General features: G+C 70.2%; 47 protein-coding genes and 1 pseudogene (1 of these 48 only partly in view). 15 read left to right on the forward strand and 33 right to left on the reverse strand.

Annotated elements, in window-relative coordinates:
• The 6 genes from ACIRRY_RS44860 to ACIRRY_RS44885 all read right to left on the reverse strand — a co-directional run.
• Positions 1-1,220, reverse strand: the 5' portion of a protein-coding gene (locus tag ACIRRY_RS44860) for an acyl-CoA dehydrogenase family protein (protein ID WP_403984937.1). It extends 415 nt beyond the left edge of the window; 1,220 of the gene's 1,635 nt are visible here — the first part of the coding sequence; the start codon lies at positions 1,218-1,220; its stop codon lies off the left edge, out of view.
• Positions 1,221-1,334: 114 nt separating this feature from the next.
• Positions 1,335-2,309 (reverse strand): 2,3-diaminopropionate biosynthesis protein SbnA, encoded by a 975-nt coding sequence (gene sbnA / locus ACIRRY_RS44865; RefSeq protein WP_403984939.1) that lies wholly within the window; start codon positions 2,307-2,309, stop codon positions 1,335-1,337.
• 32 nt (positions 2,310-2,341) lie between these two features.
• A complete protein-coding gene (gene sbnB, locus ACIRRY_RS44870; protein ID WP_403984941.1) occupies positions 2,342-3,370 on the reverse strand; it encodes a 2,3-diaminopropionate biosynthesis protein SbnB in 1,029 nt (342 codons plus the stop codon).
• Complete coding sequence (locus ACIRRY_RS44875; RefSeq protein ID WP_403984943.1) at positions 3,367-4,371, reverse strand: TauD/TfdA family dioxygenase; 1,005 nt, start codon at positions 4,369-4,371, stop codon at positions 3,367-3,369. The genes sbnB and ACIRRY_RS44875 overlap by 4 nt, the downstream gene beginning before the upstream one ends.
• 55 nt (positions 4,372-4,426) lie before the next feature.
• The gene (locus ACIRRY_RS44880) at positions 4,427-6,514 is read right to left on the reverse strand and encodes an amino acid adenylation domain-containing protein (RefSeq protein ID WP_403984945.1); all 2,088 of its coding nucleotides are present in this window, start codon (positions 6,512-6,514) and stop codon (positions 4,427-4,429) included.
• Positions 6,515-6,557: 43 nt separating this feature from the next.
• Entirely contained in the window at positions 6,558-9,008 is a 2,451-nt protein-coding gene (locus ACIRRY_RS44885) for a Pls/PosA family non-ribosomal peptide synthetase (protein WP_403985073.1), read from the reverse strand.
• A 463-nt stretch (positions 9,009-9,471) separates the two neighbouring features.
• Here ACIRRY_RS44885 and ACIRRY_RS44890 point away from each other — a divergent pair, with 463 nt between their 5' ends.
• Entirely contained in the window at positions 9,472-10,635 is a 1,164-nt protein-coding gene (locus tag ACIRRY_RS44890) for a YihY/virulence factor BrkB family protein (RefSeq protein ID WP_403984947.1), read from the forward strand.
• A gap of 123 nt (positions 10,636-10,758) precedes the next feature.
• Here ACIRRY_RS44890 and ACIRRY_RS44895 read toward each other — a convergent pair.
• Positions 10,759-11,633 (reverse strand): annotated as a pseudogene (locus tag ACIRRY_RS44895) (NmrA family transcriptional regulator).
• Positions 11,634-11,714: 81 nt separating this feature from the next.
• Between ACIRRY_RS44895 and ACIRRY_RS44900 the strand changes: the two are divergent.
• Both ACIRRY_RS44900 and ACIRRY_RS44905 read left to right on the forward strand, forming a co-directional pair.
• Complete coding sequence (locus ACIRRY_RS44900) at positions 11,715-12,650, forward strand: AraC family transcriptional regulator (protein ID WP_403984949.1); 936 nt, start codon at positions 11,715-11,717, stop codon at positions 12,648-12,650.
• Between the two features lie 10 nt (positions 12,651-12,660).
• Complete coding sequence (locus tag ACIRRY_RS44905) at positions 12,661-13,371, forward strand: helix-turn-helix domain-containing protein (protein WP_403984951.1); 711 nt, start codon at positions 12,661-12,663, stop codon at positions 13,369-13,371.
• Here the strand turns inward: ACIRRY_RS44905 and ACIRRY_RS44910 are convergent.
• Positions 13,368-13,769 carry a VOC family protein gene (locus ACIRRY_RS44910; protein ID WP_403984953.1) on the reverse strand — a complete coding sequence of 134 codons (402 nt, stop codon included), beginning with the start codon at positions 13,767-13,769 and terminating at the stop codon, positions 13,368-13,370. The two genes, ACIRRY_RS44905 and ACIRRY_RS44910, sit on opposite strands and share 4 nt — an antisense overlap.
• Before the next feature lie 131 nt (positions 13,770-13,900).
• Positions 13,901-14,533 carry a VOC family protein gene (locus ACIRRY_RS44915; RefSeq protein WP_403984955.1) on the reverse strand — a complete coding sequence of 211 codons (633 nt, stop codon included), beginning with the start codon at positions 14,531-14,533 and terminating at the stop codon, positions 13,901-13,903.
• Positions 14,534-14,617: 84 nt separating this feature from the next.
• Here ACIRRY_RS44915 and ACIRRY_RS44920 point away from each other — a divergent pair, with 84 nt between their 5' ends.
• Entirely contained in the window at positions 14,618-15,289 is a 672-nt protein-coding gene (locus ACIRRY_RS44920) for a hypothetical protein (protein ID WP_403984957.1), read from the forward strand.
• Between the two features lie 75 nt (positions 15,290-15,364).
• A complete protein-coding gene (locus ACIRRY_RS44925; RefSeq protein ID WP_403984959.1) occupies positions 15,365-16,018 on the forward strand; it encodes a ThuA domain-containing protein in 654 nt (217 codons plus the stop codon).
• Here ACIRRY_RS44925 and ACIRRY_RS44930 read toward each other — a convergent pair.
• The 8 genes from ACIRRY_RS44930 to ACIRRY_RS44965 form a co-directional block, all read right to left on the reverse strand.
• Complete coding sequence (locus ACIRRY_RS44930) at positions 15,993-16,460, reverse strand: hypothetical protein (protein WP_403984961.1); 468 nt, start codon at positions 16,458-16,460, stop codon at positions 15,993-15,995. The two genes, ACIRRY_RS44925 and ACIRRY_RS44930, sit on opposite strands and share 26 nt — an antisense overlap.
• A 9-nt stretch (positions 16,461-16,469) precedes the next feature.
• Complete coding sequence (locus tag ACIRRY_RS44935; RefSeq protein ID WP_403984963.1) at positions 16,470-17,516, reverse strand: LacI family DNA-binding transcriptional regulator; 1,047 nt, start codon at positions 17,514-17,516, stop codon at positions 16,470-16,472.
• A gap of 179 nt (positions 17,517-17,695) precedes the next feature.
• Positions 17,696-19,294: a family 43 glycosylhydrolase gene (locus ACIRRY_RS44940; protein ID WP_403984965.1), complete on the reverse strand. Its 1,599-nt coding sequence runs from the start codon at positions 19,292-19,294 to the stop codon at positions 17,696-17,698.
• Complete coding sequence (locus ACIRRY_RS44945; protein ID WP_403984967.1) at positions 19,291-20,196, reverse strand: carbohydrate ABC transporter permease; 906 nt, start codon at positions 20,194-20,196, stop codon at positions 19,291-19,293. Before ACIRRY_RS44945 ends, ACIRRY_RS44940 begins: the two co-directional genes overlap by 4 nt.
• Positions 20,193-21,080: a carbohydrate ABC transporter permease gene (locus ACIRRY_RS44950; protein WP_403984969.1), complete on the reverse strand. Its 888-nt coding sequence runs from the start codon at positions 21,078-21,080 to the stop codon at positions 20,193-20,195. Before ACIRRY_RS44950 ends, ACIRRY_RS44945 begins: the two co-directional genes overlap by 4 nt.
• A 10-nt stretch (positions 21,081-21,090) precedes the next feature.
• Positions 21,091-22,422 carry an ABC transporter substrate-binding protein gene (locus ACIRRY_RS44955; protein WP_403984971.1) on the reverse strand — a complete coding sequence of 444 codons (1,332 nt, stop codon included), beginning with the start codon at positions 22,420-22,422 and terminating at the stop codon, positions 21,091-21,093.
• 178 nt (positions 22,423-22,600) lie between these two features.
• The gene (locus ACIRRY_RS44960; protein WP_403984973.1) at positions 22,601-23,692 is read right to left on the reverse strand and encodes a LacI family DNA-binding transcriptional regulator; all 1,092 of its coding nucleotides are present in this window, start codon (positions 23,690-23,692) and stop codon (positions 22,601-22,603) included.
• Positions 23,693-23,812: 120 nt separating this feature from the next.
• Entirely contained in the window at positions 23,813-24,826 is a 1,014-nt protein-coding gene (locus ACIRRY_RS44965; RefSeq protein WP_403984975.1) for a hydroxyacid dehydrogenase, read from the reverse strand.
• Positions 24,827-25,034: 208 nt separating this feature from the next.
• Here ACIRRY_RS44965 and ACIRRY_RS44970 point away from each other — a divergent pair, with 208 nt between their 5' ends.
• On the forward strand, positions 25,035-26,612 hold the full coding sequence (locus ACIRRY_RS44970) for a carboxylesterase/lipase family protein (RefSeq protein ID WP_403984977.1): 1,578 nt from the start codon (positions 25,035-25,037) through the stop codon (positions 26,610-26,612).
• A 179-nt stretch (positions 26,613-26,791) separates the two neighbouring features.
• The gene (locus ACIRRY_RS44975; protein WP_403984979.1) at positions 26,792-27,847 is read left to right on the forward strand and encodes a LacI family DNA-binding transcriptional regulator; all 1,056 of its coding nucleotides are present in this window, start codon (positions 26,792-26,794) and stop codon (positions 27,845-27,847) included.
• Here ACIRRY_RS44975 and mmuM read toward each other — a convergent pair.
• Positions 27,837-28,760: a homocysteine S-methyltransferase gene (mmuM, locus tag ACIRRY_RS44980; protein WP_403984981.1), complete on the reverse strand. Its 924-nt coding sequence runs from the start codon at positions 28,758-28,760 to the stop codon at positions 27,837-27,839. The genes ACIRRY_RS44975 and mmuM overlap by 11 nt on opposite strands.
• A gap of 357 nt (positions 28,761-29,117) precedes the next feature.
• Between mmuM and ACIRRY_RS44985 the strand changes: the two genes are divergently transcribed.
• Positions 29,118-29,252: a hypothetical protein gene (locus ACIRRY_RS44985; RefSeq protein ID WP_403984983.1), complete on the forward strand. Its 135-nt coding sequence runs from the start codon at positions 29,118-29,120 to the stop codon at positions 29,250-29,252.
• 200 nt (positions 29,253-29,452) lie between these two features.
• Here ACIRRY_RS44985 and ACIRRY_RS44990 read toward each other — a convergent pair whose 3' ends face one another.
• Entirely contained in the window at positions 29,453-31,558 is a 2,106-nt protein-coding gene (locus ACIRRY_RS44990) for an autotransporter (RefSeq protein ID WP_403984985.1), read from the reverse strand.
• Positions 31,559-31,768: 210 nt separating this feature from the next.
• Here ACIRRY_RS44990 and ACIRRY_RS44995 point away from each other — a divergent pair, with 210 nt between their 5' ends.
• Entirely contained in the window at positions 31,769-33,181 is a 1,413-nt protein-coding gene (locus tag ACIRRY_RS44995) for an RICIN domain-containing protein (protein WP_403984987.1), read from the forward strand.
• Positions 33,182-33,189: 8 nt separating this feature from the next.
• On the opposite strand, the gene ACIRRY_RS45000 is transcribed toward ACIRRY_RS44995, so the two are convergent.
• A complete protein-coding gene (locus ACIRRY_RS45000) occupies positions 33,190-34,263 on the reverse strand; it encodes a pectinesterase family protein (protein WP_403984989.1) in 1,074 nt (357 codons plus the stop codon).
• A 39-nt stretch (positions 34,264-34,302) separates the two neighbouring features.
• Positions 34,303-35,970 carry a rhamnogalacturonan lyase B N-terminal domain-containing protein gene (locus tag ACIRRY_RS45005; protein WP_403984991.1) on the reverse strand — a complete coding sequence of 556 codons (1,668 nt, stop codon included), beginning with the start codon at positions 35,968-35,970 and terminating at the stop codon, positions 34,303-34,305.
• A 187-nt stretch (positions 35,971-36,157) separates the two neighbouring features.
• Between ACIRRY_RS45005 and ACIRRY_RS45010 the strand changes: the two genes are divergently transcribed.
• Complete coding sequence (locus tag ACIRRY_RS45010; RefSeq protein WP_403984993.1) at positions 36,158-37,201, forward strand: rhamnogalacturonan acetylesterase; 1,044 nt, start codon at positions 36,158-36,160, stop codon at positions 37,199-37,201.
• 78 nt (positions 37,202-37,279) lie between these two features.
• Positions 37,280-38,986: a DUF2264 domain-containing protein gene (locus ACIRRY_RS45015; RefSeq protein WP_403984995.1), complete on the forward strand. Its 1,707-nt coding sequence runs from the start codon at positions 37,280-37,282 to the stop codon at positions 38,984-38,986.
• Here ACIRRY_RS45015 and ACIRRY_RS45020 read toward each other — a convergent pair.
• Positions 38,931-40,490 carry a hypothetical protein gene (locus ACIRRY_RS45020; protein ID WP_403984997.1) on the reverse strand — a complete coding sequence of 520 codons (1,560 nt, stop codon included), beginning with the start codon at positions 40,488-40,490 and terminating at the stop codon, positions 38,931-38,933. The genes ACIRRY_RS45015 and ACIRRY_RS45020 overlap by 56 nt on opposite strands.
• Before the next feature lie 180 nt (positions 40,491-40,670).
• On the opposite strand from ACIRRY_RS45020, the gene ACIRRY_RS45025 reads away from it, so the two are divergent.
• Complete coding sequence (locus tag ACIRRY_RS45025) at positions 40,671-41,093, forward strand: NUDIX hydrolase (RefSeq protein WP_403985075.1); 423 nt, start codon at positions 40,671-40,673, stop codon at positions 41,091-41,093.
• Here the strand turns inward: ACIRRY_RS45025 and ACIRRY_RS45030 are convergent.
• The 3 genes from ACIRRY_RS45030 to ACIRRY_RS45040 form a co-directional block, all read right to left on the reverse strand.
• A complete protein-coding gene (locus ACIRRY_RS45030; protein WP_403984999.1) occupies positions 41,080-41,805 on the reverse strand; it encodes a hypothetical protein in 726 nt (241 codons plus the stop codon). The two genes, ACIRRY_RS45025 and ACIRRY_RS45030, sit on opposite strands and share 14 nt — an antisense overlap.
• Positions 41,806-41,827: 22 nt before the next feature.
• Positions 41,828-43,207 (reverse strand): hypothetical protein, encoded by a 1,380-nt coding sequence (locus ACIRRY_RS45035; protein ID WP_403985001.1) that lies wholly within the window; start codon positions 43,205-43,207, stop codon positions 41,828-41,830.
• Between the two features lie 130 nt (positions 43,208-43,337).
• Positions 43,338-43,925, reverse strand: coding sequence for a TetR-like C-terminal domain-containing protein (locus ACIRRY_RS45040; protein ID WP_403985003.1), 588 nt, complete (start codon positions 43,923-43,925; stop codon positions 43,338-43,340).
• Between the two features lie 123 nt (positions 43,926-44,048).
• Between ACIRRY_RS45040 and ACIRRY_RS45045 the strand changes: the two genes are divergently transcribed.
• The 3 genes from ACIRRY_RS45045 to ACIRRY_RS45055 all read left to right on the forward strand — a co-directional run bounded on the left by ACIRRY_RS45045 (position 44,049) and on the right by ACIRRY_RS45055 (position 47,301).
• Entirely contained in the window at positions 44,049-45,338 is a 1,290-nt protein-coding gene (locus ACIRRY_RS45045; protein ID WP_403985005.1) for a YhgE/Pip domain-containing protein, read from the forward strand.
• A 65-nt stretch (positions 45,339-45,403) separates the two neighbouring features.
• Complete coding sequence (locus ACIRRY_RS45050) at positions 45,404-45,997, forward strand: ArsR/SmtB family transcription factor (protein ID WP_403985007.1); 594 nt, start codon at positions 45,404-45,406, stop codon at positions 45,995-45,997.
• Entirely contained in the window at positions 45,994-47,301 is a 1,308-nt protein-coding gene (locus tag ACIRRY_RS45055) for an MFS transporter (RefSeq protein WP_403985009.1), read from the forward strand. Before ACIRRY_RS45050 ends, ACIRRY_RS45055 begins: the two co-directional genes overlap by 4 nt.
• Before the next feature lie 47 nt (positions 47,302-47,348).
• On the opposite strand, the gene ACIRRY_RS45060 is transcribed toward ACIRRY_RS45055, so the two are convergent.
• From ACIRRY_RS45060 to ACIRRY_RS45095, 8 genes are read right to left on the reverse strand one after another with little or no spacing between them, the layout of a single operon-like run.
• On the reverse strand, positions 47,349-48,149 hold the full coding sequence (locus tag ACIRRY_RS45060; protein ID WP_403985077.1) for an ABC transporter permease: 801 nt from the start codon (positions 48,147-48,149) through the stop codon (positions 47,349-47,351).
• 5 nt (positions 48,150-48,154) lie between these two features.
• Positions 48,155-48,958, reverse strand: a complete 804-nt coding sequence (locus ACIRRY_RS45065; protein WP_403985011.1) for an ABC transporter permease — start codon at positions 48,956-48,958, stop codon at positions 48,155-48,157.
• 1 nt (position 48,959) lies between these two features.
• Entirely contained in the window at positions 48,960-49,970 is a 1,011-nt protein-coding gene (locus tag ACIRRY_RS45070) for an ATP-binding cassette domain-containing protein (protein WP_403985013.1), read from the reverse strand.
• 34 nt (positions 49,971-50,004) lie between these two features.
• Positions 50,005-51,177, reverse strand: coding sequence for an MFS transporter (locus ACIRRY_RS45075; RefSeq protein WP_403985015.1), 1,173 nt, complete (start codon positions 51,175-51,177; stop codon positions 50,005-50,007).
• The gene (locus ACIRRY_RS45080) at positions 51,174-54,044 is read right to left on the reverse strand and encodes a glycoside hydrolase family 2 TIM barrel-domain containing protein (RefSeq protein WP_403985017.1); all 2,871 of its coding nucleotides are present in this window, start codon (positions 54,042-54,044) and stop codon (positions 51,174-51,176) included. Before ACIRRY_RS45080 ends, ACIRRY_RS45075 begins: the two co-directional genes overlap by 4 nt.
• Positions 54,045-54,071: 27 nt before the next feature.
• Positions 54,072-54,938: a carbohydrate ABC transporter permease gene (locus ACIRRY_RS45085; protein ID WP_403985019.1), complete on the reverse strand. Its 867-nt coding sequence runs from the start codon at positions 54,936-54,938 to the stop codon at positions 54,072-54,074.
• Entirely contained in the window at positions 54,935-55,903 is a 969-nt protein-coding gene (locus ACIRRY_RS45090) for a carbohydrate ABC transporter permease (RefSeq protein ID WP_403985021.1), read from the reverse strand. Before ACIRRY_RS45090 ends, ACIRRY_RS45085 begins: the two co-directional genes overlap by 4 nt.
• 20 nt (positions 55,904-55,923) lie before the next feature.
• Entirely contained in the window at positions 55,924-57,189 is a 1,266-nt protein-coding gene (locus ACIRRY_RS45095; protein WP_403985023.1) for an ABC transporter substrate-binding protein, read from the reverse strand.
• Positions 57,190-57,326 lie beyond the last annotated feature (137 nt).

Consider the following 57,326-nt stretch of genomic DNA (forward strand, 5'->3'; position numbering starts at 1 on the left):
TCCTCGACATAGCCGTTGCCGCCAAGACACTCCGCCGCCTCGACCGTGACCGGCGTACAGCGCTTGGTCACCCAGTACTTGGCGGCCGGCACCGCCAACCGCAGGAACGCCAGCTCCTGTTCGCCACCGTCGTCGTAGGCCGCCGCGAGTCTGAGCCCGAGCGTGGTGGCCGCCTCCGACTCCAGGGCGAGATCCGCCAGTACGTTGCGCATCAGCGGCTTGTCGAGGAGTTTCCCGCCGAACGCCTCGCGGTGGGCGGTGTGATGGACGGCCTGCGCTACGGCCTGCCGCATCAGACCGGCCGAGCCGAGCACACAGTCGAGCCGGGTCGCCGCGACCATCCCGATGATGGTCCGCACCCCGTCGCCCTCGTCCCCGACCCGGCGCGCCCAGGTCCCGTCGAACTCGACCTCGGCGGAGGCGTTCGACCGGTTGCCCAGCTTGTCCTTGAGCCGCTGGAGGAGGAACACGTTGCGCGTGCCGTCCGCCAGCACCCGGGGCACCAGGAAGCAGGTCAGCCCGCCGGGTGCCTGCGCCAGCACGAGGAAGCCGTCGGACATGGGCGCCGAGCAGAACCACTTGTGGCCGGTCAGCTCGTACGTCCCCTCCTCGGCGAGCGGGTGCGCCGCCGTCGTGTTCGCGCGGACGTCGCTGCCGCCCTGCTTCTCCGTCATGCCCATCCCGAAGAGGACCCCGGCCTTGAGGTGGGCGGGCCGCAGCCCACGGTCGTAGACCATGGACGTCAGCCGGGGCTCCCACTCGGCGGCCAGCGCGGGATCGGCGCGCAGCGCGGGCACCGCCGCGTGGGTCATCGACAGCGGGCAGGTGTTGCCCGCCTCGACCTGGGTCCAGACCAGCAGCCCGGCCGCCCGGCGGACATGTCCGGCCGGGCGGTTCCAGGCGGCGGTCAGCCCGGCCGCGACGCCCTTGCCGAGCAACCGGTGCCAGGCCGGATGGAACTCGACCTCGTCGATCCGGTGGCCGTGACGGTCGTGGGTGCGCAGGCCCGGGGGGTTGTCGTTGGCCTGCGCACCCCACTCCTGGACCTGGGCCGAACCGGCGGCCCGGCCCAGGGCGGAGAGCTCGTCCCGGACCTCGTCCAGCGGTCCGGGAGCGGTGTGGCGCTCGACCGCGGCCGTCAGGACGCGGTCGGTGGTGAAGACGTCGTGGCCGACCAGTGGGGGAGTCTGGTTGGTCACGGTGTGGGTGGTGCGTGCCATGGCTGGAACCTGCCCGGGGGACGGCGGTGGTCGGGATCCCCACCCTGCGGCGGTGCGGATCTCCACTCTGCGGTGGTCTTGATCCCTACCCTGACACAGCCGCCGTCATGGACGTCACGCCGAGCGGGACATGGCCGCGAGCATCGCGGTTTCGGGCATCTCCTCCTCCAGCCAGCCGGTGCGGTACACCGTGTCCAGATAGCGTTCGCCCAGGTCAGGGGCGATCGCCACCGCCGTCGTGCCGTGCCGTCCATGGCGCGCGAGCCACTGTTCGGCCCCGCTGACGACCGTGCCGGTGGACCCGCCGAACAGGAAACCCCGCGCGGCCAGCCGCCGGCAGGTCTGCACGGTGTCCGCCTCCTCAACATGGATCACGTCGTCGATGTACGACGTGTCGAGGAAGGGCGAGCCCACGCTGGTGCCGAGCCCCGGGATCATCCGGGGCCTGGCCTCCCCGCCGAAGGTGACCGAGCCGACGGCGTCCACCGCCACGATCCGCACCCGGCGCCGCCCCTGCCAGAACCAGCGCGCGCAGCCCATCAGCGTGCCGGTGGTGCCGGCGCCGACGAACAGCACGTCCAGTTGCGGGAACCGGCGCGCGATCGCGGGTGCCGTGGTGCGGTAGTGCGCCCGCCAATTCCCTTGGTTGGTGTACTGGTTGAGCCACACGTACCGCTCGTCCGAGGCGCACAGCGCCCGCACGTACGCGATCCGGGCGCCCAGGAAACCGCCGTGCGGGTCCGGCTGGTCGATGACGTGGACCCGGCTGCCGAGCGCCTCCATCAGCCGTACCGTCGGCACATTGCAGCGTCTGTCGGTGATGCAGAGAAACCCGTAGCCGCGGCTCGCCGCGAGCACGCTCAGCGCCACCCCCAGGTTGCCCGACGACGACTCGACCAGCACCGAACCGGGCCGCAGGATGCCGGCCCGCTCGGCGGCGTCCACCATCTCGGTCGCGGCCTTCAGCTTGACCGAGCCGGCGAAGTTGAACCCCTCGCACTTCAGATAGAGCGGAAGCTCCAGCGCTGCCCGCAGGTCGACGTAGAGGTCGTCCTCGTTGAACTCCGCGGGATCGGAAATAACAGCCATGTTCTCCCCCTAGTGGTGCGCCACGATCGCCGTCAGCCGTACCGGCGCAGCTCGTGGAAGAAGCCGTCGACGACGTGGAGTTCGCCCCGCCGGACCACTTCGTCATGGACGAACCTGCCGACCGCGAGGTCGAGCACCCCCAGACCGAAGGGCGAGAACACCACGGTCCGGTCGGCCGGTACGGTCACCCGCCCGGTCAGTACGTCGTCCAGCGTGCCGTCGATGAACTCCCGGCCCCCCGTTGCCTGTTCGGTCAGATGCGGCGAGGTGTCGGCCTTCAGACAGTGCTCGACGTCGTCCACGAAGTTGGCGGACGCGAGCAGGATCGCCGGGTCGAGATCCCGCAACGACACGTGCAGGACCAGCGGATGGTGGTCGAACCAGGACGGATCGTGCACATGGGGCGAGCCGGCGATCGTCGCGAAGACCACCAGGTCACTGGCGCGGACCAGCCCTTCGAGCTTGTCGTGCACGGTGATCCGCCCCGGCGTGCCCGACCGCTCCAGGTATCCCCGGAACCCCTCCGCGCTGTCCGCGGCCAGGTCGTACACGCCCGTCTCCTCGAACTCCCAGCCGGTGCCGCGGAGATGGGTGTGGATGTAGCGGGCGATCAGACCCGTCCCGACGAACCCGACCCGCAACGGCCGGGCCCGGCCCTCGCTGAGCTTCTCGGCCGCGAGCGCCGCCGAACTCGCCGTACGGGTCGCGCTGATCACCGAACTCTCCAGGCAGGCGTACGGATAGCCGGTGTCCGGGTCGTTCAGGATCAGCACCGCCGAGGCCCTGGGGAGCCCCGATCCGGTGTTCCCCGGGAAACTGGAGATCCACTTCAGACCGTCCACCCGCGACGGCCCGCCCAGCGAGGCCGGCAGCGCGATGATCCGGGACGACGGACGGTCCGGGAAGCGCAGGAAGTACGACGGCGGGTTCACCGACTCGCCCGCGCCGTGCAGCCGGTAGGTGGCCTCCACGAGGTCGGCGATCTCCGACTCCCGCCCGGCCAGGGCCTGTTGGACCTGTTCGCCGCTGACGACCGCGAACGACGGTGTCTCTGTGCTCATGCCGCCCTCCCCCCGGCCGACGGGGCGAGGTCCGCCGGCCGCACCGGATCGCCGAGCCCGGCGAGCACCTCGCGCGGCCCCTCGAACGGCTCCCGGCCGTGCGCGGTACGGATGTTGTCCACCAACAGCAGATCCCCCGAGCGCCACGGCTCGCGTTTGGCGTGCGTGTCGTAGGCCTCGTTGATGGCCGCCACGATGTCCGCGCCGACCGGATCGCCGTTGCCGAAGCGGGTGTTGAAGGGCAGCGCGTCCGCGCCGTAGACGTCGATCAGGTACTCGCGCACTTCGGGCTCCATCGTCCACTCGTTCAGGAACGCGATCTGGTTGAACCAGCAGCGGCGGCCGGTGACCGGGTGCCGGAGCACGGCGGCGCGGCGCTGGCGGGTGTGCAGCGAACCGTCGTGCTGCCAGGCGAACTCGATGCCCTGGGCCCGGCAGTAGCGCTCCACGGTGGCCCGGTCGTCGGTGCCGAAGGCCTCGGCGACCGACGCCCCGATCTCCTCGTGGTAGGTCCGGGTCAGCAGCCAGCCCTCCCGTTCGAACCGGTCCACCAGCGTCGTGGGCAGTGACCCGAGGACGGCCTCGGCGTCGGCGACCGGGGTCGCGCCGCCCTGCGTCGGCGCCTCCAGACAGGCGAAGAGCAGCAGACCGGGGAACTCCAGGGCGTAGCTCAACTCGTGGTGCTGGCACATCGGTTGGTCGGTCGGCCACTTCGTGGCGGAGTACACGCCCTCCGCGTAGGTACGGCGGGGCGCGAACGGCTCCCGGTCGGCCATCAGGGAGTCGGTGAGCCGCCGGAAGACGGTCTCGGCGCCGGCCGGGTCGGCGAGGCCGAGTCCGCGGACCAGGACGCAGCCGTGCTCGGCGACGACGGCTCGCAGCGCCGCGCGGTGCCCGGCGGCCCAGCCGACCGGGTCCGCGCCGACATCGGCGTGCAGGAGGGGTGGGCTGTCCGGGCTCAGGGCCACGGAGTTGAGCAGCGTCGCGGAAGAGAGCGACATCTCGGTGTTCCTTTCGGTGGTGCTGTTGTGCGTTCGACCGGGGGTGCGGCCGGCCTCAGGAGGAGATCGGCGGGTCCAGCAGTCCGGCCAGGTCCGCGAGGACCGGGTGACGGGTGACGTCCTTGAGGCTGATCGCCCGGTCGAGGGCGACCGCCAGCTTCACCGCGGCCAGCGAGGTGCCGCCGCGGTCGAAGAAGTGGTCCTGGCGGCCGATCCGGTCGGCCGGGATGCCCAGCACCACGGCCCAGGCCGCCGCCAGCCGGCGCTCGGCCGGGGTGTCCGGCCCGTCGCCGACCGCGTCCAGGTCACCGGCGAGCGCGGTGAGCGTCCGGCGGTCGGTCTTGCCGTTGGCGGTCAGCGGCAGCGACGCCCGCCAGTGCACGACCGACGGCACCATGTACGCGGGCAGCGACTCGGCGAGCCGCTCACGCACGGCCGCGGCCGCCACCGGCCGGTCACCCGTGCAGAACGCCACCAGTTGCGTCCCGCGCACGACGACCACCGCGCCGTCCCGCACCCCGTCCACCCGCAGCAGCGCGTTCTCGATCTCGCCGATCTCGATACGGAAGCCGCGGATCTTCACCTGGCTGTCCCGGCGCCCCAGGAACTCCAGCTTGCCGTCGGGCCGCCAGCGCCCGTGGTCGCCGCTGCGGTACAGCCGCTCGCCGGGCCGGTACGGGTCCTCGGTGAAGGCCGCCCGGGTCCGCTCGGGATCGTTGACGTACCCCCGGCCCACGCACACACCGGAGAACACGATCTCGCCGGGCGCCCCCAGCGGCACGGGCACCAGATCCTCGTCGACGACGTACACCCGCACATTGGAGACGGGCCGGCCGAGCGGGACCCGGGCCCCGTCCGGAGCCCGGTCCATGACCTCGTGGTTGGTGTCGTCCGAAGTCTCCGTCAGGCCATAGGCGTTGACGAGCCGCACCCCGGGCCGAGCGGTGAACCAGCGCTCCACGAGCTCCTTCTTCACGGCCTCCCCGGTCACCGACACACAGCGCAGATCGGGTAGTTCGCGCGGCTGCCGCTCCAACTCGGCAAGGACGGCCTCCAGATACGACGGCACCACCTGGAGCACGTTCACGTGCCCCGCCTCGACCGTGTCGACGAACCGCGTCACGTCCAGGATCACGTCCTGCTCCACCAGCAGCGTCCGCCCGCCCACGAGCGGCGCGCAGACCAACTGCCACAGGGAGATGTCGAAGCACTGCGGCGCGGTCTGCGCGACCACCTGCCCGGCGCCGATCCCCAGGTCGTCGAGCTTGGCGAACACATGGTTGAGGAACCCCGCGTGCTCGCACATCGCGCCCTTGGGCTCACCCGTGGAGCCGGACGTGAAGTAGATGTAGGCGAGTTGACCGGGCTGGACGGCGATCCCGAGATCGCCGTCCGAGTGCCCCTCGGCGTACGCCTCGTCGACGTAGAGCGTGCTCTCGGCCGAGTGGTCCAGCGCGCCGTCGCTGCCGCGCTCGGTCAGCACCAGTGCGCACCCGGCGCGCTCCAGCACCCGCGCGACCCGGTCGGCCGGGAAGTGCGGCTCGACGGGCAGATACACCCCGCCCGCCTTGAGCACGGCGAGGACGGCGGCCATCCAGTCCAGATTCCGCTCCAGCACCACGGCGACGACACCCTCGCGGGTCAGCCCGCGCGAGAGCAGCGCCCGACTCAGCTGGTTCGCCCGGGAGTTGAGCTCCCGGTAGGTCCACTGCCGCTCGCCCTGGACGGCGGCGACCGCGTCCGGGCACACCGCCACCATGTCCTCGAACAGCTCGTGCACCCGCCGGTCCGGCAGTTCGCGCCGCGGGCCCGCCAACTCGTCGAGCTGGAAGCGGAGTTCGGCGTCCGACAGCAGGACCGGCCGGTCCGGCTCGGTCAGCGCGGTCAGGTGGTAGCCCGCGATCCGGGCGGCGGCCTCGGCGTCGAGGACCTCGGTGCTGTAGCGCAGCCGCAGCGTGCGGCCGGTGACACTCACCCGCAACGCCGGGTCCTGTTCGGCGGGTTCGCCGGACAGCGCGCCGAGGACCTTGGCGTGAGCGGCTTTCAGTGCGACGGGCTCGATCAACGGCCCGTCGGGCAGGGACACCTCGTACTCCGCCACACCGGGCACCGGAGTGAGCGTCCACCGCGGAATGATCTCCATCGTTCTCTTCCCCCTGTTTCCTGTCCCCCCACGGCGCGAGCCGTCAGGGAGCCATGTGCTGTCCGGCGCGCCGTGGCGCCACCGCCGGATTCCCGCCCCATCGCGACCGCGCCGGCATCTCCTCGCCCTTCATCAGGAAGGAGTCGGCGGCGAGTTCGGCCCCGTCGCCCATCGACACGCCGTAGTGCACGAGCGCACCCACCCCGAGGGTGCAGCCGGCGCCGATGGTGATCTGTTCGGACTTGAAGGTGCCGTCCTCCTGCGAGTGGGACTGCACCTTGGTGTGCGCCGCCAGCGTGCAGTCGTCGCCGATCGCGGTCAGCGTGCGCTCGGTGATGTAGGCGCCGTCGTCGAAGACGCGGCGTCCGATCCGCACGCCCAGCAGCCGCCAGATCAGGTTCTTGAACGGCGTCCCGTTGAACACCTGCATATAGGTGTCCGGCACCTTCCACAGCCGCTCGTGCCACCAGAAGTACGGGTCGTAGATCGAGCACAACTTGGGCTCCAGCGGCCGGAACCGCCCGATCAGGCGCTCCACCAGCACGTAGTACCCGGCGGTGAAACCGAGCCCGAGCATCAGGGACGCGCCGATCAGCAGCCCCCCGCCGACGCCCTCGCCCCCGTACAGGTCGATGGCCGCGAAGCCGAGGACGGTGAGCACGAACCAGTGCAGCCAGCGCACGAACAGGAACAGGCCCATCGAGCGCAGGTTGTAGCGGTTCTTCGCGCCCAGCCGGCGCCGCAGCTCGTCGCCCTCGCGCAGATGGTCGAAGCGGCTGTCGCGTTCCACCGAGCGCGGGATCTCGAAGCACGGTGAGCCCAACAGGCCCACGCCCTCCCGGAGTTCGCCGTCGATCGGGACCATCACCTTGGTGGCGAGCAGACAGTTGTCGCCGGTGCGGCCGCCCGAGGGGTAGGCGATGTTGTTGCCGAGGAAGTTGCGCGGTCCGATCGTGGTGCGCGACAACCGGAACGAGGTACTGGAGAAGTCCGCGTTGACGATCGACAGCCCGTCCGCGATCATCGTGCCGGTTCCCACGGTGGCCAGATACGGCGTCTCGTGCTGCACCTCGGCACCGAAGTTGGAGCCGGTCTGCTCCACCACACCGAGGTCGTAGCCGATCGCCCGCAGATATCCGGTGATGTACGAGCTGTCCCCGAACAGCCACTTGAAGAACTTGATGTTGGTCGTCCGCGCCACCGCGCGCTGCACCGAGTAGTGGAAGCCGTACAGCGGATACACCCGGTCGGGGCGCAGCAGCGGCCGGAGCAGCCGGGGCAGCAGCGACACCGCGGCGAAGCCGAGCACGACGAACCCGGTGAACGCCACGAGCGACAGGCCCAGCGCCTCGCCGTAGAACCGGGCCGAGTTGAGGTCCGTGGTGTTCGGGTCGAGCAGGTGGTCGAGGGCCGGGATCACGGTCAGCGCCAAGTAGGTGCCGCCGAGCGCGAGCGGGACGTAGACCAGCACCATCTGCAACAGGGCGACCAGGCCGTAGCCGAAGCGGCGCGGCGCCGAGCAGTCCGCGGGCGGGATCCGGACGTAGTCGACGTCCGTGGGCTGGGCCGGTGAGCCGTGCGCGCGCCCGCCCGCCGGGACGTGGGCGCCGTCGTACAGGGCGGAGGAATGGCCGAGTTGGGCCCCGTCGCCCATGACCGTGCCGATGTCGAGGACGGTCTTCTCGCCGACGTAGACCTCGCTGCCGAGGGTGACGCGGCCGGTGCGGATACGGCCGGCCCGCGCCTGGTAGCAGAGGAAGAAGCTGTCCTTGCGGATGACCGTTCCGGCACCGATGGTCAGCAGGTCGGTGCAGACCGGCACGGAGTGGGACAGGATCGTGACGCCCTTGCCGATGCGGGCGCCGAGGGCGCGCAGGTAGAGGACGTAGAGCGGGTTGCCGGCGAACAGGATCATCGGGTTGGCGTGCAGGAGCGCCTTGACCGTCCAGAACCGGACGTAGGCGAGGCCCCAGACCGGGAACTCGGTCTCCTTCCAGCGGCCCACGAGAACCCACTTGGCCACCACCGGCACCGTGCACACGCCGATGAACACGGCGCCGCCGAATATCGCGGAGCGCAGATATACCTGGACGACTCCGTTACCGGAGGAAACCCATTCGTAGCCGCGTCCGGTGACCATCCCGGCGAGCGCGCAATACAGCGCGAAAACGAGAAACTGAAGCGCCCCGCAGAGCAGATAACGCGCCGTGCTCCCGGCCGGCGTCTCGGCCGCCTCGACCGGCACCACGGGCTCGGGTGTGTCGGCGAGCGCCGCCGCCAGACTGCGGATCGTCGGATATCCGTAGACGTCCCGCATCGACACCGACGGCAGATCCTCGCGTTTTCTGACCCGGGCGCAGAAGTGTGCCATGACCAGCGAGTTGGCCCCAAGATCGTCGAAGAAGTGACTGTCGAGGGGTATGTCTTCCTTGCATACGACACCGGCCAGGACCTCCGCGAGGACGGTCTCGGTGACGGTGCCGGGTTTTCCCACCACGTGGCTCCTTGGTGCTGATCATTGTCTTTGAATTGCCAAAATCGCCAAAGACGAATACGGCACACGCGAAACGGGTGGGGTAAAAGTGAGTTTCTGGGACGGGGTCCCGGTCATGGACCCAATGTGATTCCCCCGAGTCGTGTGCGCTGACGTCGTCCCAACGTGCGCAACGAATGCAGTCCGGATTATTTCTGGACATTCTGGAACGGGTCAAGGCTGTTTCGGTCAATGGCGCTTTTTCGTCTTCGCGCAGTGCGGAACGGGTCAATCAGGATTGACGGCCGAAGCCCTCACCGGGACACTCCCGTAAACAACCCTTAAAATATCGAAAGCCATTTCGAATTCCCGGCCGAAAAGTTTCGGCCAGCGCGAGCATGACACCACTGCCCTGCGGGCGCCCGGTCCCGGCCGGTGACCCCGGGGGGCGAGTGCATCCCGGCGCGCCGGATACCTTTAGGGCGTGCAGTCAGCGAGTGAATCCCCCGAGCGGCCGGCCGGCCGGTTCCACCGGGCGCGTGCCCTCTACCGGAACGTCTCCAAGCGCAGGACCGCCTGGCTGCTGGTCAAGGACACCGTCAACTCCTGCATGGAGTACCGCATCCTGGGCCTCGCGGCCGAGGCCGCGTTCTTCACGCTGCTCTCCGTGCCGCCGCTCCTGCTGAGCCTCATCGGCCTGCTCGGCTACGTCGACAGCTGGACCGGCGCCGACAGCATCGCCGGCCTGGAGAACAACATCCTGGAGGCGTCCCGCACCGTCCTGTCCGACAAGGGCGTGCACGAGATCGCCCAGCCGATCCTGCACGACGTCATGAAGGGCGGCCGGCCCGACGTCATCTCCATCGGCTTCCTGTTCGCCCTGTGGTCGGGCTCCCGCGCGGTCAACGTCTTCATCGACACGATCACCGTCATGTACGGCCTCGACGGCGTACGCGGCCTCGTCAAGACCCGGATCGTGTCCTTCGCCCTGTTCGTCGCGGCCCTGCTGATCGGCTCGGTCGCGCTGCCCCTGATGGTCGCCGGGCCGGACGCCGTGGTGAAGGTGGTGCCGTGGTCGGAGACGGTCGTACAGGTCCTGTACTGGCCGGTTGTCATCGTCCTGTCCGTCGTCTTCCTCACGACGCTGTACCACGTGTCCGTCCCCGTCCGCTCCCCGTGGATCGAGGACGTGCCCGGCGCGCTGGTCGCCCTCGCCATGTGGGTGCTCGGCAGCTACCTGCTGCGCATCTACCTCACCAGCACGGTCGAGGGCCCCACCATCTACGGCTCCCTCGCCGCGCCCGTCGCCGTCCTGCTGTGGATCGGCGTGTCCGCGTTCGCCGTGCTCGTCGGCGCCGCCGTCAACGCGGCCATCGACCGCGTCTGGCCGGCCGCCGCGACCGCCGCCGCCCGCGCCGCCAACGAGCGCCGGCAGGAGGTCCAGGTCGCCGAGTACGTCGCCAGGATGGCCGCGGTCCGCTCCCGGGACGGCGAGGACGACGACGACCCCGACGACTCCTACATGCCCTCCGAGTTCCCGGAACGCTGGTCCCGCTTCCTCCCTCCGGAGGACGTCACATCGAGGCTCCGCACGCACGCGAAGAGCACCCACAAGGGACCCGGGAACTCTCAGTCACCGGAGAAGTGAAGCCCCCCTGAAAGGGGCGCGGGGAACTGCGCGACCAGCCACAACGGACCCGCGGGCTACACACGGACCTTCCAGCGGGGCAGCCACGACGAACCCGCGGCCAACGAACCGGCCCGCAGAGCTCTACGCACCGCCCTTCCAAACCCCCGCCCCCGCAGCCTCCCGCGCAAACTCCCCGAAGTCGCGAGGCTCACGGCCCAGCACATCCTGCACCCCCTCGGAGAGATACGCGTTGCGCCCGTCGAGCAACGACTCGAACAACTCCACCAGGAACTCCACCTCCTCCGCCGGCACCCCGAACCCCGCGAGAACCTCCCCGTACTGACGCGCCGACACCGCCCGGTACGTCAGCTCACGCCCCGTCACCGCCGCGATCTCCGCGACCGCCTCCCCGAACGTCAGCAACCGAGGCCCGGACACCGTGATCGCCTGCCCCACATACCGGTCCCCACCCGTCAGCGCCGCCACGACGACATCCGCGATGTCCCGCACATCCACTGGGGGCACCTCCCATGCCCTTAAGGCTATGGGGGAGGTTCCCGCACCGAACCCCCGGGGAACACCAGTTCCCCACTCTCCCGCAGCCCCTCCACCAGCGGCCCCTCGCTGAAGTTCTGCGCGAACCACGCCGCCCGTACGATCGTCCAGTCCGCCCCCGACCCCCGCAGCGCCTCCTCCGTGGGCCGCGCCCGCTCCTCACCCCGCGACGACAGCAGCACCAGCCGTCGCACACCGAGCCCGACCGCCTCCTGTGCCAGCAGCCCCACCGCGCGGCCCGCGTCCGGCGCCCCGACGTCCGAGGGGTACACGAGATACGCCGCGTCGGCGCTCCGCAACGTGTCCGCCCACGTCGACCGGTCCGCCCAGTCGAAGCCCCGCGCCCGCGAGGCCTCCCGTACGGCCAGCCCCGCGGCGCGCGCCGACTCCGCCACCCGGCGCCCGGTACGACCCGAAGCGCCCGTCACCACAACCGTCATGTTCCGCGCATTCTGTGTCATGCCGTCCAGTCAACCGCCGTCCGCGAGCACGGACCATCGCTGAACGGCTCATTCCCATAAGCCCGCGTCTACGCTGGCCGCATGGACGCCCTTGCAGGCCTTCTCGAGGGTCCACGCGCGCGTGGCGCCTTCATGATCCGCGCGTGCTTCGACCCGCCCTGGGCGGTACGCGTCGAGGACCGCGCCCCGCTGACGGTCATGCTCATGGTCCGCGGCGACGCCCTGATCACCCCGGAGACGGGGGAGCCCGTACGGCTGCGGGCGGGCGACCTCGCCATAGCGCGCGGCCCGGACCCGTACACCTGCGGCGACGCCCCGGACACCACCCCACAGGCCGTGATCCTGCCCGGCGGCGAGTGCCACTACCCCGACGGCACCCCCCTCAAGGGCTCCATGGACCTCGGCGTCCGCACCTGGGGCGACCGCCTCGACGGCGCCACGGTCATGCTCATCGGCACCTACCTCATGCGCGGCGAGATCAACGGCCGCCTCCTGGACGCCCTCCCACCGCTGCTCTCCCTCCCCTCCGAGGTCTGGGAGTGCCCGCTCACCCCGCTCCTCATGGAGGAGATCGTCCGCGACGAACCCGCCCAGGAGGTCGTCCTGGACCGCCTCCTGGACCTCCTGGTCATCGCCGCGCTCAGGGCCTGGTTCTCCCGCCCTGAGGCGGCGGCCCCGGCCTGGTACCGCGCCCTGGCGGACCCGGTGGTCGGCAGGGTCCTGCGCCTCCTCCAGGACGACCCCGCCCACCCCTGGACGGTCGCCTCCCTCGCCGCCAAGGCGGGCGTCTCCCGCGCCGCCCTGGCCCGCCGCTTCACCGACCTGGTGGGCGAACCCCCGATGTCGTACCTCACGGCCTGGCGCCTCGCCCTCACCGCGGACCGCCTCCGCGACTCCGAGGACACCATCGGCGCGATCGCCAGACAGGTCGGCTACGGCAGCGCGTTCGCCCTGTCCAGCGCCTTCAAGCGGGTCTACGGCGTGAGCCCGCAGGAGCACCGGACGCGGTCGGCGTAGCCTTTCGCCTGTGTACGTGGAGCGGGCGTCCCGGCTGCCGGGCGCGGTCGTGTGGAGCCGGACCATCGAGGACCCGATCACCGCCCGGGTCCACCCCGTCCTGCCCGACGGCTGCATGGACCTCTTGTGGAACGAGGGCCGGCTGTTGGTCGCGGGCCCCGACACCCGCGCGTACGTCCCCGGGAGCGAACCCGCGCACTGGGCCGGCATCCGCTTCGCCCCCGGCACCGCGCCCACCTACCTGGGCGTCCCCGCCCACGAACTCCGCGACCGCCGGGTCGACCTCACCGACCTCTGGCCCGCCGCGACGGTACGACGCCTGCGCTCCCGCGTCGACACGGCCCCCGACCCGGTGACCGCACTGGAGGAACTGGCCCTGCGCCGAGCCGCCGAGACACCCGCGCCCGATCCTTTGCTACGACACCTCGTGGCGGCCCTCGACACCGGCCGCCCCGTCGCCGCCACCGCCGACGAACTCGGCCTCGGCGCCCGCCAGTTGCACCGGCGCTCGCTCACTGCGTTCGGCTACGGCCCCAAGACCCTCGCCCGGGTGCTGCGCCTCCAGCGGGCCCTCGCGCTGGCCCGCGCCGGAGTCCCGTTCGCGCAGACGGCGGCCCGGTCCGGATATGCGGACCAGGCCCATCTCGCCCGGGACGTCAAGGAGTTGACGGGGATGCCACTGGGGGAGCTGCTCGCCCGTGCCGACCAGGACCTGCCCTAGGCAGTGCCCAGCGGGGCGAAGAGGTCCACACCGTTGCCGTCGGGATCGTGCACGACGGCGTACCGCTGCCCCCAGAAGGCGTCCCACGGCTTGAGCTCCCCGTGGTGCCCGGCACCGGTCAACTCCTCGTACACCCGGTCGACTTCGGCGGGATCGTCACAGAGCAGTGCGAGCGCGGCCCGACCGCTGCCTCCGGTGGGCGCCTGCCAACTCGCGTGGAATGAACGGACAGTGTCCTCCGTGTCCAACAACAGCCGCAGGCCGCCCGGCAGTTGGGCCTCGGCGTGCGGCTGGCTCTCGGCCCCCTCGGGAAACCCGAACCCGAGCCGGCGGTAGAAGGCGACAGAGGCGGCCATGTCGGAGACGACCAGGCCGATAGCGTCGAATCGTGGAGTCATGGGGCCACGGTAGGCGGGGACCGGGCGGTGGGTCTTGAAGGAATCGGACACCGCGGTCGTGTCGGAGTGGCTGGTCAGTCGAGGTCGTGTCGAAACGGCCGCTCGGCCGACGTCGTGTCGCGGCGGGCCTCTCAGCCGAAGGTCACCGCTCCCCGTGGCGTGTTCACCGTGAAGGACAGACCCACCGGGCCCTCGGCCAGCGCCAGTTCCGCCCCCACCGCGGACAGCAGTGGGCGGATCTCGTCCGGCACCGGAGCCGTCGCGGTCAGCTCCAGCAGGGGTGCGACGGGCAGGCCCGAGGTGGTCGGGTGGGGTGAGGAGCTCCAGTCGATGAGGAACGGCACCAGGCCGGAGGGATGCGCCGTGGCCCCGTCGGTGAGCCGCCACTCCAGCAGCGTGCCGTCGGGCCGGCGGCGGCTCATCGCCCGCACGGGACCGGGGTCGTACCCCCGCGCACGCGCCGCCGCGACCGCCGCGTCCAGGTCGGGCGGGGAGATTGCCCAGGTCACCGTCCGGGCGGTGGCCAGTCCCTCGATGCCGAAGGGGCGGGGACCCGACGGCGCGGGCTGCTCCGGGTCCGGACCGATGATCTCCAGGTAACGCGAACCGCCCAGAGAGACAAGGTAGTTGCGGGTACCGAGCCCGACATGGGCACCGCCCGCGACCGGCGCGATACCGGTGCGCTCGGTGAAGTCGGCGACCGTCGCCGCCAGTTCGGGCGTCGCGAGGACGAGATGGTCGAGGCGTACGGGAATGGCATTCATCCCCACCTAGGCTACGCGGTGGGGCCGCACCACAGGAGGGAAAAGTCCCTCAACTGTGGAACAGCTGTACGGCAGGATGGGCGCATGATCCGTACCGCGCGCGTCCTGCCGCTGTTGCTGCTGCCCCTGCTGCTCGCCGGCTGCGGTACGGAGAAGGCGGGCGTCGACACCGAGAGGGCGGGCGCCGGCACCGAGCAGGCGGGCGCAGGCACCGCGGACCCGAAGGCCTCCGCATCCCCCGCCGATCCGGCCGAACTCGCCTCCCGCGCCAAGGCGTTGGGCCTCGATCCCGACCTGGTCCACGTCATCGACCCGCCCGGATTCACTCTCGCCCAGCAGTCGGTCGGCGCGTCGGACGTCGGTCTCTCCATCGCCTACACGTCGCTGAAGAGCGGTGCCGTGATCAACCTGCGCGTGGAGCCGGGCACGATGACCGACGCGAACTGCGCGACCCAGGCGGCCTTCACCGAGCACATGACCTGCGTACGCGACGGGACCGCCTGGTACCGCACCGGCGGAGGACAGATCGAGTACGTACTGGCGGAGAAGGGCCACCTCGTGCACGTCGGCGCCGAACAGGGCAAGGTGAGCCGCGCACTTCTGCACAAGGCCGTCCGATCGGTCCGCCGCCCGTACGAGAGCGAACTCGCCGTCGTCCTCCCGCCCGCCCGCGCGGTCACCTCACCCGTGGAACGCGGCGACCTGCCGACGAACGGGGACGGTGCACCCGACAACAGCGTGGGGAAGGGCGGTTGAGCGCACGGCGTGCAGCAGGCGTCGCCGTGCGGATACGTGATCGAACCCACGCGGACGCCAACTAGGCTTCTCCGTATGGCCGCCGCACCCCGCCTCCTCGTCTTCACCCGCACCACCGCCTACCGCCACGACTCCATCCCGGCCGCGGTGACCGCCGTACGCACCCTCGGCCCCTTCGCGGTGGACGCCACCGAGGACCCGGCAGCCTTCGAACGCGCCCTGGACGACTACGCGGCCGTCGTCTTCCTCTCCACCAGCGGCGAGGTCCTGACCCCGACGGGCCGTCAACTCCTCGCCGCCTACGTCGAGTCGGGCGGCGGCTTCGTCGGCATCCACGCCGCGGCCTGCACCGAGTACGACTGGCCGTACTACGGCGACCTCCTCGGAGCCCGCTTCGACCGGCACCCCGCCTACCAGCCCGGCCGCGCGGTCATCGAGGACCGCGCGCACCCGTCCACCCAACACCTGCCAGCCGTATGGCAGTTCACGGACGAGTGGTACGACTTCCGCACCAGCCCGCGGAGTTCGACACACGTCCTCGTCTCGGCCGACGAATCCTCCTACGCGGGCGGCCGGATGGGCGACGACCACCCCCTGGCGTGGTGCCATGGGAAGGGCGAGGGGCGGGTCTTCTACACGGCCCTGGGCCACGCCTCGGAGGCGTACGAGGACCCGGGCTTCCGCGCCCACCTGCTCGGCGGCATCAACTGGGCGGCGGGGCTGAGCTAGTGGCCGCCGGGCGCCACCGGAACCAGTGGTCGACCCCGTCGAGCCGGTAGCGGTCGTCCCCGTCGTCGAACCGCATCTCGCCCATGAGCCGTCGAGCACGCTCCGGAGCCTGACGGTGCGGTGCGAGGAGCAGTTCCAGTTCGTCGTAGCGGGCGTCGATCCCTCCATTGCCGGGATGCTCGTCGCCCCGGGCATCGGAGACCTGGTACCTGACGAAGATCGCCCACTGCTCGCGCTCCATCGCCACCGCCGCCTCGCTCGCGGGCCACACGGCGTACTCGTAGGCCTCGTCCCGGGCGTCGTACTCCCAGCCCTCGTAGTAGTGCGGGACGCCATGGACGAGCGATAGTCCCTTTCGCGGCCCGTCGTACCACTCCAAGTCCACATACGTGGGCTCGAAGCCGTCCGCGATCAACTGCTGCTTCTCCCACGACATGGCCATATCGGCAGGCTACCGGCCGCCCGGCGCACCCGTGCTGGCCCGCTCCACCAACCGCGTCGACAACTCCGTCCGCGTCCCCTCCGGACGGTCACCCGCCATCAGCCGCAGCAGCAGCCGAAGCGCCGTGGCCGCCATCTCCGACAGTGGCTGCCGGATCGTGGTCAGCGCCGGAGTCACCCAGCGGGACTCGGGAAGGTCGTCGAAGCCGACCACACTCATGTCGCCCGGGATGCTCAACTCCCGTTCCGCCAGCGCCTCGTAGACACCGAGCGCCATCCGGTCGGAGCAGACGAAGACCGCCGTCGGCGGTGCGGGCAGATCGAGGAGTTCGCGCATCCGGGTGCGGGCCATGGCCTGGTCGAAACCGCCGTGGCGGATGTACTCGGGGCGCACGCGCACCCCGGCGGAGGCGAGCGCGGAGCGGTAGCCGGCGACCCGCGCGCTGCTGCACATCTTGTGCCGGTGTTCGGCGATCACGGCGATGCGTTCGTGGCCCAGGGACAGCAGATGTTCGGTCGCGGTCACCCCGCCCTGCCAGTTGGCCGCGCCGACCGACACCACGCCCGGCGGCGGTTCGTGCACGGGGTCGATCATCACGAACGGGATGCGGTGCTGGTCGAGCCAGGAGTACTGGGACGGCGTCAACTCGGCCAGATTGAACAGGACTCCGGACGATCCGCGACCAACGAGCTTGTCCAGCCAGCCCCGTTCGGGCCGGTCGGCCCGCGTCCGGGTCAGCCCCGCCGAGACCACCACCTCGAGCCCGGCCTCGTACGCCGCCTCCTCCACGCCGTGCAGCACCGCCCCCGACCAGGAACTCTCCAACGAGTGCACCACCAGGTCGACAAGGCCCGGCGTCTTGTTCGCGTCGAACCTGGGCCTGCGCACATACCCGAGCCGCTCCAGCGCCTCCGTCACCCGCCGCCGGGTCTCCGGCGCCACGTCCTCCCGGCCGTTGACCACCTTGGACGCCGTCGGCACGGACACCCCCGCCTCCCGTGCCACGACCGCCAGCGTCGGCCCCGCCGTGACGCTCGCGCTCCCCGTACGGACCATCGGGTACCGCCTCTCCAGCCCGCCCGAGGGCCAACGAAAGTTTCGACCAGCGCTGCCTCCCCGGCCCGGCCGGCAGCCGTCCAGAAAGCGCTTCCTACGATAGGTGCGCGTCAACACGGCGGGAAGACCAGGGAATTCACCTGATGGCACCGACCCGTGCTCTCGAAACCCCGAACAGGTCAGCCGGGCACGCAGTCGAGGCGAAAGCGGGTGAAGTCGGCGGTGAACGCGCCGTCGACCAGATCCCAGGCATGGATCCCCGCCATCGCACCGGTGAATCGCAGCCGCGACCCGTAGTCGTCGGACAACCGACTGAAGTCCAGCACCGGCCCGACCCGTGTCCGCACCCCCTCCCGCAGACACCAGAACCGGGCGTCCGCCCCCTCGACCGTCACCCCCAACGTCACCGGGGCGCCGAACTCCACCGCGACGACGGCCACTTGACGGGTACCGCCCTCGTCCCGCTCCACCAGACTCAGCACCGTACGCCCACCATCACCCCGCCACTGCTGCCCCCGCTGCCCCTCACCCTCGGGCTCCGCCCAGGTCAGATGCAGGCTCAGATACGCCTCGGCGCCGTACCAGAGCACCAGGCCCGCCGCCTGCGTGAACGTCAACGGACGTGCCTCTACAGTGACTTCGGCCTCCGCGTGATGCTCCGTGATCCGCTGGGCGAGCAGACTGTGCGCCCACCGCGACTCCGGGCCGTGCCGCCCGCGCAGCCGGATCCAGCCGGGACGGACGGCGGGGTCGGCCCAGGACGGGTCCGGGTACCCGCGCGGACTGCTCCACGGCCACCCCAACGGCCCCGCGGAGTAGGGGACTTGCGCCACCGGGGACACGGGTTGCGTCGCTACGGCGACCTCCTCCGCCGGGTGCCAACCCCCGCCCCGCAGCCTCGGCCAGCCGTCCGCGTCCCAGGTCACCGCCTGGATCGCGGTCTCCCGGCCCAAGGTGCAGCGGAGCCCGTCGGGAGTGGGGACCGGTCGCGCCGCCAGATGGCTCAACACCCAGTCGCCGCTGGGCAGTTCGAGCAGCTCGCCGTGTCCCGCCTTCTGTAACGGCACCGACGGATCGTCCCGGGACGTCAGCAGGGGGCGATCGTCGAGCTCGTACGGACCGGTGACTGTGCGGCTGCGCGCCACCAGCACCCCGTGCTCGTACCCCGTGCCGCCCTCCGCGAGCAGCAGGTAGTACCAGCCGCCCCGGCGCACCAACTTCGGTCCCTCCACGAGCCGTTCGTGCTGGAGCAGCAGATGGGTCGTGCCGGTCGGGGCGAGCGTGTCGCGGTCCAGTTCGGTCGCGACGATGCCCGCGAAGCGCCGGCCGCCGGGGCGGCAGTCGTTCTGGAGGTTGAGCAGCCACAGCCGCCCCTCGTCGTGGAACAGCGCCGGGTCGAAACCGTGGCTCGCGACCCGCCGCGGCGCGGTCCACTTCCCGTCGATGTCCGTGGCCGTGGTGACGTAGGTATCGGCGTCGAAGTACGGGGTGCCGACCGAGCGGACGATCGAGTACGTCATCCAGAACCGCTCGCCGTCCCAGCTCAGGGAGGGCGCCCAGATGCCGCCCGAGTCCGAGACGCCCGCCAGGGAGTCACCGGGGACCGCGCCCCGGACATGCCCCGCGTACTCCCAGTGCGCGAGGTCGCGCGAGCGGTGGATCGGGATCGTGGGGAACCACTCGAAGGAACTGGTCGCCACGTAGTACCGGTCGCCGACCCCGACCATCGACGGGTCGGGGGCGAATCCACGGACAACTGGGTTGTGCAGCAAGGTCACTTGAGGGCTCCCAGCGTGACGCCGGTGCGCCAGTACCGCCGCATCGCCACCATCATCACGGCCATCGGGGCGATCGACAGCAGTGCGCCGGTCAGGACCAGGCTGGTGAGGTCGACGCCCGACTCCAGGCGTTTGCCGGACCAGTTGTAGAGACCGATGTTGAGGGTCCAGTTCTCCTCGCCGCGCAGGACGGTGAGGGGGAGGAAGAAGGCGTTCCAGGTGTTCACGAACGCGAGCAGGAACACCGTGGCGCCGCCGGTCGTCATCATCCGCAGCACGATGCTGAAGAAGATGCGGAGTTCGCCGGCGCCGTCCAGGCGGGCGGCTTCGAGGAGTTCGAAGGGGATGGTGGCCTCGGTGTAGACCTTGGCGAGGTAGACGCTGAACGGGTTGATCAGGCAGGGGATGAGCATCGCCCACGGGGTGTCGACCAGGCCGATCTTCGAGAACATCAGGTACAGCGGGAGCGTCAGCAGCGCGATCGGGATCAGGAACGAGCCCACCACACACGCGAACACCGCGCTGCGGCCCGGGAATTCGAAGCGGGCGAGGCCGTAGCCGGTGGCGAGCGCGATGAGGGTGCCGCCGAGGGAGCCGACGCCCGCGTAGAGGAACGAGTTGGCGGTCCAGCGCAGGAAGATGCCGTTCTCGTAGGTGAAGACCTGGCGCACGTTGGCCCACAGGTGCATGCCGGAGAACCACAGGCCGTTGCTCTGGTAGAGGCCGGTGCGGTTCTTGGTCGCGGCGACGATCAGCCACCACACCGGGAACAGGCTGTACGCGCTGGCCAGGACCAGGCCGACGAGCAGGAAACGCTGGCCGCCGCGTGAACGGGCCGCAGGGTCGGGCTTGTTGAGACGCCGGACCTGATGAGCGGTGCGGCGGTCCTCGGTGAGGGTCATGCGTTGGCCTCCTTCGCGGTGAGCCGGTAGAAGAGGAAGGAGGCCAGGCCCAGGATGAGGGCCAGCAGGACCGAAAGGGCCGCAGCGTAGTGGTAGTTGCCCGCGTTGAACGCCTGGTTGTAGATGATCATGATGGGGGTGAAGTTGTCGTTCACGGTCTGCGGGGTGACGTTCCTGAACAGGGCCGGTTCGTTGAAGATCTGCAGCATCTGGATGATGGAGAGCATCCCGGTGAGTACCAACGCGCCGCGCACGTAGGGGATTTTGATGCTGCGGGCGACCTGGAGTTCGGAGGCGCCGTCGAGGCGGGCGGCCTCGAAGAGGTCGCGGGGGACGCCCTGGAGTGCGGCGTAGATGATGACCATGTTGTAGCCGATGCCGTGCCAGGTCAGCAGGTTGCCGATGGACGGCCACACCATCGACGGCGCGAAGAAGTTCCAGGACAGCCCGAACACCTTGCCCAGCGGGGTCAGCGGGCCGACGTCCGGGCTGTACAGGTTGATCCACACGATCGCCGCGACCACGCCGGGGATCATGTAGGGCACAAGGAGCAGGATCCGGAAACGGCCCGCGGCCTTCGAGGACAGGGCGTCCAGGAAGAGTGCCAGGAGCAGGCTGACGAGCAGCATCACCGGGATCTGCACGCACGCGAACAGCACGACGCGCAGCACCGAGTTCATGAACGCCGAGTCGGTCAGGCCCTGTTGGTAGTTGTCGAGGCCGGAGAACTTCTCCGTGGAGCCGCCGAGGCCGAGCCCGGACTGGTGCTCCACGAACAGCGACTCGTAGACGGCGTACCCGATCGGGATCAGGTAGAGGAACACGAAACCGAGCTGGAAGGGCACCGTGAACGCGGCACCCTTCCAGCGCTGGGAGCGGATCATCGGCGCTGCCTCAGCCCTTGACGCTGATACCGCGGGACTTCAGGTCCTTGACCGTCCATTCCTGCATGTGCGCCAGCAGATCGGTGACCTTCTCCTGCTGGCTGACCACCTTCGCCCAGCCCGTCTGGAGTTCGGTGAACATCGCGGTCCAGTCCGGGCCGAACACCCAGTCCGAGGTCACGGTGTTCAGGCTGTCGGTGACGACCTTCTTCGCGGGCTCGTAGTTCGTGCCGAGCAGCTTGTCGGAGATGGCCTCGGCGACATACGCGTCGCTGTCCGCGAGGGCCGGCAGCACACCGTTGCCGGTGGTCGGGCTCGCCATCGTCTTCACCGCGCCGGTGTCCGTCGACAGCCACAACGCGGCCTCGGCGGCCTGCTGTTGGTGCGCGCACTGCTTCGTCACCAGGGTGACGCCGCCGCTCTGGTTGGTCCCGGCGGGCGTCTTGGCGGCCTCGCCCGCGAAGGCCGGCCAGGGCGACAGCGCCCATTGCCCGTCGGACTTGGTGAAGTTCTGCACCATGCCCGCCATCTGCCAGGTGGAGATCTGCCGGGTCGCGGTGCCGCCGTCGTCGTAGTTGCGCTGGACGGCCGCGTAGTCGGCGAAGGAGAGCTTGGAGTCGAGGTCGCTGTCGATGATCTCCTGGATCACGCGGGCCGCCTTGAGGCTGCCCGCGTCCTGGAAGTCCACCTTCCAGGAGTTGCCGTCGATCGCGTACCAGTGGGCGCCCGCCTGCATCGCGAGGACTTCCAGCGTGCTGGGGTCCTCACCGGCGTAGTTGGTGATCTTGATGCCGTGCTTCTTGAGCACCTTGCCCGCGGCGATGAACTCGTCCCAGGTCGTGGGCGCCTTCAGGCCGTACTTCTGGAAGACGTCCGTGCGGTAGATCGTGAACGCGGGGGCCGAACTGGTCGGCACGCCATAGGACTTGCCCTGCACCTGGGCACTGGCCCAGGCGCCCGCGTTGAACTTGCCCTTGTCGGCGGACACGTACTTCGAGATGTCGGCGAGCGCGCCCTGCGAGACCCAGGTGGTCACGTACTCCGCCGTGTTCTGCACCAGGCAGGGCGCGTTGCCGGCCTTGACCGCGTTGGTCAGCTGCTTCTGCATCGTCAACTGGTCGGTGACCTTGGTGTACTTGAGCTTGATGTCCTGGTGAGCGGCGTTGAACGCCTTCACGACCGCGTCCTGCCCGTTGGCCCAGCCCCAGAAGGGGAGGGTGACCGGACCGGAGGACGTCTTGTCTCCCGAGCCGGATCCGCCGCAGGCGGAGAGCAGACCTGTCAGGGCGAGGCCCGCGACGGCTGCGCGAGCGAACCTTCTCCGGGGGCTGGTGAAGTTCATCAGACCGTGTTCCTTCGGAAGAGAAGAGGTAGAAACCGGTTGCTGCGAAGGTAGGCACCGGGGCCTGCCGGGAGCAAGAGGCGTGCAGCGACTTGTTTCGACAGCCCAGCACATACCCCATCTGGTCAGGGGTTTTGGAGGGAAACCGGTTACGTAACGCCGGGCTTCCTGTTGGCTCCTAGCCGCGCGGAACGGGCGGACGAACCGAATTCCGTACGACGACATGTGTGCCCAGCACCAGATGGTCGCCGTCGCCGCCCCGGCGCCGGCCCGTGCCGCCGCCCTCGCGCCGGTCCGCCACCGCGCGCAGCGCGACCCGGCCCATCTCCTCGTACGGGACGTGCACGGTGGTGAGCTGAGGGGTGAGCTGGGAGGCCAGCGGGATGTCGTCGTAGCCGACGATCGACACGTCCTCGGGCACCCGGAGGCCCGCCGCGCGCAGCGCCTGCATGGCGCCCGCGGCGACCACGTCGGTCCCCGCGAGGACGGCGGTGAAGTCCAGCCCCTCCTTCAGGGTGTCCTCCACCGCCTCGTACCCGTGCTCGTAGTCGTACGGACCGCGCCGCACCATCCCCGGGTCGAACGGTACGCCGTATGCCTCGAAGGCCCGTTGCGCACCCTTCAACCGGCCCTGGGCCGTGGTGAGTTCGGCGTGTCCGGGCAGGACCAGGACCCGGCGGTGGCCGGCCGAGAGGAGATGGCTGGCCATGGCGTAGGCGCCGCCCTCGTTGTCGTAGTCGACCGTCGTCGCCGGGACGTCGCCCTCCAGCGGCGGGCGGCCGACCAGCACGAGGTGGGAGCCCGCCGCGTCGAGGGAGCGGGCGAAGCGGGCCATCCGTACCTGGTACTCGTCGACGTCGTACGCGCCGCCCAGCAACACCACGGCGGCGACGCCCTGTTGGCGCATGAGGTTGACCAGCGCGAGCTCGCGCTCCGGGTCGTCGCCGGTCGTGCCGACCAGGGAGAGCCAGCCGCGCAGCGTGGCCGCGCCCTCAACTCCCTTGGCCACATGGGCGAATGCCGCGCCGGTGATGTTGTTGATGAGGATCGCCACCGTGGGCGTGCCGCCGCCCGCCAGGGAACGGGCGTGCGCGTTGGTGACGTAGTCCAGGTCACCGACCACCTTCAGCACCCGGCGGCGCAGCTCCTCCGACACCGGGTAGTTGCCGGACAGCACCCGCGAGACGCTCGCCACGGAGACCCCGGAGCGCTCCGCCACATCCCGGATCGTCGCCCGGCCGACGTCGCCCGACGCCTTGCGCTGACTCACCGTAGCGACTCCTTCACCATGACCGCGTTCCCGACCGGCGCCCCGGGGTCTGCTCCCGCGCCGGTCCGGGAACCGTATCCCACGGTTGTTCCCGGTGTGTCGGCCTGTGGACGGCCGTGATCAGGCGACACGGGCCAGGTCCGCGTGCCGTACCTCGTGGACCGGTGGCAGGCCCGCGGCCAGGCGTTCCAGCTCGTCCACGACGATGCCGCCGAGCCGCGCCAGCTCGTTGCCGAGGGAGCCCGCGATGTGCGGGGTGAGGAAGACGTTCGGCAGGTGGTACAGCGGGGAGGCGGCGGGCAGCGGCTCGGGGTCGGTGACGTCGAGGATCGCGGTCAGCCGGCCGGCGAGCAGCTCGTCGGTGAGGGCCTCGTGGTCGATCAGGGCACCCCGCGAGGTGTTGATCAGGACGCCGCCGTCCCGGATGAGGGCGAGCCGCCCGCGGTCCAGCATGCGCTGGGTCTCGGGGATGTCCGGGGCGTGCAGACTGACGATGTCGCTGCCGCTCAACAGGTGCTCCAGCGGCAGGAGTTCGGCACCGAGCACGGCGGCCTCGGTGACGCTGACGTAGGGGTCGTGCAGCAGCACCTCGAAGTCGTAGGGCCGCAGCAGTTCCAGCAGTCGGCGGCCCACGCGGGAGGCGCCGATGACGCCGATCCGGCGGCCGAGGTTGCCGATCGGCGCGGTCTCGGCGGGCGTCGGGTACGCGTGCGTGCGCCGGAAGTGTTCCCGCTGCGCGAAGGTGTCCTTCCCGGCGAGCAGGATCATCGCGAGGGTGTACTCGGCGACCGGCAGCGCGTTGCCGGTGACCGCGCTGGACACGGTCACCCCGCGCTCCCACAGCGCCTCGCCGACCAGCGAACGGACCGAGCCCGCCGCGTGCAGCACGGCGCGCACCCGGGGTGCCGCCGCCAGCGCGTCGGCGTCGAGGTGCGGACACCCCCACCCGGTGATCAGTACCTCTGCCTGGGCGAGGGCTCCGGCCGCCCCGGGCGCGGCGAAGTCCTGGACGACGAGCCCCGGGTCGATCTCGGCGGTCTGCCGGAGCCGTGCCATCAGGGGCGGGGGGAAGAGCAGGGGCAGGTGCACCGGATCCATGGCGAACACGGCCCTCGGCGGCTGGGCGCTGGGCATGACCCTCCAGTACGGAATGGGAAACGTTTTCTGAAAGCGTCTTCTACCGTAGATCTGCCGGGGAGCGGGGGTCAATCGGTGTGAGCGGGCGCAGCTCACGGAAACCTGGCGTGACCCGTCCAGCGGAGTTCGTCCGCCGGAATAGCGGGGTGCGATGTGATGCTCTGATGAGCGTGGTTCACGAGCGTGGTGAGGAGCTGGTGGGCAGATGACAGCAGAGCGGTCGAACCCCGTGGTCGGCACCCCGTACGGGGCGGTGCGCGGCCGGTACGAGAACGGGATCGCGGTCTTCCGGGGCATCCCCTACGCGGCGCCCCCCTTCGGCCCCCGTCGGTTCCGCCCACCCGCCCCGCCCGAGCCGTGGACCGGAGTGCGCGACGCGCTCGACTTCGGCCCGACCGCGCCGAAACCGACGTACTCCGAGGCCTTCGCCAAACTGCTCTCCGACCCCGTCGTGCCGGGCGACGACTGTCTCAACCTCAACGTGTGGACCCCGGAACCCGGCCCGGGCGCCCGGCTGCCGGTCATGGTGTGGCTGCACGGCGGCGCGCTCACCCGGGGCTCGTCGGCCGTCCCCGTCTACGACGGACACGCCTTCGCCCGCGACGGCGTCGTCCTCGTCTCGGTCAACTACCGCCTGGGCGTGGAGGGTTACGGCCTCTTCCCGGACGCCCCCGCCAACCCCGGCCTGCGCGACCAGCTCGCCGCGCTGCGCTGGGTGCACGAGTCGATCGCGGAGTTCGGCGGCGACCCCGACAAGATCACCCTCTTCGGCCAGTCCGCCGGCGCGATCAGCATCGGCGCCCTGCTCGCCGCCCCGCAGGCCCAGGGACTGATCCGCCGGGCCGTCCTGCAGAGCGGGCCACCGGAGGCCTTCGACCGCGACAAGGTACGGCGAATGGTGCGCCGGATGGCGACCCGGCTGAAGATCCCCGCGACCGCCGAGGCCTTCGCCGCCGTCGACCGCGAACTGCTGCTGCGCACCCAGGCCGACGTGGGCCGACTCAGCAGCCCGGTCCTCGGCGGACCCACGTTCGGGATCGTCATCGACGGCGACCTCGTGCCCCGTGATCCGCTGGAGGCGCTGGTCGACGGCGAGGTGGGCCTGGGCGTGGACCTGATGCTGGGCTGGACCCGCGACGAGTACCGGCTCTGGCTGGTCCCCGGCGGTCTGCACGAGCGCGTCGACCGGCTCGGCGCGGTCGCCCTGGCCGGCGCGATGGCCCGCTGCCACTGCGGCGTCGAGGTCCCGCGCGGCTACCGCACCCTGCACCCCGGCGCCGGCACCGCCGAGACCGTCGGCCAGCTCGTCACCGACCACCTGCTCCGCTACCCGCTGCACCGCCTCGCCGAGGCCCGCCCGGGAACCTCCCACGTGTACGAGTTCGCCTGGCCCTCCAACCTCCCCGACCTCGGCTCCTGCCACGCCCTGGAACTCGGCTTCGTCTTCGACACCGGCGACATCCCCGAGTCCGCCAAGCTCGCGGGCGAGGGGGCGCCCCAGGAACTCGCCGACGCGATGCACGGGGCCTGGGTGCGGTTCGCCGTGGACGGCGACCCCGGCTGGCGGACCTGGGACGACACCCGTCCCGTACGGATCTTCGGCGAAGGCGCCCCCTACGTGGCGAACGGCCCGCGCGACCCCGATTTCGCCCTGTGGACGGCCGACGCCGAGGCCAAGGAAGCGGCGGTTCCGGTCGAGCGCCCGCCCGCGCGCAGCGCCACCGAACTGCGGTCGGTCGTACGACGGCTGCGGCGGACCGGGGACGTACGGCGGTCGTCGTGACCGCCCGGGCACGGGACGGAAACCGGTTGCCCAACATCGGTCCCCGCCAACTGCCGCGCTGACGCAGGCGAATTGGCCGACGCACGCCCCTCCTCCCGGCCGTCGCCCGCTGCTACCCTCCGTGCGGGGAACCGGTTGCCGAAAGTGTTGCCACAGGCCGGGGAGGGACGGGGCGGTACATGACCAGGAAGAGCCAGGACGCGAACGGGAGCACCATCCGGGACGTGGCGGCCCGCGCCGGGGTGTCCGCGTCCACGGTGTCGCGGGTGCTCGGCGGGGAGTACCCGGTGAGCACGGCGACCCGCACGCGCGTGCTGCGGGCCGTACGCGAGATGGACTACGTCGCCGACGCCCGCGCCAAGGCCGTGGCGGGCGTCGGGACACCGACCCTCGCCTTCGTCCTGGAGGACATCACGGGACCGTCGTTCGCGCTGATGGCGCACGGCGTGGAGCGCGAGGCGACCCGGCTCGGCCATCTCTGCCTGGTGTGCAGCACCGAGGGGGACGTCCAGCGCGAACTGGACTTCATCGAGACCATGCGCGCCCAGCGCACCGCCGCCGTGATCCTCGTCGGCGGCACCGCCGACACCCCCGAGTACCGCGAGCGCACCCGCCGTATCGCCGACTCGCTCGCGGCGGCCGGCTCCCGGCTCGTGCTCTGCGGGCGCCCGCCGCTCGGCCCGGGCGCACCGGTCACGGTCATCGAGTACGACAACGAGGGCGGCGCCTACGCTCTCGTCGCGCACGTCCTGGCCCAGGGCCACCAGCGCGTCCTGTTCCTCGGCGGCAAGCCGGACCACGCGACCGCGCAGGGCCGCGAACGCGGTTACCTCGCCGCCCACCGCGCCCGCGGCCTCCAACCCGACCCGGAACTCCTGCTGCACGGCGACTTCACCCGCGACTCGGGCCACCGCCTGATGCGCCAGGCGCTCAGCCGGAAACTGGAGTTCACGGCCGTGGTCGCCGCCACCGACATGGTCGCGGCGGGTGCGCTCACCGCGCTGCACGAGGCGGGCCTGGACATCCCCGGCGATGTCTCACTGGCCGGATACGACGACATCCCCTTCGCCCGCGATCTCCACCCGGCCCTGACCACGGTCCATGTCCCCTACGAGGAGTTGGGCCGCCTCGCCGTGCGCACCGCGCTGGGCCGGACCCCGGAATCCCCGGACGAACACCTGCTGCTCGGCACGCATGTGGTGGTGCGGAACTCGATCGCGGCGGTCACGGTGTGAGCGTCCGCCTGATGGACGCGATCGCCTCGGGTCCCACCCGGCAGCACCCGCCGATCAGCCGCGCGCCGGCCGCCCGCCAGCGCTCGACCTGATCCGCGGTGAAGGTGGAACGGCCGGTCCACGCACGGGCGTCGGCGTCCCAGGTCTCGCCGCTGTTGGGGTAGACGACGACGGGTTTTCCCGTCACCCGGGCCGCGATCTCGACCGCGCCCTCGACGTCCTCGGGAGCACAGCAGTTGACGCCGACCGCGATGATCTCGTCCGCGTCGGCGGCCGGCGCGAACGCCTCCTCCAGCGGCTGCCCCGCACGGGTGCGGTCACCGGCGATCGAGTACGACAGCCAGGCGGGCGTCCGCAGTCCGCGCACCGCCCGCAGCAGCGCCTCGGCCTCGACGGTGTCCGGGATCGTCTCCAGGGCCAGCACATCCGGCCCGACGGCGTCCAGTGCCTCGATGCGGGGCCGGTGGAAGGCCTCCAGCTCGGCCACGCTCAGCCCGTACCGGCCCCGGTACTCGGAGCCGTCCGCGAGCATCGCGCCGTACGGCCCGACCGAGGCGGCCACGTACAGGGGCCGCTTCACGCCCCGCCGCCAGGTCTCCACCACCGCGTCCAGCGCCAACTCCAGGCTCAGGCCGATGAGTTCGCTCGCCTTGTCGCGCTTTACCCCGCGCTTCGCGAAGCCCTCGATCGTGGCCTGGTAGCTGGAGGTGATCGCGACATCGGCGCCCGCCTCGTAGTACGCGAGGTGCGCCTCGGTGATCGCCCCGGGCTCGTCCGCGAGCAGCCGCGCCGACCACAGCTCGTCACTCAGATCGTGCCCGGCCGCTCCGAGCTGGTTGGACAGCCCTCCGTCGAGGACGAGCGTCCCGGCGGCGAGGGCGTCGGTGAGGGGGGCGGAGGTGTCGCTGGTCATGTCCCGACGCTAGTCGATACGGCCAGGGGGCCGGGGCTGTGTCCAGCTGTCGAACGGTATGCCCGGAATGTGGACCATCGGGGTGTTGGTGCCTTTGCCCGCATGCTCGACATCGGTGAACGGTGTCACTGAGGGCCTCTGGGGCATCGCGGCAGGTGAGCGTCCAGTCGTTCTCATAGGGGTCCACTCGTCCGGCACATCGAACACGCCCTCCGTCTCGGTGCCGCGCCCGTCCCCGACGAACCCTGGCTTTCGCACCGTTTCCTGCGCCGGATCATCGGTAGCGAGACGCTCGACGAAGAGGTATGGCAACAGCCCCTGGTCCGCGACCACTTCCCCGCCGGGCTGCGCCAGGACATGGTCCGGCTGCATCACGACCGCGAGCGGTTCCCGGGGATCACGGAGGCCCTGCCGCGCGCCTTCAGCCATCTCGACCAGTGGCCCGCCAACGTCAGTGCGCAGAGCGGGGACAGCGTCCTGCCTCCGCCGTGAAGTACGACTGGCTCACCGCCGCGATGCTCGCCCGGGCGAGCGAGCGGCAGCTGGACTTCGGCGGTGAGCGCGGCGTCTCCGTCGAAACCCGTTACCGGGAGCGGGGGTTGACCCTCGCCTTCCTCGCCGGGTGGGTCGCCGAGGCGCGTGCGCTGGCCCCGGCGCTGGGCTTCCCCCAGGCTCCGAGCGGACGTTGGCCCCTACGACGCGTGCCTGCCTCCCCGGCGCTTCCCGCCGTCCCGCGTGCGCGCGGTCGCCGGGACCAACAGGCCGCCCAGCAGGCCGAGTCCGAGCGCGTAGGGCCACCAGCCGAAGCTGTCGCTGCGGGCGGTGTTCGTGGTGCGGGCCTCGGTGATCGTCGTCCCGGACGAGGACTTGGCGCGGGCGGCGGGGGAGGGGCTGCTGCTCGTGGTGACGGCGGTCAGGACGACGTCGTTGCCGTCGCCTCCCCGATAGCTGATGCGGTACGTCGTGTCGGCGAGCTTCAGCTTGCCGCCCTCGCGAAGTCTCGTGAACGCGCCGGTCGTTGGGGCGCCACCCGTGTGATTGAGGATCGTCACGGTCCGCGCGGGGTGCGTCCCGGCGGCCGAGAGGTCCAGGTCGCCGGCCAGTCCGACCTTGCCCGCCACCTTCAACGGCTTGGCGCCCAGGACCAGTTCGCCCTTCGCGCTCTGCGTGTAGTTCCCCGTCACGGTGAGGCCGCCCGCGATCACACCGTCGTTCGTCACCGACCCCTTCACCGTGCCCGGGCCGGTCAGCGTGGTCGCCACCCGCAGCCCCGCCGTCCCCGCGTTCAGCCGCGCGCCCGCCGAGGTGAGCCGGATCGCCTTGCTGTGGACGAGAGTTGCCCCCGACCGGAGCGCCAGCGTGCCCTTCGAGACCGTCGTCGTCCCCGTGTACGTCACCGCCGTACCGGTGAGTGTCGTCGTCGCGGCGCCGGACTGGACCAGGGACCCGTTGCCGCCGATGTGCGACAACTGGATGCCGAGTGCCGCATTGCGCAGCACAAGCGTCCCGTCGTCGACGATCCGCCGCACCTCCGTGCCGGTCAGCAACCCGCCGTCGCCGCCCGCCTTCCCGGTGCCCAGCCGCAGCACCGCCCCCTTCTCCACGGTCGTCGACCCGTCGTAGTACTGCGGCGCCGCGAAGGTCACGTCGTTGCCGCGCGTCCCCGCGACGACGATGTCACCGGCACCGGGCGCGGCGAGCGTGTCGTGGTACTTGCCGCCGCCGATCGGCGCACCGAGGGTGACCGGACCGTCGTAGTCGAAGGTCAGTCTGGAGCGGACGCCGCTCGCCACATGGAGGTTGATGTAGACGGTGTCTTTGGTGCCCGGCATGAAGATGCGGTGGGTGGTGCCGTCGCCCCACTGGACGTTCGCGCCCTCGATGTTGGTGCCGCGTTTGTTCAACTGGTGGGGGATCGCTCGCCAGTTGAGGCCGGCGTCACTGAGCGACGGGTTCGTGTCGCCGCCCTGGTCGGTGTAGCTGTACTGGCCGGTGAGGACGACCTTGCTGCCCGGGCGGGAGTGGACGTTGACGTCGCTGCCGTACTCCCGCTGGTAGAAGTTCTGGCGCAGGGTGATCGTCTGGTACAGCGGGGTGTCGATGATCCAGGAGCCCTGGTTGAGGATCGCGCGGGCGTTCGGAAGCGCCACCGGGTACTCGGGGCGGCCGACCGCCATGCCGGTGCCGTTGTCGATCACCCCTGAGAAAGGGTGGGTTCCGGCGAGGTCGAGGGTGCCCCACATGTTCCGGGGCTGGGTGACCAGGCCCGAGCCGCTGATGGTGCCGATGTTGAAGGTGCGGGTCAGGGAGAGGCGCAGGGTGCCGTCGACCCGGACGTTCAACTCGTTGAGCTGGTAGCCGGGTGTGCTGTACGGGAAGTGGCCGATCAGGCCGGTGCCACCACCCGTGCCGTACTGGAGAGTTGTGCCCCGATCGACCGTGATCGCGGGCGGGTCCGGATTGCTGACGGTCGTGTACGGGTGGTTGCCGCCCTGGGTGGTCACCTTCTGCCGTTGCCGGTCCGCCGGGAGCGTGAAGTCGCTGTCCTTGGTGAGGATCAGCGTCCCGCCGCCGCGCACGGTCAGTGTCCCCCGGCCGCGGAACACCCCGTCGTACGTCGTCGTCCCGGCCGGCACGGTGACCACCGTGTCGCCGGTGAGCGTGACATCGCGGTCCGCGAGGACGTCGGCGGTGGCGTCGCGGGCGCCGGCGGCCGAGGCGGGGGGAGCGCCGGCCAGGAGGGCGACGGTCGCGAGGGCGCCTACGGCGGCTGCTGTCTTGTGGGAATGGCTGCGCACGTCACTGGAGACGGGCGCCGGCGGCGGCGATAACAGAAATCTCGCGTCCATCTTTGTCACGCGCGACCCGTTGACCTTCCCGTAACACACCCTTACCTTTTCGGCGTTCGTCATGCCAGATGGCGTACGAGATCCCGAACCAAACCCTGAGTCGTACCTCGAACCCCCCACCGTTCCCCGCTCTGTCCCCCCACCTTCGAGAGGCCTCAGATGAGACGTGTGTACGCAATCCTCGTCGCCCTGTGCTGCGTGCTCGCCGCCGCACTGGTGACCGCGGGACCGGCCCAGGCCGCGGCCCAGACCATCACCAACGGCACGCAGTTCACCGACACTTCGGGCAACGCCGTGCACGCGCACGGCGGCGGGGTGATCAAGGTCGGCAGCTACTACTACTGGTTCGGCGAGGACCGGAACTCCGACAACACCTTCAAGTACGTGGACGCGTACCGCTCCACCGACCTGAAGAACTGGGAGTTCCGGGGCCACGTCCTGACCCAGTCCAGCGCGTCCGAGCTGGGCACCGCCTACATCGAGCGGCCGAAGGTCGTCTACAACGCGTCCACCGGCCAGTTCGTGATGTGGATGCACAAGGAGAACGGCGTCGACTACAGCGAGGCGAAGGCCGCCGTCGCCGTCTCCTCGACCGTGGACGGCAGTTACACCTACCAGGGCAGCTTCCAGCCGCTCGGCGACAACATGTCCCGGGACATCACGACGTTCGTCGACACCGACGGCACCGCCTACATGGTCTCCGCCGCCAACGAGAACTACGACCTGCACATCTACAAGCTCACCGCCGACTACACCGCCATCGACAGCCTGGTCGCCAACCCGTGGGTCGGCGGACACCGCGAGGCACCGGCCCTGTTCAAGCGCAACGGCGTCTACTTCATGCTGACTTCGGCCGCCACCGGCTGGAGCGCCAACCAGCAGCAGTACGCCACCGCCACCAGCATCACCGGCCCCTGGACGGCCTTCGCCAACGTCGGCGACTCGACCACGTACAACTCGCAGACCGCCTACGTCCTCCCGGTCACGGGGACTTCGGGCACCTCGTACCTCTACATGGGCGACCGCTGGGGCAACTCCTTCGGCGGCACCGTCAACGACTCCCGTTACGTCTGGCTGCCGTTGACCTTCCCGACCACCACCTCGATGTCCATGGCGTCCTGGTACCCGGAGGTGTCGATCGACACGGCCGCCGGCACGATCACCGGGACGAGCGCGACGTACAACACGCTCATCGCCCGCAACAGCGCCAAGTGCGCGGACGTACCGAACCAGTCGCTGTGGCAGGGCGTCGCGATCAGCCAGTACACCTGCAACAGCGGCACCAACCAGAAGTGGTGGTTCAAGGATCTCGGCACCGGCTACTACGAACTCATGGGCCGGGGCAGCTCGTTGTGCCTCCAGGAGAACTCGACGAACGTCACCCAGGAGAACTGCACAGGCGCCACCGCCCAGCAGTGGAGCCTGACCACGTCCGGCAGCTACGTCCTCGTCAAGGCCAGGACGAGCGGCGAATGCCTGGACGTGAACGGCGCGTCCACCGCCAACTCCGCCGCGATCATCACCTACACGTGCAGCGGAGCGACCAACCAGCAGTGGACGCGCGGTAGTTGACAGCCCCGTTACCGGACCGGATTCCAGCCGTCCGTGCCCGCCAGATACTTCTGGGCCGTGTAGTCCGCGGCCTGGGAGTCGGTGAGCTGCGGGCGGTTGGAGTTCACCGTGGCGCCCGCGCCGGTGTTCTTGTACTCGAAGAAGCGGGCGTTCTTCCACGAGTAGCCGCTCATGTCCGTCCAGGGCCCGGCGACCTTCACGGCGGCCGGCAACGAGGTCTGCCGGACGACCAGTTGACCCACCGCGTCCGCCGACGGATGCCAAGGGCGCCCCAGGTAGTAGGTGTTGGCCGCCGCCGAGCTGGTGATCGAGCCGCCGGTGACGAGGATGCCGTACGTCTTCGCGGAACTGGTGTTGGGCGCCGACAGGAAGCCGCCCAGACCGCCCGCCGCCGCGCCCGAGTTGCGCAGTTGGATATTGACGCGGTCGTAGACGGCGGTCGCGTTGCCGAAGACGAAGTCCACGTCACCGGAGATGAAGGAGGAGTAGAAGTACTGCCGGTACTGGCCGGTCGACGACGGCGACCAGTTGAGGACGGTGTCCTGGCGGCTGATGAACCGGTCGTTGGTGAAGGTCTGCCGGTCGCCCTGCGCGGTGATCGCGACGGCCTGGGTGTCCGTGATGTCGGGGTGGGCCGTCTTGTCGAAGGTGTTCTGGACGGTGATCCCGGTGACGGTGAGGCCGGTCGCCGAGAAGGTCGCGACCGAACTGCCCAGCGTCCCGTACTTGTTGCCGCTCGCATCGGTGTAACCGGCGGCCCGGTCATAGGTGATGACGACGTCCTCGGCGTTGCCGGTGGCGCCCTTGACGATCAACCCCGTCTTGCTCACGGGCACGTTGACGATCTCGGAGTACGTCCCCTTGGCGACGGAGATCGTGTCACCGGCGACGGCAGCGTTCACGGCGGCCTGCACGGTCGTGAAACGGCCCGAGCCGTCCTTGGCGACGGTGAGGACGGTGGCGGCCTGCGCCTGGGTCACCAGCGACACCGCGGCCAGCCCGAGGGCGGCCGCGGCACCGGTCGCCACGGCGGCGGTCCGTCGCCGGGCGGGGGAGCGGCGGTGTGTCTGCGGTTCGGTCATGCCCTCAAGTCGCCGCCGCCCGCCCGGGAGTTGCCGCCTTTACGCCAGCAGATCGATCGCGTCGACAGATGTGCCGGCGCTCAGGAACGACGTCGATCCCGAACCGCTCGCCACATAGATCTTCAGCGTGTTGTACGCGCTCGCGTCCGTCAGCCACGCGGACGCCGGAACGCTGTACGTGAACGTGTAGTTGTTGCCCCGGTACGAACCCACGGTCAGCGAGCGGGTGCTCGGCTGGGTGGGCGGCGAGGGGACGGCCGAGGTCCAGGTGTCGTTGACGACGACCTGCGGGCGGCCGTTCGCATAGGCCGTCGTGACACCGATGCGCAGGGTGTGCGCGGCGGCGAGTTGAGCGGCCGTCAGCTTGAAGTACACGATCAGGCCGCTGTTGACGTCCTTCCACAGATAGCAGGGGAACGCCGAGGTCTCGGTGCCACTACCGATGACGACGTTGCCGGTCCAGGACGCGGCCCGTACGTCCGAGGGATGCGCGTACGTCATCAGGTCCGCGTTCTTGAACCCGCCCGGTGTGCCGTCCCAGTTGCCGATCCGCCAGATCGCGCTCGCGTTGGACGGATCGTTCGACGACGGGATCGCGATGCTGTTCAGCGTCGTCGTGCCGCCCGCCGCGACCGTCACCGACCCGGTGTAGACGGCGAGTTCACCCTTGAAGACCGTCAGCGTGTACGTCCCCGGCAGGATCCCCGTGACGGAGAAGTAGCCGTCCGAGGCCCGCGCCGAACCCCAGTACTGCGCAGCCGAGTTGGCGAGCCCGACCGTGTACGCGTACGCCGTGTCCCGCCCGGTGATGCCCACGCCCGCCACCCGGCCCCGCGAACTCGCCGCCGTGTACCCGGAGATGCCGAGCGAATCGGCCCACGTGGTGGTGAGGTTGGCGTGGTAGAGCGCGGAGGAGGGTGCGCCGCCGTCCGTGAGGGCGATGACGTACGGACCCTGGAGACCGAAGCGCTGGGCCTCCGTCTGGTTCTCGCCGTAGTACAGGATCTCGTACAACCCGCCGCCGTCCGCGCTCTGGTGGCGCAGCAGGGAGCGGTAGAATGGGCCGCCGGACGCCTTCTCGTGGTTGCTGCGCACGACCCACAGGCCGACGCTGCCGGTGGTCCAGCCGAGGTAGTCGTAGTCGATGACCCGCTTCTTGGAGTAGTGCTTGGAGCGGGTCTGGCCGTCGGACTTCTCGAAGACGTCGGCGGACTCGATGGTGGTGGGCGCGTAAGTGTAGGAATCCGGCTCGTCGTTGAGGAACAGACCGGCCTTCACGCGCACGATGTAGCGGGTCGCGCTGACCGAGGTGTCGGCCTTGTTGGTCCACAGGTAGACGTTGTTCTCACCGCTGCGGGCCGCGTAGTAGTGCTTCAGCGTGCCGTGCGTGACGGAGATCAGGATCGTCGTGCCGGACTGCGCGATGGTCACCGTGGACGCGCCGAGGCCGGACTCGACATGCGAGTTCATGCCGCCGTAGCCCTGGTACTCGGTGCCCTTGTAGACCAGCGAGGTCAGATCGCCGTTCGTCCTGCTGACCTTGAAGACCAGGCTCGCGCCGGTGTCGACGACGTAGTTCGAGCCGTCGTCGGTGTAGCCGAAACTCGCGGCCGAGGCTGTCTCGGCGAGTGCCGCCGTACCGGCTATGGCCGCCGTGCCGAGGACGAAGGTGCGGCGGCGAACCGGTCTGTTCACAGAGCCGGACATGGGGGTGCCTCCTTCGGGAGGTGGGGGTGCGGGTGCTTTGGAGGGTGGCAGTTGAATCGATTTCGCGAAAGGGCTTTCGCAGCCTTGGAGTTGGCAGTGACGTGAAATCTGCCGCAGGTCTAGAAAGCGCTTGTCCATAGCGGTACGGTCCACCGCCAGGCCTTGTCGTCGGACGGAGGAGCCGCGAATGAGACGTTTCAACATCGCCCTGCTGGCTGCGCTGACCCTGACCACCGCACTGTCGGCCGCACCCGCCCAGGCCCACGACCGCACGCCCCCGCTCGGCATCGACAACTGCACCGCGACCGCCTGCCACTTCGACGTCCCGCCCGGCACCTACGACGTCACGGTCCGCCTCGGCGGCGCGAGCGCGGCGAGTACGTCCGTCACCGGCGAGACCCGGCGGTCCCTGCTCCCCGAGACGAGCACCGCCGCCGGGCAGACAGTCACCCGCAGCTTCACCGTGAACGTCCGCACCCCCGAAGGCGAACCCACCGGCCCCGACGGCACCCCCGGCCTCGACCTCACCCTCGGCGGCACCGCACCCGCGCTCGCCGGCATCCGCGTGACCCCCGCACACCACACCCGCCAGATCATCCTGATCGGCGACTCCACGGTCTGCGACCAACCGGGCGACCCGTACTCGGGCTGGGGTCAACAGCTGCCACAGTTCCTGAAGAAGGGCGTGTCGGTCGCCAACTACGCGGATTCCGGCGAGAGTACGGTCACCTACCTGGAGAATCCCTTGCTGTGGGGGACAGTTGAGCCGCTGATCCACCCCGGTGACCTCGTGCTCGTCCAGCTCGCCCACAACGACAAGACGACCGACGAGGCGACGTATCGCGCGAATTTGGAAACGCTCGTCGGGGGTATACGGGACATGGGAGGCCGACCGGTACTCGTGACACCGATCGTCCGACGCTGGTTCAATGCCGACGGCACCTTGGACAACGGCACCGCGCTGCTGGTGAACGGACTCGGTGTGGATCTGCCGGGCGTGGTCCGCTCGGTGGCCGCCGCCGAGGGAGTAACGCTGATCGATCTCACGGCGCAGACCAAGGCGCTGGTGGAATCGCTGGGAGTGGAAGGCTCCAAGGCGATCTATCTCTACAACGAGAAGAAGGACAACACGCACACCTCCGCGCACGGTGCCACGGTGTACGCGGGCCTGGTCCGCGACGCACTCGTCGCCGGGCATCTGCTGCCGGAGAGCCGGGTACGAGTGGGGTGAGACCCGAAAGACCCCTGGGGCGTTCCGACCGGAACCGGGGCGCCCCAGGTTCCACTCGTCACCAGCGAGAGCGAGCCGATGCGACTGCCGTCCGACGACCGCGAGTTGAGCCCGCGCACCGGCTACGCCCGCGCCCACTGGGAGACGGCCGCCGACGCCCTCCTCGCCGCCGTGGAGCCGTACGCGACCGAGGACCGCGCGCTCTACCACCTCCCCGGCACCCACACGAGCTGGTCGGGCACGCTCTCCGACGGCCTGGAGGGCTACGCCCGCACCCTGCTGCTGGCCGCCTTCCGCCGCGACGAGACGGCCCTGGAGCGCTACGCCGACGGCCTCGCGGCGGGCGTCGCGGGCGTCTGGCCCCGCATCGAGGACCGCAGCCAACCCCTGGTCGAGGCGGCCTCGATCGCCCTCGCGCTGCGCCTCACCCGCCCCCTCCTCTGGGACCGCCTCGACGAGCCCGTACGACAGCGCGCGGCGGTCTGGCTCGCCGACGCACTCACCGCCGAACCCTGGCCCTGCAACTGGGAGTTGTTCCCCGTCACGGTCGGCGGCTTCCTCCAGGAGATCGGCCACGAGCCCGACGCCTCCCGCAAGGCCGTCGACCGGGGCCTCTCCCGCATCGAGGACTGGTACGTCGGCGACGGCTGGTACACGGACGGCGACGGCCGCAAGTTCGACTACTACAACGGCTGGGCCATGCACCTCTACCCGGTCCTGCACGCCTGGCTCGCCGACGACACCCGGCTCCTCGACCTCTACGGCACCCGCCTGGAACGCCATCTCGCCGACTACGCCCGCCTGTTCGGCGCCGACGGCGCGCCGATGCACCAGGGCCGTTCCCTCACCTACCGCTTCGCGACGACCGCTCCGCTGTGGCTGGGCGCGCTGACGGGTCGCACGCCACTGGCGCCGGGAGAGACACGACGCCTGGCGTCGGGTGCGCTGAAGTACTTCCTGGAGCGCGGGGCGGTCGACTCCCACGGCCTGCTGACCCTCGGCTGGCACGGCCCCGACGAGGCTGTCCTGCAAGGCTATTCGGGCCCCGCGTCCCCGTACTGGGCCAGCAAGGGCTTCCTCGGCCTGCTCCTCCCACCGGACCACGAGGTGTGGACGGCGGTCGAGGAACCGGGCCCGGCGGAACGGACGGACGCGACCACGGCGATCGCCCCCGCCAACTGGCTCCTCCAGTCGACGAGTTCGGACGGTGTCGTCCGTCTCCACAACCACGGCAGCGAGGACGTCCGCTACGACCCGTACTACACGCGCCTCGCCTACTCCACGGCTACGGCGCCCTCGTCGTCGTACGACAACAGCGTGATCGTCGGCGGCGATCCGAGCCGTACGGAGATCGTGCCGTTGGGGGTGGGGGAGGGGTGGGTGGCCTCTCGGCACACGGTGGCCGGCGACGCTCAGGTGGTCGGCCTGGTGGTGGCCGAGGGGGCGGTGGAGGTGCGGGCCCATCTGGTGGTGGGCGCGGCTGCCGGGACGCCGGTCCGGGTCACGGGGTGGTCGGCGGCGGAGGGCCTGCTCGCTGAACTCCAGTCCCTGCACGGCCTGTTGGACGGCGAAGGTGTCGTCGGTGACGGGCCCACCCTGTTCGTCGCCCTGGCGCGGCTCAGCGCGGAGCCGGACCCCCGTCCCCTCGCGGAACTGGTGTCCGTGGAGGTCGACGGGGATCACGGCGTCTCCGTTCGCTGGGGCGACGGCAAGCGGACGGGCTTCCGGTTCAGGGAGTCAGCCGGGCGATCCGGAGACTCGTCGTGGTCGGTGACGCCCCGTTGAGCGGGGTTGCGTAGGTCGGCGTGACCGGGGCGTAGGCCCAGGTCAGCGTGCCGTTCTTCAGGACCGCTATGTCGCCGCTGATCCGGGCGGTCACCACCTTGTCCGGGCTCTGGAACTTGCCGTTCCAGTCGATGAGCCGCAGATGGGTGCCCGTGAACGTGCCGGTGCAGGTGCCGGCCGCGCACTTCGCGCCCTTCAGGGACTCCCAGGAGACCAGGAGGCGGTCCTTGCCGTACGGGGCCACGTGCACGTCGACGTTTTCCGTGCCCGCCGCGCTGGTGAGGTAAATCGCCCTGCCGGGACCGGAGTTGCGGTTGGCCATGAAGGCGACGGCGACCTGGTGGGTGCTGGTCTTCGGGGTGACCGTCCAGCCGCGTCCGCTGGAGTCGGCGGAGTTCTTCTTGGCCGAGGTGGCGCCACGGGAGGCGAAGGCGGTGGCGTATCGTCCGCTCGCCGACTTCACCAGGTCACCGGTGCGGCCGGGGAAGGTACCACCGCAGTACCTCGCCCAGCACTGCTCGCGCTGCACGACCGGCGCGACGTCCGGGGCGCCGATCCCGGTGGACACGAACAGGCCCGAGCGCCAGTCGTCGAAGCACAGCGAGGTGAACGCGCCGGTGGTCTCCGCGTGCAGCGCGATGCCCTCGTTGTGGCTGCAGCCCCAGCTCCAACCACCGCTCAGCTTGGCGCCCTTGGCGCTGATGTAGGCCAACTTGTCGCCGAAGTGGCCGTCCGCGAAACCGCCCGCGCCGTGCACGACGAAGTACGCGCCGTACTTGACGCCGTTCCAGGTGAGTTGGCCGTCGAGACTCGGGGAGGTGTCGTTCGAGGCGGTGCCGGTGAGCTTGGTGGAGAAGGTCTGCCTGCCGTTCGTGTAGCGGACGATCGCGGCGGCCGTCTCCTTCCACTTGTTGGTGTCGGCCACCCGCGTGAGCAGCGCGAACCCGTCGTTGTGCGCGACCAGCCCGCCCACCTCCTTGGCGCCCTTGACGACCGTGTCGCCGCCCGACCGCAGTCCGGCGGCGTTCAGCGGGGTCACATGGACGCCGTCGGCGGCGGGCCAGGCCACGCGCAGGGTGCCGTCCGGGGCGACCGCCGTGGTCGTACGGGTCCACTGCCGGGTGTTGTTGTAACCGGCCGTCAGATAAGGGAACTTGGCGGCGAGCGCCAGCGTGGTGCTGGTCGGGGTGAGCGTGCCGGTCGCCGCCTTGGTCGCGGTCGCGGTCTTCGCGGCGGCCTTGGGGGAGGTCTTCGGGGTGGCTTGTACGGAGGCCGAGGCAGCCGGTGACGAGGCCGAGGTCGCCGTGGCGGAGGTGGTGGTGGACGCGGAGGCCGACGTGGTCGCCCCGGCCGAGGCCGAGTCGCCGCTGTCGGAGCCCTTCGTCGCCGCGGTCGCGTACCACGCGCCGCCCAGCAGGGCCGCGACGGCGAGCGAGCCGGCGAGCGGCTTGCGGGCGATACGGGAGCGGCGACGGTGCGTCGTGGTGCGTCTTGCGTTGGTCATGCCCCCAAGTCGCCGCTCGCGCGAGGGAGGTTGCCGTCGTATCGGGAGCGTTTTCTCGACGGCGGCCGGAGATGAGACCGGCTCCACAGCCCGGGCGGGTGCATCCTGGTACGTTGGATGCTTTCCTGGGTATCAGACCCTTTGGACTCATCTCCGGCGAGGGACCGAGGAACCATGACCATGGACCCCGGCGACAAGCGACTGGCGGCCGCCGTCGTGATGGACGACGACGGACGTGTACTTCTCGTGCGCCGCAGTGCGACCGAGCGGTTCCTGCCGTGTGTGTGGGGCGTTCCGTGCGGGAAGCTGGAGCCGGGCGAGCTGCCCGAGGACGGCGCGCTGCGGGAGCTGAAGGAAGAGACCGGGCTGCTCGGCGAGATCGTCCGCAAGATCGGCGAATCGTCCTTCGTGAGCGAGTACCGGGGCCACGAGATCAAGAACTGGCAGGACAACTTCCTCGTCAGGCCGCTGTCCCGGGACATCACCCTCCCCGAGCCCGACCAGGCCTACCTGTGGCTCCCCCCGGCCGAACTCGCCGACGCCGGCATCGACATCGACGCGTACAACCTGGACGTCGTACGACAGTCCCTCACGAACTTCTGAGCGACTCCGCCAGATCGGTCAACACGCCCAGGTAGTCGGGCACTTCGAGCGGCACCTTCGCCACCGCCCCCGGATGCGGTCCCGCAGCCGTGAACACATCGGTGTGGCGCAGCCGTTCGGCCCCCGTCTCCAGGAACAGCGTCACGGTCGGTACGTCCGTGTCGCACCAGGCCCGGTGCAGGGTGTGCGCCGGCAGGGCGTAGGAACTGCCCGCCGCGTACTGGCCCACATGCGTCAGCCGCAGCCGCGCGGGACCCGTCGGCCGCAGCCGCCAGTCGGCACCGTGCTCGGACAGCGACTCCTCGTACCGGTCCGCCGTGATCCCGCCGTCGTCCCGCGCCTCGTACAGCTCCATGGCGAGCCGGCCCCTGACCACGTAAGAGGCAAGCGGGGAGCGGTGGTTGTGGATGTCCTCCGTACCGATCGCCGTCGCACCGGGGCGCCAGAAATGCGCGCGGAGCATATGGCGCGGACCGCCGTCGATCAGTAACAGCTTGTCGAAGCCCAGGACATGACGGTACGACAGCTTCGCGCACGCCTCGGGATCGCCCACGCCGGAGGCGAGTTCGGCGATCAGCTCCAACAGGCGGTCGGGGGAGCCCAGTTCGGCGACGACGGCACGGGCCGCGGTCACCGTCCGGTGGTCGGACAGGTCACCGTCCAGCGCCTCGGTCAGCAGCCGTCGCGCCGCCAGGATCTGCCGACCACCCATGCACCCACTCCTCGACTCCGGCTCACACCGGGTTCGTTCGCGTATCCGGCTGATACATCCATACGGCATGTGCCCGCAGCGCCGAAAGGCCTTGATAGGTCATCCAGATGGGCTGACGCATTTCCTCGGTCGTGAACGCGGATCCGTCCCGGCTCCAGGACCAGATGCCGTCACTCTGCGCCGCCCACACCGCGCGCGCCGCCCCGTCCAGCCGCTCCCGCCAGGCATCCTCGGCGCCGTCCTCCCGCGCGATCTCCAGGGCGCCCGGGGTGAGCAGCGCGCGCACGATCCAACTCGCGCTGAAATGACGGACGTTGAGCACCTCGTGGTGCGAGGAGTCGTCCGGATGGCGTCGGCGCACCTCCTCGCGCAGGTTCGCCAGGTCGCCGCAGCCGTCGTGCGCGGTCTCCGGGCACGACAGCAGCCAGCGCACCCCGTCCTCCCGCGCCGAACGCTCCACGGGCCCCTCGCCCAGCACCCGGGCCGCCCGGTCCAGGGCGACCACGGCCTGCGCGGTGTGCAGGGCCGAGGGCTGTGCCGGATGCGCGGCCCAGGGCGGCGGTGTGAGGCGCTGGCTCCAGCAGCGGCGGTGCTGGCGGCGGGGGTCGGAGAACGCGCCGTCGACCAGGGCGTCCCGCAGCATGGGAAGCGTCGGCGCGTCGGGTCCCGCGCGCAGCAGCCCTCGCATCACCGTGGTGACGACATGGGTCAACGCCCGCCCCGTACTGTCGAGTTCAAGGGTGAAGCCGGCCTCGCAGCGCGCCACCTCGTCCGCCAGCCGCTCCCGCGAGGCACCCGCCCGGGCCAGCGCGCCCAGCACCATCGCGGTGACCTCCGGGCGGGCCACGGACCCCTGCGAACGGGCCGACCAGCCGCCGCCCTGCAGCCGTAGCCGCCACAGGGTGTCGATGAGATCGCCGGTGTGCAGCCGGCCGTCGGGCACGCCCAGGTCCAGCAGGATGTGCAGGCCGTACGCGGTGGCCAGCGAGGTCGGCCGGGCCGGACCGTCCAGTTCCTGGAGGGAGTGCGGCCAGCCGACGAGACGGCCGCGCACCGGGTCGTCGACCTCGGCGATCTGCGCGACGAGCGTGTCGTAGGCGGACGCGAACAGGTGCGGCAGCGGGCCGGGGGCGGGCGGCGCCGGGGGAGCGGGGGTGGTGCGGGTCGCGGGTCCGGTCGTACGGGCGCGGAGCAGGGCCGCCGCCAGCCAGGTCATCCCGGTCGTGGCCAGGCCGCTCAGCCCGGCGATCAGATACTTGGCGGGCTCCCCGTCGATCGCGTCGGGCAGCACCCCGAACAGGAACTGGAACACCGCGTATCCGGCGGCCAGGCACCCGAACCGGCCCAGCCAGCCCACGAATCGGGAGGGCGCGACGGGCCCCGGGGCCCCCGACGTTCTCAAGGGGCCGTGTCCCAGCCGCTGTTGAGACACAGCGCGCTCCCTCCCCCAGGGTGGCACGTGACGTGCGCGAAGCTTTCAGTCTAAGTGGTCCACGGGGCACCTGGGGCGCGGACCGGAACCGGCGTCTCCGTCAGCCCGCCCCGGACCCGGCCTCGCGCGGCCAGTGCGTCAGCGCCACGTGCAGGGCCTCGACGGCCCGCTCCCAGGACCGCCGCACATCACGCGGCGCCCCGAAGCCCCCGGTGGACTCCAGCGCGCAGTAGCCGTGGAACGTACTGCGCAACAGCCGTACGGCGTCGGTGAGATCGGGTTCCTCCAGGCCGTAGGCGCGCAGCAGGCCGTAGGTGATCTCGGCGGTGCGGCGCAGGGCGGGGGAGGCGGCGATCAGGGACTGGTCGACGCGGATCTGGGTGGCCGCGTACCGGCCCGGGTGCTCCAGGGCGTAGTCCCGGTAGGCGTCGGCGAAGGCGGCCAGCGCCTCCCGGCCCGTGCGGCCGGCGACCGCGACGGCGATCCGCTCGACCAGTTCGCCGCCCGCGAGGAACGCGACCCGCGTGCGCAGATCCTGGAGGTTCCTGACGTGCGAGTACAGGCTCGCGTCCTTCACGCCGAAGCCGCGGGCCAGGGCGGACAGGCTGACGTTCTCGAAGCCGACCTCGTCGGCGAGGTCGGCGGCGGCCGCCACGACCCGGTCGGCGGTGAGTCCCGCACGCGCCACGGCCCACCACCTCTCCTTTGACCTGCGGTAATTGGAGCCCCTAGGACAATAGCCAAAAACAAGAGCGGGCTCCGGCGCGTTTCCGCACCGCCCCGCCCGACTCCGGGACCAGACTTGCCCACCATGAACGACGACTCCGGCACCCCCGCCCCCACCCCCACCCCCACCGGCCTCCGCGCCACCGCACTCCTCGGCCGCCCCAAGCTGTGGCTCATCCCCACCGTGCTGACCGGCCTGCTCGCATTCCTGCTGGCCCTCCTCTACATGGGCGGCATCGTCAACCCCAACCGCGAACTGCACGACCTGCCCATCGCCCTCGTCAACAGCGACACCGGCAAGCCGCTCACCGGGCAGCAGCAGAATCTGGGCACCCAGATCGCCCACTCCATCGTCACCAACACCAGCAGCAGCGCGGCCGGTTGGCGCCAGCTCAGCAGAGCCCAGGCCCAGGACGAACTGGACGCCGGCAAGATCTACGGCGCCCTGGTCATCCCCGCCGACTTCACGAACTCCGTCGCCGCGCTCACCACCACGAACGCCACCACCCGGCCGACGATCACCGTGCTGACCAACCCCGGCAAGGGCAGCCTCGGCTCCTCCCTCGCCAGCAAGATCTCCACCACGGCGGCCCAGCAGGCCTCGCTCACCATCGGCAAGCAACTCGGCGCGGCGGCCCCGAAGGCCGACGCCACCCAGAAACTGTTCCTCGCGGACCCGGTGCTGATCGCCACCCAGGTCGGCCACCCCATCGGCGGCAACAGCGGCATCGGCCTGACCGCCTTCTACTACACCCTGCTGCTGGTCCTGGCCGGATTCATGGGCGGCAACGTCATCAGCAACGGCGTCGACACCGCCCTCGGCTACGCCGACAACGAGATCGGCCCCTGGCACACCCGCCGCCCCACCGTCCCGATCGACCGCACCCAGACACTGCTCCTGAAGATGCTCATGACGGCCGGGATCACCCTCCTCAGCGTCTCCCTGATCATGCTCGCCAGCGTCAGCATCCTCGGCATGGACGCCACCCACATCCCGCTGCTGTGGATCTACTCCTACTGCGCTGCCCTCGCCGTCGGCCTCGGCGTCCAGGCCATCAACGCCGCGTTCGGAGGCATCGGCCAGCTCGTCTCCATGTTCGTGTTCATCGTCCTGGGCCTGCCGTCCTCCGGCGCCACCGTCCCGCTCCAGGCCGTCCCCGGCTTCTACCGCTTCCTCTCCCACTTCGAGCCCATGCGCCAACTCAGCGACGGAGTACGGGCGATCCTCTACTTCGACGCCCGCGGCGACGCCGGCCTCGACCGCGCCTGGACGATGATCGCGATCGGCACGGCCATCGGCCTGCTCTTCGGCTTCGGCATGGCCATTTACTACGACAGGAAGGGCCACAGGCGTCTGACGCCGCAGCCCGCGTGAGATCCAACGGGCGTGCGAGAACTGACAGTTGACTCTCACACATTCTGAGACGACACTCTCAGACCATGGATTCCGGCAACCGTTTCGGTGACATAGAGATATCCGACCCGAAGGCCATGCGCGCGCTGGCGCACCCCGTCCGGCTCGCGATCCTCGAACGCCTCCAGCGCCACGGCCCCGCCACCGCCTCCCGGCTCTCCCCGCACGTGGGAGCCACCCCGTCCGTCACGAGCTGGCATCTGCGCCATCTCGCCGGCTTCGGCCTCGTCCGCGACGCCGAGGGCGGGACGGACCGGCGGGAGCGGCGCTGGGCGGCGGTGGCGCGGGGCTTCCGCGTCGAGGTGCCGGCGGACGAGGAGGGCTGGTCGGCGGCGCGGCTGCTGGCCGGCGAGATGTTCGCCCGGAACGCCGAACTGCCGCTGCGCTGGCTCACCGAGACCGCGCCCGATCTGGAACCGGAGTGGGCGCGGCTCGCCGGGGCGAGCAACACCCGGATCGTGGTGACGGCGACCGAACTGGCCGCGCTGAAGGACGCGTTGGAGGAACTGATCGCGCCGTACGTCGTCCGCGAACCGGACGAGCGACCCCCGGGCAGCCGGGACGTACGGCTCCTCACGTACGCGCTGCCGCAGGGCCCCGAGACGGACGTCACGGAGTGAAGGTCACGCGACCTCTCCTGTCTCCCCGGCTTCCCCGGCCCGCGTCGGACTCCCTCTGGCGGGACCGGCGCTTCCTACGGTTCTGGTCCGGCCAGTCCGTCTCCCAGTTCGGCGACCGGATCACCGAACTGGCCCTGCCCCTGCTGGCGGTCGGCGTGCTGCACGGCTCCGCGAACCAGGTCGCCCTGCTGACCGCCCTCGTCTGGACACCGAACCTGCTGGGCCTGTTCCTGGGCGCGTGGGTCGACCACCGTCCCGGCAAGCGCCAACTCATGCTGCTCGCCGACCTGTTCAGAGCGGGCGTCCTGCTCACCCTCCCGATCGCCTACGCCCTGGACACCGTCACACTCGGCCAGTTGTACGCGGTCGCCCTGCTGACCGGCACGGCGGCGGTCGTGTTCAACACGGCGTACTCGTCCTTCTTCGCCCACCTCGTGCCGCCCGAGTCGTACGTCGAGGCGAACAGCAAGCTCAGCGCGAGCAGATCGGTGTCCTACATCGCGGGCCCCGCGGTCGGCGGCGGCCTGGTCCAGGCACTGACGGCACCGGTCGCGGTGCTCGCGGACGCGCTGTCGTTCGTGGCGTCGGCGATCCTGGTCGGCCGCACACGGGTGGACGAGCCGGTGCGTGCGGTGTCGGCCGGCCCTTCGTTGTCGTTGCCGCGGCGTGCGAAGGAGGGCCTGGCCTTCGTGCTCCACGAGCCCGTCGTGCGTGCGGGCCTCCTGTGCGCCACGACCCTCAACTTCTTCACGTTCCTGGCGGGCACCGGCCTGCTCGTCCTGTTCGCCGACCGGGCCCTCCACCTCTCCCCGGGGGCCATCGGGTTGGCGTTCGGCATCGGCGCCACGGGCGGCGTGCTCGGCGCGGTGGCGTCCCCCGCGATCGCCCGCCGGATCGGCATCGGCCGCAGCATCGTCGTAGGGGCCGTCCTGTACCCGGCCCCCATCGCCCTCATCGCGGCGGCGACCGGCCCGACCTGGACCCGCCTCGGCACCCTGGGCGCGGCCGAGTTCCTCTCCGCCTTCGGCGTCATGCTCCTCGACGTCAACCTCAACTCCCTCCAGACCTCGCTGGTCCCGGACGGCCTCCGCAGCCGCGTGGCCGGCGCGTACAACACGGTCAACTACGGGGTACGTCCGTTGGGAGCGCTGATCGGCGGCGAACTGGCCACGCTGATGGGCCTGAGGGTGACGCTGGTGGTCGCGGCGGTCGGGGGTGTGATGTCGGCGGTGTGGTTGCTGGCCTCGCCGATACCGGGGATACGGGAGTTGGGGCATGCGCCGGTGGAATCAAGGCAGGACTGATCGAGCACGGCCGTTGTGAGACCAGGGTCATAACTCCCTTGGCGCGCTCACCCGTTGACCCCCGTGTAGTGGCCCAGGCTCCAGCGCCACAGCAGCCGCGACCCGAGATACGCCAGTACCCCCACGAGCGGTGAGGCCGCCGCGAGCCAGTACGGGACGCCGATGTCGTGGCCGTGCCCGGTCAGTACGGCGGCCGGGAGGAAGGCGACGAAGGCGAGGGGGAGGCCGTAGGTGAGGAAGCCGCCGACCGCGCGGGGCAGGACGTTCAGCGGGTAGTTGCCGAAGGTGCCCAGGAGGTCCTCCAGCCAGCGGCTCCAGTAGTCGGCCGACGGGTAGCGGAGGGAGGCGCTCGCCACGGTCGTGAACAGGGCCGCCTCCAGGAGCATGCCGCCGAGCAGCGCGGCGATCAGGTACGCGGTGCGGCCCGCCGTCCAGTCCAGGTGGCTGCGGCTGAGCGCGCCGACCATCAGGCCGGCCGCCACCGTGAGGTCGCCGATCGCGTTCGTGGGGAAGTACTCCAACTGGGCCTGGCGGTGGACCGGCATCGGGCGCACCAAGTAGATGTCGATACGGCCCTCTTGGATGTACCGGCCGATGCCGTGCATACGGCCCAGGAACAGCACCATCAGACCGTGCGCCAGCATCCGCGTCGCCGGGATCAGCAGCACGTCCGAGCTGTCCCAGCCGCCCATGCCGGAGAACCGGGTGAGCAGCACCGTCGCGAACACGATCACCGACACCTGCCAGATCGCGCCGATCGCGATCATCAGCAAGAACTCGGTGCGGTACTCGAGTTGGGCACGGAAGTTGAGGCGCGTGATGCGCCATACGATCCGGACGGCTTTCACTCGCGTCAACCCCCTTGGGCTACGACTCGACGGGCGGCGCGCCGCCACAGGAACCGGGTGAACAGGGACAGGGCCACCACCCACAGCGCCTGCAGGGCGAGTTGGGCGCCCGCGTCGGACAGCGGGACACGGCCCACGTAGATCGAGAGCGGCACGCTCAGGGTCGCCTGGAACGGCAGGAAACGGCTCATCGTGACGAACCAGTCCGGGAAGAACCACAGCGGCGCGTACACCCCGGACAGCAGGTTCTGCGCGAAGATCAGGATGAGCATCGCGGCGCCGTTGCGGAGCGTCCAGAAACAGAGTTGGTCGATGAGGAGCATGACGTAGTAGAGGACGAGCTGTCCGAGCAGCATGCTCAGCGCGAACACTCCAGCCACCGCAGGTGACTTGGGGGGCTCAACGACCCCGGCCGCGAGGCAGACGACATAGCCCGTCAATGCCCAGGCCAGTCCGTACATCTGCTCGCCGAACGCCCGCAGCGCGTAGTAGCGCTGGGGCGGCAGCGGGCGCAGATACCAGTAGATGATCGTGCCGAAGTGCATGTGCTGGAGGACCGTGTCACGGCCCGCCTGCTGGTCCAACTCCCTTAGCCGGGAGGTGAGTACGGCCAGTACGGCGTACGTCACCGCCTGGTCGCGGGTGAGTCCGGCGGTGGCGCCGGTGTGCGAGTACAGGCCGCGCCACAGGGACGCCACCAGGACCACCTGCACCGACAGACGGAGCAGGGCGGCCGTGATGCGGGGCGGGGCGAGGAGTTCACCGAGCGGGGTGACACGGGCGGCGCGCCAGGCGTGCGGGGCGGCCATGTCAGGCCTCCTCGGCCGGCGGCCCGGCCTGGACGTAGGCGGCCCGCATCACGTCCTCCAAGTCGGCCTCGTCCATGGCGACTTCCGTCACCTCGTACCGCTCGATGACCTGCTTCAGCGCCTGGTGCACGGTTGGCCCCTCCGACCCGTCCGGGCCGAAGACCACCTGCGGGCCGTCCCGCCGCACCAGCGCGATACCGGGCAGGGCCACGACCTCGGCATGCGCGTCGGCCAGCGTCGCGCGGATCTGCCAGGTCGAGCCGAACGTACGGCGGATCTCGTCGAGGGTGCCGTCCAGGACCAGCCGGCCGTGGTTGACGAGGACGACCCGCTCGGCGAGCCGCGCGACCTCCGTCATGTCGTGCGTGGTCAACAGGACCGTACGGCCGCGCTCCTCGACCTGGTGCCGCAGGAACTCCCGCACCTGCTCCTTCACGACCACGTCCATGCCGATGGTCGGCTCGTCGAGGAAGACGACCGGCGGGTCGTGCAGCAGGGCGGCGGCCAGGTCGCAGCGCACCCGCTGGCCCAGCGAGAGATGGCGGACCCGGGTGTCCCAGAAGCTCGACAGTTCGAGAAGGTCGTCGAACTCCCGCAGCCGGGCCGCGTGTTGGGCCTTCGGTACCTCGTAGATGTCCCGGAGGATCGCGAACGACTCGCGCACCGGCAGGTCCCACCACAACTGGGTGCGCTGCCCGAACACCGCGCCGATGTTGCGGGCGTTGCGCTCCCGCTCCTCGTACGGCACCACGCCCGCGACCCGGGCCTCGCCCGAGGTGGGCCGGAGGATGCCGGTGAGGATCTTGATGGTGGTGGACTTGCCGGCGCCGTTCGGGCCCAGCAGGGCGAGGAGTTCACCCGGGGCCACGTCGAACGTGACGTCGGAGACGGCGTACTTGGGCACCCGTTCCGGGTTGACGAGGGAGCGCAGGCCGCCGACGAGGCCCGGGCGTCGGACCGTTGTGTGGAAGGTGCGGGAGAGGCCGCGTACCTCGATGCTGCTCGCGTTCACAGGATCAGCTTTCGGGTGAGCCGGTACAGGGCGTTCATGAAGCGGATCTCCTCGTCAGTCGGATCAGGTGGACGGTCGCCAGCAGCGACGCGCCCGACAGCAGGGTCAACAGCCAGGGCACCGCGTGGATCCCGGAGGCCTCGATCCCGACACCGAGCAGCGGCGGAGCCGCCACCCCGCCGACGTTCGAGGCCGCGATCACCCACGCGCCGGCCCGTCCGGCCTGGGGGAGCGCCGTGTTGAGCCAGGCCAGGCCGGTCGGAAACACCGGCGCGATGAACAAGCCAACACCGGCATAGGCGACCGGTGCCACTCCTTTAACCAGCGTCAACAGCAGACACACCGTCATCCCGGCCGCGCACACCGCGAGGATGCGCTCGGGGGCGTACCGCAGGGTGATCGGTACGACGAGGAAGCGGCCGGCGGTCATCATCAGCCAGTAGACGGAGGTCGCCGACGCGGCCACGGTCGCGGTGTAGCCGATCGTCTCCAGGTGCGTCGGCTCCCAGCCGCCGACGCCCGCCTCGACGGCCACGTTGAGGATGTAGAGGACCAGGAAGCCGACGAGGACACGGGACAGCCCCAGGCGGCCCTTCTCCTTTGTCGCTGCTGGAGCGTCAGATACACGTGTACGTACGCCGGTTGAGCCCGCGAACACCAGGACCGCCGCCAGGGCCGCGCACGCCCCGAACGCGTACGGGTAGTCGTCCGGCCCGAGCCAGGCCATGACCGCCGGGCCGAGCACCGCGCCGATGCCGAAGTGCGCGTTGAGCACGTTCAGCATGGCGGTGGAACGGTCGCCGAAGCCGACGGCGAAGAGCTGGTTGAGGCCGTAGTCGAGGCCGCCGAAGCCGAGACCGCCGAGGAACGCGGCGGCCAGCGCGAGGGGCCAGTCCGGCGCGAGTGCGAAACCGGCGGCGCCCGCCGCCATCAGGCCGTAACTCCACACCAGCAAGGCCCTGTTGCTGATCCGGGAGTGGATCGCGTTGAAGGCCAGGACACCGGCGACGCCACCCGTGAAGTGCAGGCTCAGACCGAGGGCGGCGGTCGAGGGGGACAGGCCGAACTCATGGCGCAGGCCCGGGATCGCGGGGCCGTAGAGGGCCTGGAGCATGCCGATGAGGATGAAGCCGACGCAGGACGCGACCGCGGCCGACCGGGCGAAGAGCCGGTCGGCCGCAGGCGATTTCTTGACTGTGCCGGTCAACTGGTCCCCGGGGCTTCTGTGAACACGAAGGAGAATTCGGTGGGTTCGGGGTTGAGGAAGTACTGGGGGAGCGGGCCCGGGCCGCAGGACTGCGAGCCGATGCCGTGCTGGCCGTGGTCGAGGTTCACCCACACCGTGTCGGTGGGTGTGAGGTCGGTTCGGTGGGTGGCCGCGTCCAGTTGTTCCGTGGTCCAGCGGCGGGCCGTGAACCAGAACTCCGGGTCGCCGTCGATCCGCAGGCCGCCGATCTCCGCCCAACGGACGTCCGCGCGGGCGCCGTTCTCCTGCGGGCGGACGTAGGGGGTCTGGAGGTCGTCGACCGTGGATTCCCAACGGCCGAGCAGGGAGGCCGACTTGGTGTCGGGGTAGCCCTCGCCCGGACCACCGCCGAACCACGTGGCGCGGGAGGCGCTCGCGTCGAGTCCGAAGCGGATGCCGAGCCTCGGCAGCGGGACCGTCCAGTCGCCCTCGGGCCCCACGGACACGGTCAGCCGCAGCCGATCGCCGTCGGAGGTCCAGCGGTACACCGTGGCGAGGCCGATCTCCCACGCGGCGGGCGCCACCCGGGTGCGTACCGTCAGCGCCTCCTCGCTCAACTCCACGCCGTCCGGACGGTGCCGCATCCGGTGCAGGCCCAACTTCCGCCAGAGCAGGCCGAAACGGACGTCCGTCTGCCAGGAGGCCCCGTCGTCGTTGTCGGTGGTCGCCCGCCATACGTCGAGGCGGAGACCGGTCACCTCCACCGCGCCGATCGCCTTCAACTCGCCTGTACGGGCGTCGAAGGAGCCCGGGCCGAGGGCGATCCGCCGCCCGTCGAGCACCGGCCGGGCGGTGGCGGAGGCGGACGGCAGCGGGCGTGCCGTGACCGGGACCTGCCCCCAGCCGACGACGTGGCCTGCCGGAGCCCACGTGGTGTCGGCTGCCAGCGACGCCCGTACGGTCCACTGGGATTCGGCGCCGTCGGACTCCACGGGCGGTGCGGGCAGCTTCACATCGGCCGATTCGCCGGGCGCGAGCGGCGGCACCGTCAACGGGCCCGACTCGACCGTCTCGCCGTCCACTTCGTAGGACCACTGGAAGGCGTATGCGGACAGGTCGGCGAAGTCGTGCTTGTTGGTGATCCGTACGGAGCCGCCGTGTTCTTCGGCGCCGTCGATGGAGACCGGCTCGATCACCTTCTTGTACTCGATCAGGCCGGGGGAGGGGGTGCGGTCCGGGAAGACCAGGCCGTCGCAGACGAAGTTCCCGTCGTGCAGCTCCTCGCCGAAGTCACCGCCGTACGCGAAGCCGTAGCGCTCGTCCTTGATGCCGTGGTCGATCCACTCCCAGACGAAACCGCCCTGGAGTCGGTCGTACGACTCGAAGAGGCGCTGGTAGTCGGCGAGTCCGCCGGGGCCGTTGCCCATGGCGTGGGCGTACTCGCAGAGGATGAAGGGGAGTTGGCGGCGCCTGTGGGTGCCGCCGTCCAGGCCCCGGCCGATGCGCTCGACCTCGGCGTGGTCGGCGTACATCCGTGAATAGACGTCCGTGTCACGGCAGTTGATGTCGCCCTCGTAGTGCACGTGCCGTGAGCGGTCCCGGCCGTGGATCCACTCGGCCATGGCGGTGAGTCCGCGACCGGTGCCGGCCTCGTTGCCCAGGGACCAGATGACGATCGACGGGTGGTTCTTGTCGCGTTCCACCATGCGGGCGGCGCGGTCGAGGAGGGCGGGTGTCCAGCGGTCGTCGTCGACGGGGTTGTCGCGCCAGGCCTGTTCGGTGAAGCCGTGGGTCTCCAGGTCGCACTCGTCGATGACCCACAGGCCGTACTCGTCGCACAGGTCGAGGAAGGCGGGGTGGGGCGGGTAGTGCGAGGTGCGGACCGCGTTGACGTTGTGCCGCTTCATCAGCAGCACGTCCTCGCGCATGGTCTCCAGGTCGAGGGCGCGGCCCCAATCCGGGTGCCATTCGTGGCGGTTGACGCCCTTGAAGAGAATGGCCCTGCCGTTGACCTTGATGAGGCCGTCGGAGAGTTCGACGGTCCGGAAGCCGATGCGCAGGGGGACGCGTTCGCCCTCGGTGGTGAGCAACCCGTCGTAGAGGTAAGGGGTTTCGGCCGTCCACGGCTGCACCGGCACGGTGACCGAGTCGCCGGTCGCGACATCGATGTCCAGGGCGGCCACGGTGATCCGGCCGTCCACGTCGGAGTCGACGCGCAGGGTGCCGGTGCCGCCGACGTGGTCGTAGGAGGCGTGCACGAAGAAGTCGAGGGCGCTGCCCGGCGGGCGGTGCAGCAGGGTGACGTCACGGAAGATGCCCGGCAGCCACCACTGGTCCTGGTCCTCCAGGTAGGAGCCCGCCGACCACTGGTGGACGCGGACCGCGAGCACGTTGCCGGCGGGCTTCAGCAGATGCCCGACCGCGAACTCGTGCGGCAGCCGGGAGCCCTTGAACTCCCCGATGTCCGTGCCGTTCAGCCAGACGCGGGCGCAGGACTCCACCCCGTCGAAGCGGAGCACGGCCCCGCCGTCCGAGGGCCAGTCGGACGGCAGGTCGAAGACGTGGAGGTGGTCGCCGGTCGGGTTCTCGGTCGGGACGCGGGGCGGGTCGACCGGGAAGGGGTAGAGGTGGTTGGTGTAGATGGGGGAGCCGTGCCCTTGCAGGACCCAGTGGCCGGGGACCGTGACCTCGGCCCAGTCCCCGGCGTCGTAGCCCTCCTCGGCGAACGAGTCGTCCTCGGCGTCGGCCGTCGCCGACACACGCAGACGCCAACTGCCGTTCAGTGACAGTGACTTGGCGTCCGAGGACGCGTATTGGGCGCGGGGTGGGAGGGCTCCGCTGCCCGGTGAGACGTCCTCGATGTAGTCGGCGGCGGTGCTGGAAGTCATCGGTCTCCAGGTCGTGAGATGCGGGTGTCAGCCCTTGATGCCGGTCTGTGCGATTCCCTGCACCAGCCAACGCTGGAGGAAGAGGAACACGAACACCAGGGGCAGGATGGAAACTGCGGTGGCCATGAAGATGAGATGGAAGTTGACGGTCTGGTTCGTCATGAACGACGACAGGGCGATCTGGACGGTCCAGGAGTTCGGGTCCTGGCCGATGACCAGCGGCCAGAGGAAGGCGTTCCAGCCGCTGATGAAGGTGATCGTGGCGATCGCCGCGAAGAAGTTCAGCGAGTTGGGCACGACGATCCGCCAGTACGCGCCCCAGTAGCCGAGCCCGTCCACGCGTGCCGCCTCCTCCAACTCCTTGGGGAACCCCAGGAAGTACTGCCGGAAGAGGAAGCAGGTGAAACCACTGAAGAGGCCCGGGATGATGAGGCCCCGGTAGGTGTCGACCCAGCCGAGGGACGAGACGAGCACGAAGCTGGGCACGAAGGTGACGGCCGTCGGCACCATCAGGGTCGCCAGGACGACGTAGAAGACCTTGTTGGAGTGCTTGTAGGGGATGCGGGCCAGGCCGTAACCGGCCAGCGAGCAGACCAGCAGGGTGCCGACGGTCATCAGGACGGCGACGACCGTGGAGTTCCACAGGGCGCGGCCGAACTGGACGGTCGGATCGTCGAACAGCTCGGAGATGTTGCCCCACTGGAAGGAGGGGAGCAGCTTCCAGTTCTCGCCGGTGATCTCCGGGTCCGTGGAGAGGGAGTTGCGGAGGATCAGATAGAAGGGGATCAGGAAGAGCAGGGCGGCGATGCCGACGGCCACGTACAGGCCCGTGTTGCCGAGGACGCTTCCGCGCTTCTTGCGCTTCTTGGTCAACTGCGGTGCGGTGGTGGTCACTTGGACTCCTCCCCCCTTCCGAAGCCCATGATCCTGCCCTGGGCGAGGGTGACGATGCAGATCAGCAGGGACAGGATGACCGCGCCCGCGCTGCCGGCGCCGTAGTCCTGACTGGTGCCGAGGGCCGCCTTGTACAGCTCCATGAGCGGTGTCTGGGCCCAAGTGGCCTTGGTCCCGATGATGTTGAAGAACTCGTCGAACGCCTGGTACGCGGCGACGAGGAGCAGCAGGACCACCGCCGTGGACGTGGCGCGGAGTTGGGGCAGCGTGATGTAACGGAAGGTCTGCCAGCCGCGCTTGGCGCCGTCGATCTCGGCGGCCTCGTACAACTCGGCCGGGATGTTCTGGAGCGCCGCCAGGAACAGGATCATGTAGAAGCCGGCCTGGATCCACAGACGCAGGCTCACGATGACCAGCCAGTACCAGGGCGGGCTCGGGTTGGCCAGATAGGCGATGTTGTCGACGCCGAACCAGCCGAGGACGGTGTTCATCAGACCGAAGCGGACCCCGCTGAAGATGGACATCTTCCAGATCAGCGCGGCGGCGACGTACGACACGGCGGTCGGCAGGAAGAACACCGACCGGAAGAACGCCCGCATGAACCGCAGTTGGTTGACCAGCAGGGCCAGACCCAGTGACAGCGCCCAGGTGGTCGGCACGATGAACGCGGCGAACACAGTGAACGTCAGCAGCGACTGGGGGAAGTTGCTGTTGGTCAGGATCTGCTTGTAGTTGTCGAAGCCGATGAAGTGGCTCGGTGTGACCGTGTAGCGGGCGTCGAAGAAGCTGAGCCAGATGCTCCATCCGATGGGGACGAAGACGAAGATCACCAGGCCGATGAGGAACGGGCCGGTGAAGAGCCAGAAGTTCAGGGTGGCACTGGACCGCAGGCCCCGCCGCGGCCGGGCCTTGGAGGCCTTGGCCGCGGCGGGCTGGGCGACCCCGCGCGTGGTGGTGGTCGACATGTCGGGTTCCGTCCGCCGGCCTATCCGAACAGCTTCTTGAGTTCGACGTTGACCTTCTTGTCGCAGGCGTCGAGCGCCGCCTCCGGGTTGCCGTTCTTGCGCACGGAGTTCGCGATCACGTCGGCGAACGCGGTCTGCATCGTCTGGTCGTAGGCGATGTTGTCGAAGTGGCCGTAGTCCGTGAAGAGCTTGACTCCCTCGGCGGGCAGTCCGGACTTGAGCTTGGTGGCCGAGTTGGCGATCGAGGTGCGCGGCGGGATGTGGAAGCCGTAGGAGGTCGCCCAGTCCTCCTGGTACTTCTTCTGCTCGATCCACAGCCACTTGACGTACGCCTTGGCCGCCTCGACGTTCTCGCCCTTGGCGTTGACGAACATCGACCAACCGCCGTTGTACACCGACTGCTTGCCCGCGCTGCCGATGCTGGGGAAGGGGAAGATGCCCAGGTCGTCGCCGAGCGCCTTCTGCATGACCGGCATGGACCACATGCCGCCCCACTGGATGGCGCACAGGCCCTGGTCGAGCGAGGAGGGGTCCCAGAAGTCGGTCGGGGCGTCGAGCAGCACATGGCCGCTGGTGAACAGCTGACGGAGCTTCGTGAGGCCCTCGACGACCCCGTCCGTGTGGTAGGCGATCTGGTTGTTCGCGTCGATGGTGTCGGCGCCGGCCGACCAGATGATGGGGTTCTGGATCGCCGTGAAGTCGTTGCCGAGGAAGACGCCCTTGACCTTGCTCGTGGTGAGCTTGGCGGCGGCCTCCAGCAACTCGTCGAGGGTGGTGGGGACTTCGACCTTGGCCTTCTCCAGCATCGACTTCCGGTAGTAGAAGAACTGCGGGTCGTCGATCATCCGGATCCCGTAGATCTTCCCGTCCACCGTGTGCGACTTGATGTCGGCCGGGTTGAAGTCGTCCTTGACCGGATCGATGATGTCGCTGAGGTCGGCCACCTGACCGCTCTTGACGAGCTGAAGCTGCGGGTGGAACTCGAAGACGTCGGGCGCCTGCTTGGTGAGCAGGGACGAGAAGAGCTTCGCCTCGAAGTTGTTGCCGGTGATCCAGTTCGTCGACACGTTGGCCTTGGAGTACGCCTTCGCGTACCGCTTGATGGCCTGTTCGGTGCCCGCCTCGCCGTAGGCGTGGAAGTACTGGACGAGGTTCGTGCCCGAACCGGAGCCCCCGCCCCGCCCGTTGTTCCCCCCGCACGCGGCCAGGGTGCCGGCCGCGGCCATCCCCGCTGCCGCCCGGAATATCGATCGGCGGGACCAGTTGCTGTTGCTCATTGCCGACATGGTGACGTCCTTGTCTCTCGCGCGGCTGCGGCTCCACGGCTCAGCTGCCCGTGGCTGAATTCGAGGTGCGGAGCGGGACGTTAACCTTCGCCTAAGCCTTCGGCAAGGGGTTGGACGAAGTCTGTTCGAAGCGTTGT

This window comes from Streptomyces sp. NPDC101776 (assembly GCF_044766845.1).
In the GTDB taxonomy this organism is placed as follows: domain Bacteria; phylum Actinomycetota; class Actinomycetes; order Streptomycetales; family Streptomycetaceae; genus Streptomyces.

Coding starts and splice junctions, on each gene's coding strand:
- sbnA (WP_403984939.1), bottom strand. CDS start 2,309: ATGGCTGTTATTTCCGATCCCGCGGAGTTCAACGAGGACGACCTCTAC.
- sbnB (WP_403984941.1), bottom strand. CDS start 3,370: ATGAGCACAGAGACACCGTCGTTCGCGGTCGTCAGCGGCGAACAGGTC.
- ACIRRY_RS44875 (WP_403984943.1), bottom strand. CDS start 4,371: ATGTCGCTCTCTTCCGCGACGCTGCTCAACTCCGTGGCCCTGAGCCCG.
- ACIRRY_RS44880 (WP_403984945.1), bottom strand. CDS start 6,514: ATGGAGATCATTCCGCGGTGGACGCTCACTCCGGTGCCCGGTGTGGCG.
- ACIRRY_RS44900 (WP_403984949.1), top strand. CDS start 11,715: ATGGACGCCCTTGCAGGCCTTCTCGAGGGTCCACGCGCGCGTGGCGCC.
- ACIRRY_RS44910 (WP_403984953.1), bottom strand. CDS start 13,769: ATGACTCCACGATTCGACGCTATCGGCCTGGTCGTCTCCGACATGGCC.
- ACIRRY_RS44915 (WP_403984955.1), bottom strand. CDS start 14,533: ATGAATGCCATTCCCGTACGCCTCGACCATCTCGTCCTCGCGACGCCC.
- ACIRRY_RS44920 (WP_403984957.1), top strand. CDS start 14,618: ATGATCCGTACCGCGCGCGTCCTGCCGCTGTTGCTGCTGCCCCTGCTG.
- ACIRRY_RS44925 (WP_403984959.1), top strand. CDS start 15,365: ATGGCCGCCGCACCCCGCCTCCTCGTCTTCACCCGCACCACCGCCTAC.
- ACIRRY_RS44930 (WP_403984961.1), bottom strand. CDS start 16,460: ATGGCCATGTCGTGGGAGAAGCAGCAGTTGATCGCGGACGGCTTCGAG.
- ACIRRY_RS44935 (WP_403984963.1), bottom strand. CDS start 17,516: ATGGTCCGTACGGGGAGCGCGAGCGTCACGGCGGGGCCGACGCTGGCG.
- ACIRRY_RS44945 (WP_403984967.1), bottom strand. CDS start 20,196: ATGACCCTCACCGAGGACCGCCGCACCGCTCATCAGGTCCGGCGTCTC.
- ACIRRY_RS44950 (WP_403984969.1), bottom strand. CDS start 21,080: ATGATCCGCTCCCAGCGCTGGAAGGGTGCCGCGTTCACGGTGCCCTTC.
- ACIRRY_RS44955 (WP_403984971.1), bottom strand. CDS start 22,422: ATGAACTTCACCAGCCCCCGGAGAAGGTTCGCTCGCGCAGCCGTCGCG.
- ACIRRY_RS44965 (WP_403984975.1), bottom strand. CDS start 24,826: ATGCCCAGCGCCCAGCCGCCGAGGGCCGTGTTCGCCATGGATCCGGTG.
- ACIRRY_RS44970 (WP_403984977.1), top strand. CDS start 25,035: ATGACAGCAGAGCGGTCGAACCCCGTGGTCGGCACCCCGTACGGGGCG.
- ACIRRY_RS44975 (WP_403984979.1), top strand. CDS start 26,792: ATGACCAGGAAGAGCCAGGACGCGAACGGGAGCACCATCCGGGACGTG.
- mmuM (WP_403984981.1), bottom strand. CDS start 28,760: ATGACCAGCGACACCTCCGCCCCCCTCACCGACGCCCTCGCCGCCGGG.
- ACIRRY_RS44985 (WP_403984983.1), top strand. CDS start 29,118: ATGGTCCGGCTGCATCACGACCGCGAGCGGTTCCCGGGGATCACGGAG.
- ACIRRY_RS44995 (WP_403984987.1), top strand. CDS start 31,769: ATGAGACGTGTGTACGCAATCCTCGTCGCCCTGTGCTGCGTGCTCGCC.
- ACIRRY_RS45000 (WP_403984989.1), bottom strand. CDS start 34,263: ATGACCGAACCGCAGACACACCGCCGCTCCCCCGCCCGGCGACGGACC.
- ACIRRY_RS45005 (WP_403984991.1), bottom strand. CDS start 35,970: ATGTCCGGCTCTGTGAACAGACCGGTTCGCCGCCGCACCTTCGTCCTC.
- ACIRRY_RS45010 (WP_403984993.1), top strand. CDS start 36,158: ATGAGACGTTTCAACATCGCCCTGCTGGCTGCGCTGACCCTGACCACC.
- ACIRRY_RS45015 (WP_403984995.1), top strand. CDS start 37,280: ATGCGACTGCCGTCCGACGACCGCGAGTTGAGCCCGCGCACCGGCTAC.
- ACIRRY_RS45020 (WP_403984997.1), bottom strand. CDS start 40,490: ATGACCAACGCAAGACGCACCACGACGCACCGTCGCCGCTCCCGTATC.
- ACIRRY_RS45025 (WP_403985075.1), top strand. CDS start 40,671: ATGGACCCCGGCGACAAGCGACTGGCGGCCGCCGTCGTGATGGACGAC.
- ACIRRY_RS45030 (WP_403984999.1), bottom strand. CDS start 41,805: ATGGGTGGTCGGCAGATCCTGGCGGCGCGACGGCTGCTGACCGAGGCG.
- ACIRRY_RS45045 (WP_403985005.1), top strand. CDS start 44,049: ATGAACGACGACTCCGGCACCCCCGCCCCCACCCCCACCCCCACCGGC.
- ACIRRY_RS45050 (WP_403985007.1), top strand. CDS start 45,404: ATGGATTCCGGCAACCGTTTCGGTGACATAGAGATATCCGACCCGAAG.
- ACIRRY_RS45065 (WP_403985011.1), bottom strand. CDS start 48,958: ATGGCCGCCCCGCACGCCTGGCGCGCCGCCCGTGTCACCCCGCTCGGT.
- ACIRRY_RS45080 (WP_403985017.1), bottom strand. CDS start 54,044: ATGACTTCCAGCACCGCCGCCGACTACATCGAGGACGTCTCACCGGGC.
- ACIRRY_RS45090 (WP_403985021.1), bottom strand. CDS start 55,903: ATGTCGACCACCACCACGCGCGGGGTCGCCCAGCCCGCCGCGGCCAAG.
- ACIRRY_RS45095 (WP_403985023.1), bottom strand. CDS start 57,189: ATGTCGGCAATGAGCAACAGCAACTGGTCCCGCCGATCGATATTCCGG.